General features: G+C 46.1%; 52 protein-coding genes and 1 tRNA gene (1 of these 53 running past the window's edge). 12 read left to right on the top strand and 41 right to left on the bottom strand.

The features are described from left to right. Both LX24_RS09810 and LX24_RS09805 read right to left on the bottom strand, forming a co-directional pair. A protein-coding gene (locus LX24_RS09810) for a hypothetical protein (protein ID WP_166511983.1) crosses the window boundary here: on the bottom strand, nucleotides 1-2059 show its 5' portion. Its footprint begins 212 nt before the window's first position; only the first 2059 of its 2271 coding nucleotides appear in the window; it begins with the start codon at nucleotides 2057-2059; the stop codon falls past the left edge of the window. A 164-nt stretch (nucleotides 2060-2223) separates the two neighbouring features. After that, on the bottom strand, nucleotides 2224-2412 hold the full coding sequence (locus tag LX24_RS09805; protein ID WP_166511982.1) for a ferredoxin: 189 nt from the start codon (nucleotides 2410-2412) through the stop codon (nucleotides 2224-2226). Between the two features lie 241 nt (nucleotides 2413-2653). Here LX24_RS09805 and LX24_RS09800 point away from each other — a divergent pair, with 241 nt between their 5' ends. Beyond that, nucleotides 2654-3172 (top strand): hypothetical protein, encoded by a 519-nt coding sequence (locus LX24_RS09800; protein ID WP_166511981.1) that lies wholly within the window; start codon nucleotides 2654-2656, stop codon nucleotides 3170-3172. A gap of 83 nt (nucleotides 3173-3255) precedes the next feature. Here LX24_RS09800 and LX24_RS09795 read toward each other — a convergent pair whose 3' ends face one another. Together LX24_RS09795 and LX24_RS09790 are read right to left on the bottom strand one after the other, a co-directional pair. Continuing rightward, nucleotides 3256-4506 carry an acyl-CoA dehydrogenase family protein gene (locus LX24_RS09795; RefSeq protein ID WP_166511980.1) on the bottom strand — a complete coding sequence of 417 codons (1251 nt, stop codon included), beginning with the start codon at nucleotides 4504-4506 and terminating at the stop codon, nucleotides 3256-3258. A gap of 83 nt (nucleotides 4507-4589) precedes the next feature. After that, entirely contained in the window at nucleotides 4590-6098 is a 1509-nt protein-coding gene (locus tag LX24_RS09790; RefSeq protein WP_166511979.1) for a class I adenylate-forming enzyme family protein, read from the bottom strand. Between the two features lie 154 nt (nucleotides 6099-6252). Between LX24_RS09790 and LX24_RS09785 the strand changes: the two genes are divergently transcribed. Further along, on the top strand, nucleotides 6253-6690 hold the full coding sequence (locus LX24_RS09785) for a helix-turn-helix domain-containing protein (protein ID WP_166511978.1): 438 nt from the start codon (nucleotides 6253-6255) through the stop codon (nucleotides 6688-6690). Then, entirely contained in the window at nucleotides 6690-7838 is a 1149-nt protein-coding gene (locus LX24_RS09780; RefSeq protein WP_166511977.1) for an acyl-CoA dehydrogenase family protein, read from the top strand. The genes LX24_RS09785 and LX24_RS09780 overlap by 1 nt, the downstream gene beginning before the upstream one ends. 16 nt (nucleotides 7839-7854) lie before the next feature. Here the strand turns inward: LX24_RS09780 and LX24_RS09775 are convergent, their stop codons facing one another. From LX24_RS09775 to LX24_RS09760, 4 genes are all read right to left on the bottom strand, one after another. After that, a complete protein-coding gene (locus LX24_RS09775) occupies nucleotides 7855-8649 on the bottom strand; it encodes an ABC transporter ATP-binding protein (protein WP_166511976.1) in 795 nt (264 codons plus the stop codon). Next, on the bottom strand, nucleotides 8646-9686 hold the full coding sequence (locus LX24_RS09770) for an ABC transporter permease (protein WP_166511975.1): 1041 nt from the start codon (nucleotides 9684-9686) through the stop codon (nucleotides 8646-8648). Before LX24_RS09770 ends, LX24_RS09775 begins: the two co-directional genes overlap by 4 nt. 45 nt (nucleotides 9687-9731) lie before the next feature. Further along, nucleotides 9732-10754, bottom strand: coding sequence for an ABC transporter substrate-binding protein (locus LX24_RS09765; protein WP_166511974.1), 1023 nt, complete (start codon nucleotides 10752-10754; stop codon nucleotides 9732-9734). A 543-nt stretch (nucleotides 10755-11297) separates the two neighbouring features. Next, nucleotides 11298-11645 (bottom strand): hypothetical protein, encoded by a 348-nt coding sequence (locus LX24_RS09760; RefSeq protein ID WP_207706588.1) that lies wholly within the window; start codon nucleotides 11643-11645, stop codon nucleotides 11298-11300. A gap of 259 nt (nucleotides 11646-11904) precedes the next feature. On the opposite strand from LX24_RS09760, the gene LX24_RS09755 reads away from it, so the two are divergent. Beyond that, a complete protein-coding gene (locus LX24_RS09755; protein WP_243131698.1) occupies nucleotides 11905-12591 on the top strand; it encodes a 4Fe-4S binding protein in 687 nt (228 codons plus the stop codon). 79 nt (nucleotides 12592-12670) lie between these two features. On the opposite strand, the gene alr is transcribed toward LX24_RS09755, so the two are convergent. The 9 genes from alr to LX24_RS09710 all read right to left on the bottom strand — a co-directional run bounded on the left by alr (nucleotide 12671) and on the right by LX24_RS09710 (nucleotide 24081). After that, entirely contained in the window at nucleotides 12671-13810 is a 1140-nt protein-coding gene (gene alr / locus LX24_RS09750) for an alanine racemase (protein ID WP_166511971.1), read from the bottom strand. A 184-nt stretch (nucleotides 13811-13994) separates the two neighbouring features. Beyond that, a complete protein-coding gene (locus LX24_RS09745; RefSeq protein WP_166511970.1) occupies nucleotides 13995-15581 on the bottom strand; it encodes an NAD(P)H-hydrate dehydratase in 1587 nt (528 codons plus the stop codon). Nucleotides 15582-15586: 5 nt separating this feature from the next. Then, nucleotides 15587-16009 (bottom strand): holo-ACP synthase, encoded by a 423-nt coding sequence (acpS, locus tag LX24_RS09740; protein ID WP_166511969.1) that lies wholly within the window; start codon nucleotides 16007-16009, stop codon nucleotides 15587-15589. 216 nt (nucleotides 16010-16225) lie between these two features. Continuing rightward, the gene (locus LX24_RS09735) at nucleotides 16226-16573 is read right to left on the bottom strand and encodes a hypothetical protein (RefSeq protein WP_243131697.1); all 348 of its coding nucleotides are present in this window, start codon (nucleotides 16571-16573) and stop codon (nucleotides 16226-16228) included. A gap of 233 nt (nucleotides 16574-16806) precedes the next feature. Beyond that, nucleotides 16807-17580 (bottom strand): LytR/AlgR family response regulator transcription factor, encoded by a 774-nt coding sequence (locus LX24_RS09730; RefSeq protein WP_166511968.1) that lies wholly within the window; start codon nucleotides 17578-17580, stop codon nucleotides 16807-16809. Next, the gene (locus LX24_RS09725) at nucleotides 17555-18889 is read right to left on the bottom strand and encodes a histidine kinase (protein ID WP_166511967.1); all 1335 of its coding nucleotides are present in this window, start codon (nucleotides 18887-18889) and stop codon (nucleotides 17555-17557) included. The genes LX24_RS09730 and LX24_RS09725 overlap by 26 nt, the downstream gene beginning before the upstream one ends. 326 nt (nucleotides 18890-19215) lie before the next feature. Further along, nucleotides 19216-21243: an acetate--CoA ligase gene (gene acs / locus LX24_RS09720; protein ID WP_166511966.1), complete on the bottom strand. Its 2028-nt coding sequence runs from the start codon at nucleotides 21241-21243 to the stop codon at nucleotides 19216-19218. Between the two features lie 459 nt (nucleotides 21244-21702). After that, nucleotides 21703-23406, bottom strand: coding sequence for a Na/Pi cotransporter family protein (locus LX24_RS09715; protein ID WP_166511965.1), 1704 nt, complete (start codon nucleotides 23404-23406; stop codon nucleotides 21703-21705). Between the two features lie 213 nt (nucleotides 23407-23619). Continuing rightward, a complete protein-coding gene (locus LX24_RS09710; protein WP_166511964.1) occupies nucleotides 23620-24081 on the bottom strand; it encodes a DVU0298 family protein in 462 nt (153 codons plus the stop codon). Between the two features lie 216 nt (nucleotides 24082-24297). Between LX24_RS09710 and LX24_RS09705 the strand changes: the two genes are divergently transcribed. Next, the gene (locus LX24_RS09705) at nucleotides 24298-25416 is read left to right on the top strand and encodes an HD-GYP domain-containing protein (RefSeq protein WP_166511963.1); all 1119 of its coding nucleotides are present in this window, start codon (nucleotides 24298-24300) and stop codon (nucleotides 25414-25416) included. Nucleotides 25417-25486: 70 nt separating this feature from the next. Here LX24_RS09705 and LX24_RS09700 read toward each other — a convergent pair whose 3' ends face one another. From LX24_RS09700 to tsaD, 8 genes are all read right to left on the bottom strand, one after another. Then, nucleotides 25487-27115, bottom strand: a complete 1629-nt coding sequence (locus LX24_RS09700) for a long-chain-fatty-acid--CoA ligase (protein ID WP_166511962.1) — start codon at nucleotides 27113-27115, stop codon at nucleotides 25487-25489. A gap of 281 nt (nucleotides 27116-27396) precedes the next feature. Beyond that, nucleotides 27397-30084, bottom strand: coding sequence for a formate dehydrogenase subunit alpha (gene fdhF / locus LX24_RS09695; protein ID WP_166512029.1), 2688 nt, complete (start codon nucleotides 30082-30084; stop codon nucleotides 27397-27399). 31 nt (nucleotides 30085-30115) lie between these two features. Beyond that, on the bottom strand, nucleotides 30116-31036 hold the full coding sequence (locus tag LX24_RS09690; protein WP_166511961.1) for an NADH-quinone oxidoreductase subunit G: 921 nt from the start codon (nucleotides 31034-31036) through the stop codon (nucleotides 30116-30118). A 51-nt stretch (nucleotides 31037-31087) separates the two neighbouring features. Beyond that, entirely contained in the window at nucleotides 31088-33040 is a 1953-nt protein-coding gene (gene nuoF, locus LX24_RS09685) for an NADH-quinone oxidoreductase subunit NuoF (protein ID WP_166511960.1), read from the bottom strand. Nucleotides 33041-33056: 16 nt separating this feature from the next. Then, nucleotides 33057-33542, bottom strand: a complete 486-nt coding sequence (nuoE, locus tag LX24_RS09680; protein ID WP_166511959.1) for an NADH-quinone oxidoreductase subunit NuoE — start codon at nucleotides 33540-33542, stop codon at nucleotides 33057-33059. 133 nt (nucleotides 33543-33675) lie between these two features. Further along, a complete protein-coding gene (locus LX24_RS09675; protein ID WP_166511958.1) occupies nucleotides 33676-34257 on the bottom strand; it encodes a 5-formyltetrahydrofolate cyclo-ligase in 582 nt (193 codons plus the stop codon). 225 nt (nucleotides 34258-34482) lie between these two features. Further along, a complete protein-coding gene (locus tag LX24_RS09670; RefSeq protein ID WP_166511957.1) occupies nucleotides 34483-34914 on the bottom strand; it encodes an ACT domain-containing protein in 432 nt (143 codons plus the stop codon). 489 nt (nucleotides 34915-35403) lie between these two features. Next, nucleotides 35404-36426: a tRNA (adenosine(37)-N6)-threonylcarbamoyltransferase complex transferase subunit TsaD gene (gene tsaD / locus LX24_RS09665; protein WP_166511956.1), complete on the bottom strand. Its 1023-nt coding sequence runs from the start codon at nucleotides 36424-36426 to the stop codon at nucleotides 35404-35406. A 196-nt stretch (nucleotides 36427-36622) separates the two neighbouring features. Here tsaD and LX24_RS09660 point away from each other — a divergent pair, with 196 nt between their 5' ends. Beyond that, nucleotides 36623-37318 (top strand): endonuclease/exonuclease/phosphatase family protein, encoded by a 696-nt coding sequence (locus tag LX24_RS09660; protein ID WP_166511955.1) that lies wholly within the window; start codon nucleotides 36623-36625, stop codon nucleotides 37316-37318. 139 nt (nucleotides 37319-37457) lie between these two features. Here the strand turns inward: LX24_RS09660 and LX24_RS09655 are convergent, their stop codons facing one another. Next, nucleotides 37458-38210: an SIR2 family NAD-dependent protein deacylase gene (locus LX24_RS09655; protein ID WP_243131696.1), complete on the bottom strand. Its 753-nt coding sequence runs from the start codon at nucleotides 38208-38210 to the stop codon at nucleotides 37458-37460. A 212-nt stretch (nucleotides 38211-38422) separates the two neighbouring features. Between LX24_RS09655 and LX24_RS09650 the strand changes: the two genes are divergently transcribed. Further along, on the top strand, nucleotides 38423-38857 hold the full coding sequence (locus LX24_RS09650) for a hypothetical protein (protein ID WP_166511953.1): 435 nt from the start codon (nucleotides 38423-38425) through the stop codon (nucleotides 38855-38857). A 308-nt stretch (nucleotides 38858-39165) separates the two neighbouring features. Then, complete coding sequence (locus tag LX24_RS09645) at nucleotides 39166-41118, top strand: acetoacetate--CoA ligase (protein ID WP_166511952.1); 1953 nt, start codon at nucleotides 39166-39168, stop codon at nucleotides 41116-41118. 132 nt (nucleotides 41119-41250) lie between these two features. On the opposite strand, the gene LX24_RS09640 is transcribed toward LX24_RS09645, so the two are convergent. From LX24_RS09640 to LX24_RS09605, 8 genes are all read right to left on the bottom strand, one after another. After that, entirely contained in the window at nucleotides 41251-41499 is a 249-nt protein-coding gene (locus LX24_RS09640; RefSeq protein ID WP_166511951.1) for a hypothetical protein, read from the bottom strand. A 32-nt stretch (nucleotides 41500-41531) separates the two neighbouring features. Beyond that, on the bottom strand, nucleotides 41532-41939 hold the full coding sequence (locus tag LX24_RS09635; RefSeq protein ID WP_166511950.1) for a zinc ribbon domain-containing protein: 408 nt from the start codon (nucleotides 41937-41939) through the stop codon (nucleotides 41532-41534). A gap of 117 nt (nucleotides 41940-42056) precedes the next feature. Further along, nucleotides 42057-42194 (bottom strand): hypothetical protein, encoded by a 138-nt coding sequence (locus tag LX24_RS09630; protein WP_166511949.1) that lies wholly within the window; start codon nucleotides 42192-42194, stop codon nucleotides 42057-42059. Between the two features lie 34 nt (nucleotides 42195-42228). After that, a complete protein-coding gene (locus LX24_RS09625) occupies nucleotides 42229-42426 on the bottom strand; it encodes a hypothetical protein (protein WP_166511948.1) in 198 nt (65 codons plus the stop codon). Between the two features lie 185 nt (nucleotides 42427-42611). Continuing rightward, complete coding sequence (locus LX24_RS09620; protein ID WP_166511947.1) at nucleotides 42612-43574, bottom strand: DUF2889 domain-containing protein; 963 nt, start codon at nucleotides 43572-43574, stop codon at nucleotides 42612-42614. A gap of 104 nt (nucleotides 43575-43678) precedes the next feature. Beyond that, the gene (locus LX24_RS09615) at nucleotides 43679-43978 is read right to left on the bottom strand and encodes a hypothetical protein (RefSeq protein WP_166511946.1); all 300 of its coding nucleotides are present in this window, start codon (nucleotides 43976-43978) and stop codon (nucleotides 43679-43681) included. Between the two features lie 84 nt (nucleotides 43979-44062). Beyond that, nucleotides 44063-44392, bottom strand: a complete 330-nt coding sequence (locus LX24_RS09610) for a spore germination protein GerW family protein (protein WP_166511945.1) — start codon at nucleotides 44390-44392, stop codon at nucleotides 44063-44065. A 321-nt stretch (nucleotides 44393-44713) separates the two neighbouring features. Next, nucleotides 44714-46513: an adenine deaminase C-terminal domain-containing protein gene (locus LX24_RS09605; protein WP_166511944.1), complete on the bottom strand. Its 1800-nt coding sequence runs from the start codon at nucleotides 46511-46513 to the stop codon at nucleotides 44714-44716. Nucleotides 46514-46810: 297 nt separating this feature from the next. Here LX24_RS09605 and LX24_RS09600 point away from each other — a divergent pair, with 297 nt between their 5' ends. The 4 genes from LX24_RS09600 (at nucleotide 46811) to LX24_RS09585 (ending at nucleotide 50423) form a co-directional block, all read left to right on the top strand. Continuing rightward, on the top strand, nucleotides 46811-47206 hold the full coding sequence (locus tag LX24_RS09600; protein ID WP_166511943.1) for a hypothetical protein: 396 nt from the start codon (nucleotides 46811-46813) through the stop codon (nucleotides 47204-47206). A gap of 174 nt (nucleotides 47207-47380) precedes the next feature. Beyond that, a complete protein-coding gene (gene thrC / locus LX24_RS09595; RefSeq protein WP_166511942.1) occupies nucleotides 47381-48904 on the top strand; it encodes a threonine synthase in 1524 nt (507 codons plus the stop codon). Between the two features lie 91 nt (nucleotides 48905-48995). Further along, nucleotides 48996-49163 carry a hypothetical protein gene (locus LX24_RS09590; RefSeq protein WP_166511941.1) on the top strand — a complete coding sequence of 56 codons (168 nt, stop codon included), beginning with the start codon at nucleotides 48996-48998 and terminating at the stop codon, nucleotides 49161-49163. Between the two features lie 702 nt (nucleotides 49164-49865). Continuing rightward, nucleotides 49866-50423, top strand: a complete 558-nt coding sequence (locus LX24_RS09585; RefSeq protein ID WP_166511940.1) for an O-acetyl-ADP-ribose deacetylase — start codon at nucleotides 49866-49868, stop codon at nucleotides 50421-50423. Between the two features lie 159 nt (nucleotides 50424-50582). Here LX24_RS09585 and LX24_RS09580 read toward each other — a convergent pair whose 3' ends face one another. The 7 genes from LX24_RS09580 to LX24_RS09550 form a co-directional block, all read right to left on the bottom strand. After that, nucleotides 50583-51140: a spore coat protein gene (locus LX24_RS09580; RefSeq protein WP_166511939.1), complete on the bottom strand. Its 558-nt coding sequence runs from the start codon at nucleotides 51138-51140 to the stop codon at nucleotides 50583-50585. A 141-nt stretch (nucleotides 51141-51281) separates the two neighbouring features. After that, entirely contained in the window at nucleotides 51282-54356 is a 3075-nt protein-coding gene (locus tag LX24_RS09575; protein ID WP_479723364.1) for an FAD-dependent oxidoreductase, read from the bottom strand. Between the two features lie 26 nt (nucleotides 54357-54382). Beyond that, complete coding sequence (locus tag LX24_RS09570) at nucleotides 54383-55237, bottom strand: CoB--CoM heterodisulfide reductase iron-sulfur subunit B family protein (RefSeq protein WP_166511938.1); 855 nt, start codon at nucleotides 55235-55237, stop codon at nucleotides 54383-54385. Nucleotides 55238-55292: 55 nt separating this feature from the next. Further along, nucleotides 55293-55832 (bottom strand): 4Fe-4S dicluster domain-containing protein, encoded by a 540-nt coding sequence (locus LX24_RS09565; RefSeq protein ID WP_166511937.1) that lies wholly within the window; start codon nucleotides 55830-55832, stop codon nucleotides 55293-55295. A 571-nt stretch (nucleotides 55833-56403) separates the two neighbouring features. Further along, nucleotides 56404-56487: transfer RNA gene (locus LX24_RS09560), tRNA-Leu, on the bottom strand. Between the two features lie 187 nt (nucleotides 56488-56674). After that, on the bottom strand, nucleotides 56675-56923 hold the full coding sequence (locus LX24_RS09555; protein WP_166511936.1) for a DUF1540 domain-containing protein: 249 nt from the start codon (nucleotides 56921-56923) through the stop codon (nucleotides 56675-56677). Between the two features lie 639 nt (nucleotides 56924-57562). Further along, a partial coding sequence (locus LX24_RS09550; RefSeq protein ID WP_166511935.1) for a DUF5348 domain-containing protein occupies nucleotides 57563-57671 on the bottom strand: 109 nt, incomplete at its 5' end.

The raw sequence follows: 57671 nt of genomic DNA, 5'->3' as shown, positions 1-57671 counted from the left end.
AACTGACCAGGCTGGCCAGAAAGACCCTGCTCCAAATGGTATACTTGATCAATTTGATGTTCATACTTGCCTTGCGGTAAATGATATTTAATATTTCACCCGGTCCGTTGTATATTATCAGGTTAGCTGTACGACCGATATGGGACTGGCCTTCCGTAGGTCGCTGTAGGTCGTAAAAGATTAATGCCAGAAGAAAAACACTTACGGTAGCAGCCGTTTTAGCGATTATCTTCAAGTCGAATTTAAAACCTAACAGTAATAAAAAGGTAACCAGAAATGCGAAAACTCCCGCTATTGAGCCGCCGACGTTAGTACCTTTATCCGGTGCTGCTATGGCATACAAGGTAACTAAATAATATAGCCCGGTTATGACAATAATTGTTTTGCGGTGGCGGGTGGACAAACGATCAATAAAAGCAGCGGTGCCGATAATGGTAGAGCCCAGCAGTACTCCCATGTATTCGTTGCCAAGCCCGTAGAATCTGGCTCCCGCTATGGGGTCGTAGCCCAGTAGTGAATTTTTTTGCAATGGCGCTCCCAAAAAAAGGTCGACAACAATACATAATGATGTAGTAAGGCTGATAATGATAAATGGGTCCAGGTCGTGATTATGATTTGCCAGCCATAAATAAATGGCTGCCGTAATGCCTATTGTTAATACAATTATTTCCAATATCAACAACTCGGGTGTTTTATGGGGCAGCAGTGTAATTAGTAGCAAAGTTATGGGCACTGCCATTACCGCCAGTAGCAGCGGTTTTAATACCTTCATTAATTCATTGGCGCGAGGCAGCAAAACCGCCGCCAGGGAAAGCAATACAAGTATCAGCAATACCAGTACATAATTCTTTAACACAGGAGATCGATATTGATAAGTTTGTTCCAATTGCTCGTATGTTGTTGACAATGTTGCAATAGTCAGGTCTGTATCTATGGTATGCAGCGGACGACCATACATGTTGGCCGGTGCTTCTATATTAAAATAGTCCAGTATCGTGGGTGCCAGGTCAGTGTTTTTGATAATCCCAGGCCGCCGGGTGGTTGGTGAAGTTAATAGGCCGGGTTGAATCGAATTATGCACGGCCAACACCGGGGTTAAATAGTTGGTACCGGGCACATAATTACCCCTGGGTGTGGGTGAAATAATCAGCAGCATGTCATGCTCCTCATCCATTTGCTCCAGTATGTGGGTGATAAAAGAGGCTATCTTGTTAAGTGTTTCCCGGCGTTGAGATTTTAGTACGCTTTCCTCCAGATAGGCCCCTGATTTTTCCAATCGCTCCAAATCACCCAACTCTACGACGGTTAAACCTGGTTTTTTATAGGATTCCAGTAATATCGACAGTAATTTATCATAATCAGTCCGCAGTCCCCCTGGAAAAGAAGGGTCATCTACTAACAGATTATCGCTCACATCACCGCCTTTAATCAGGCCGTTCTTATTCATAGCCAGAGCCACTGCCGGGCGGGCGGATTTTTCGCTGCTGTCGGCATTACCCAGTACGGATACTGCGATGCCGTTATCCTGCAAAACTGTGCCCAATAAGCCCGGGATAGCCGAATAGCGGCTTTCCGCATTTAATGTTTTAATGCGTGCTATATCCAACTGCAGCACGGTACCGGCGGGAGCGTTAAGTCCGGTTCTCTGCTGGTATATTTCACTTGCCGGAATGCCTTGCAGCAATTCCCAGGCATTTAACCCGTGCAGGGCGGTACCTGAGGCATTGATTGGGGCTCCGGCACCTATGGAGGCATAAGTATTATCCGGTATTAGGCCGCCCTCTACACCTACACTCATCAATCCCAAGGCTGCCTGTCCGGTTATTTCATTAAACAGGTCCGGATTATCTACCAGGTCTTGTAATACCAACCGGTCAACTGTGATCAGATAGATATGGCCGGGCTCTTTAGTATATTCAATGTTATTCGGTTGTGGTAATCCCAAGCCATATACAGGCTGTATTATTTGGTTTTTGGAGGAACCGGGCGGCCATAGTATACATACCGCTATAGTTAATATGGATATGAGAAGTATACCCCAGAGGTGAGTTCTTTTCACTGGTATTTTCCTTTCTATAAAATAACTTCATTAATTATAGCTGAATTACAGGTAATTGGCCAGTAAAGCGACTAAAAAACTCTTTAGGATCCGATAAATAGCACTTGCTATAAAAGAAAAAGCACGGCTGAATATTAATACAGCCGTGCTATGGAAAGAAAGTATTAATTAACGGTTATTGCATCTGTGGGACATCCCTCGGCTGCTTCAGAAGCCTGCTCTTCCAATTCGCTGGGAACTTCATCCACTATGGAATGAGCTTTTTCATCACTGTTCCAATCAAAAACATCAGGGCAGATATCTATACAAGCCCCGCAGCTAATACAAAGATCCTGGTCTACTTCTGCATGCATATATGTTGCACCTCCGGCAATAGTATTGCGAGAACAGTAATAGTCTGGCACTTTTTTTGAATATTATTCCTGTAAAACTATTTTAGCAAACTTTTTACTTTTAATTAAAACCCATTAAGATAAACTGTAATACGGTTATGTTTTCATTTAGAGTTGGTTGACAAATAACGCTTTCCCAGCAATAATTTGTAACAGGTGTTATTGTAACATTATTTACACTGATGAAAAGGACTGGTGAAAAATGTCCGGTAAAACAACTGATCAAACTAAAAGAAAATGGCTTATATTTTTAATCTTTGCGCCGGGTGTATTTTTTATTGTCTACTGGTTGGCTACCCAAACCAGCGACCGGGTTACCGGGCATACGGTGGAGTTGCCGGACCAATATGTATCACTGGGAGAGCAGGTTGAAGTAAAAGGAAAGTATTATCAGGTCCGGGGTGGTAAGAACATTTTTATCAATACAGTGGATTTGTCAAATAATAGAGCTGTTGCCGAACCGGGTCGGGTATTTGTGGGGTTGGTTTTGGTTACTGATGCAAAGATAAATCAAAATGATGTACAGTTAATTGATGCTCTGGGACGTTCTTACAATCCCTTGGATGTGGACAAGTCCGTGGTGGTCAGTAATTTTAAATTGCCCGGCAATGAGGGGTATCCGTATATGTTCAAGGTAAATGACAGTCCAGATTATTATTTCATTCAGGTAAATGGCGATGAACGTTTGACCTGGCTAATTAACAATACTTACCAAAGATAGTACAAAAGCCCCGGTGAAAAATCCTCCGGGGCTTTTTCCCATTCCATCATTCCCTGGAATTGATGTGCGCGATTAATTTCTTGTTACTCATATATTTTTTCTTCCGCTGCTGTGGCCTCGGCGGCGTCCAACTCGTGGTCCCTGCCCGAGCACTGGCTTTGGGCTTGATGGTATTCCCGGTACCATTCGTGGGCGGTGATCATGGCCATGACTTCGCTGGTACCGGTCCAGATGGAAGCAAGGCCCAAATCCCGGTTAATGCGCTCCACAGGAAACACGTTGGTATAGCCAATGCCGCCCATGACCTGCATGGCGTTGCGGGCTACTTTCTGACAGGATTCGGTGACAAATTTTTTGGTTTCGCTGACCATACGGCGCACACGGTTGGTGTTTACCCCGCCATCCACGGCGCGGCAGGTGGCGTAAACCAGCGACCGGGCTGCGTCCAGCAGCATGGCGGCCTCCGCTACCTGGAAGCTGACGCCCTGGAACTGGTTGATTACCTGTCCGAATGCTTTACGCCGGGAAGTGTACCGGGTGGCTATATCCAGGGCAGGACGGGCCGCGCCGATGGTCATGGCTGCGGTGCCCAGGCGTTCGGGTATCATCATGGTGTTGAATACCGCATAGGCACCGTTAAGCTGGCCCACTATATTTTCTTTTGGTACCACGGCATCCTTAAATACAATGCGTCCGGCCCCACCACCCCGGCAGCCCATGAGTCCGTAAAGGTATTCCACGTTGACACCCGGCCCGCGATCTACAATGAAGCAGGTCAGTGCTTTGTGAGGGTGAGTTTTGGGGTCGTGATCGGTACGGGCGTAGACCAGAAAATAATCGGCACCTTCGGCTCCCACGATAAAGCGTTTCTGGCCGTTTAACACGAAATGGTCCCCTTTGTCCTCGGCCATGGTGGTGGTGCCGAAGAAATCCGATCCGCCCCGGGGCTCGGTGAGGCATTCGGCGGCAAAAATTTCACCGGCCAACAGTGGTTTAACATATTTCTCCTTTTGTGCGTCGGTACCATGCTGAACGATAGCATCACATACCAGCTCCGCCCCTACGCCAAAGGTGCAGGCAAAAATATAGCCCAGGGTGCCCACTTCTTCCATCACCATGGCGGTGGTTACCCAGTCCATCCCTCGCCCGCCCCACTCCCTGGGGTACCGGCAGCCCAGCAGGTTGCGGCGGCCGGCTTCCTGGAGAAATTCCTTGGGGAATTTAATTTTATCCTTGTCCATATCCAGTATCATTTGGCGGGGTACCCACTTGACCAGTTCCCGAACCTCATCGCGCAATTTAAGCTGTTCTTCGGTTAACAAAAAGTCAAACATGGCATTTATCCTTTCACTCTATTTTATAAAACTTGTAAATTCCAAAGCTAATGCTTAACCGATTAATTTTTTAAATATTTAATTTATTTGTTGTATTGTTCGCGGAGTTCAAATTTTTTTACTTTTCCTGTAGGGGTGTGCGGTAACGAATCTGTAAAAATAATTTCCCGCGGTATTTTATATTTAGCCAATCTTTCGGATAAATACTCTTTAAGCTCTTTTTCATTTATAGTAGTGTCTGTTTTTAAAACTACGAGTGCTATTACCGTCTCACCCCATTCAGGATGTGGTCTTCCGATAACCGCGGACTCCATTACAGCAGGGTGACTGGCGATGGCGTCCTCTACTTCCTTGGAATAGACATTTTCACCGCCGGTGACAATCATATCCTTTGTACGATCTACAATATATAAGTACCCATCGGCATCCAGCCGGGCTACATCGCCGGTTTTATACCAACCGTTGTAAAAAGCCTCGGCGGTAGCTCCAGGGTTCTTGTAATACCCGGCCATAATACTATCTCCATTGAGCCAAATTTCACCTGTTTCGCCCGGTAAGGCATGTTCCGTTTCGTTTTTCATCACCCGCAGGTCCGCGCCGGGCAGAGCATTACATCCTATGGAACCCGCTTTGCGTATCTGGTCCCGGGGGGAGAGCACGGTGCCCGTTGGGCCGGCCTCAGTCATGCCGTATACCTGGAAGAAATTTTTACTTTGGTATTTTTCCATTAGCATGATAGCTGTGTCTCCCGCAATTGGCCCGCCGCCATATATCCAACAGCGCATGGATGACAAATCGAAATCACTAAAGTTTGGTATAACTTGCAAAGGCATGATATAACTGATGGGTGCGCCAAAATAAACTGTGCATTTTTCTTCCTGTATGGTTTGTAAAAAGTGTAATGGGTGATATTCGCGTAGCAATACAGTAGTGGCACCAATAAATTGTGCTCCTATAAACCAGTTATTAAGTGGTGAGGAATGCCATATGGGCATGGCCATTAACAGGCGGTCTTGTTCATCCATTTTTACAGCCAGGGCTCCGGTGATACCGGCGAAAACAACATTTTTGTGGCTGTGCAAGCAACCTTTGGGTTTACCTGTGGTGCCGGAGGTATAAAGTATCTCGGCTGGATCATGATCCTCAATTGGTATGTGTGTAAAATTCGGAGCGTTGTCCATAATTCTTTCAAGGCGGTCAAATCCCTCGGCGTCCGAACCAATTGCCACCATCCGTGCCTGAACCGGAACTTTCCTTACCACTTCGCCCAAAGCACCGTCGAAAAAGAGTACCTTGGATTCACTGTGCTCCAGTATGTAGCTAATCTCCGGGGCGGCCAGTTTATGGTTAACCGGAACCACTGCCGCTCCTGCTTTTAACGCCCCATAAAATGCTATGACGAATGCAGGCGTGTTGTAGCTCATAATTGCAACTTTATCACCTTTGTTTACACCCCAAGATTGTAATATTGCGGCGGACTTCTCGGCTTGGGCGAGCAATTCGACAAAAGTTATTCCTTGGCCGTTATAACGAAGACAGTCCTTGTTTGGGAATTTGCTGGCATTGCGGTTTAATATTTCAATTAGATTCATCCTTTGCCTCCTTAAGTGGTTGTTTTACCAGTTAATTATTAATAATTGACATAATTATATCTATTTGTAATAATGAGTTCAATAGTTTTTAATCGGATTATATAAAATATTACGATAATTAAAAAAATAGAAAAAAGATAAAGTGGGGATATACATGGGTTACAAATCAATTGGCAGACAGTTGCAGTTGGCCAGGGAGCAGGCGGGATACAGCCAAGAACAGTTGGCAGCGAAAATTGGCTGTTCCCAGTCCACCCTGTCCAATTATGAAAAGGGGAAACGGAGGATCTACCTCGCACAACTGGCACATATAGCAGAGATACTGGGCAAACCCATTGAGTTTTTTTTAAGTTCCAGTGATTTTAATAGCTCGGGCCTGTATGGTTCTTCCGGTGAAAAGCTAAATGTTCCTTTCACTGGAGTTGGTACCCACTGTGATGTAAATATACAATCAACAACTGTGTCCCCCGATGTGCGGGTAGCCCTCAGTATGGATGAGCAAAAATTGTTATCTGATTATCAATCACTTTCCCCCGAAGGGAAAAGACTAATCATTGATTTTGTTACCTGGCTGAAGAAAAGGGAGGTTTAATGGCTGTGGTTAATTTTAATATTTCCTCTGAACAACAGCTTTTATTGGAGGAAGTCAATGCTTTAGCCTGCGGGTGGATGGCGCCTGCGGCGGAACAATCCGGTGAGGCAGGGGAAAAATTGTTTTTTGATGGGCTAATTACGTCTTTGGCTGAGCATAAGCTTTTAACCCCTACCGTACCGCAGCATTATGGGGGACGAGGGTTGGGTTATTTTTCCACAGCCTTGGTGCTTGAGGAACTGGGCGCTTTGTGCACTAGCGTGGCCACTGTGGTTACTGCCAATATACATGCCGCCAGCCCAATTATTTTGGCCGGCTCCACCAAACAAAAAGAAACATTTTTGCCGCCTCTGGCCTGTGGTAAAACACACCTGGCCGCGTTCGCCCTCACTGAACCCGAAGCGGGGTCGGATATTACAGCCATTGCGACCAAGGCATACAGAAAGGATAATCAATGGGTAATCAACGGAGTCAAGGAATTTGTAATTAACGGCGGCCTGGCTCACTTTACCACTTTATTTGCCACCACTGATGCCAAAGGTAAAAGGGCGAGTCTTGTGGCCATCATTATACCTAAGGATATAAATGGGCTAAAAATAGGTGCCGTATACGATAAAATGGGTATTGAGTATGTACGGACAACGAAACTTATTCTAGAAGACGTTTCTGTACCCGGTGAATTGGCCATTGGCCCCCGGGGTAGCGCGTATCTGCTGTTAATGCAAACCTTTGACCGGGGACGTGCCTTGGCCGGGGCCGTTGGCGTGGGGTTAGCCCGGGCTGCTTATGAATTTGCCTTGCAGTATAGTAAACGCCGCCACCAGTTTGGCCGGCCTGTGTTTACCCAGCAGGCGGTTTCCTTTGCCCTGGCGGAACTGGCTGCCAAAATTGAATCAGCCCGGTTGATGGTGTGGAAAGCCTGCTGGCTTATTGATAACGATATGGATTATACAATGGCGTCATCAATGGCCAAGATAGCAGGCAGCCAGGTCGCTCAGGAGGCAACTGCGATGGCGATGGATATTTGTGGCGGGCGCGGGTACCTAAAGGATTGGCCGGTGGAAAAATATTTGCGGGATGCCCGGGTGCTATCCTTGATTGAAGGGACAAATAACATTCAAAAGGCGGTTATTGCCTCGCTGTTATAAGACGGAAACAAACCAGTCAGGCCAGCAGCACCCGATCGTCGGCAAATACTGTACCGCTGCACGAAGAAAATTTTGCCACCAAATCAGCTACCGTTAGATTGCTTTTTTCTTCGGCTCCAATGTCTAGAATAATACGGCCCCGGTGCATCATGATTAACCGGTTGCCAAACTGCAGCGCCTGTTCCATGTTGTGGGTGATCATTAGAGTAGTAAGATTATGGCGATTGACCACCCGTTCCGTGATATTCATAACCAGACGGGCGGCTTTGGGGTCAAGGGCTGCTGTGTGCTCGTCCAGTAGTAACAGTCTGGGCCGGGCAATGGTGGCCATTACCAGTGCCAGTGCCTGCCGCTGGCCGCCGGACAATGTGCCCACGGGCACTTTCAGTCGTTCCTCCAAACCCAGACCGATGTCTTTGAGGGCAGCTCTAAATTCCTTGACCCGGTTTGTCGTGACAGCCCTGGTAAGACCACGCCGTTTTCCCCGCAGAAAGGCCATAGCCAAGTTTTCCTCAATGGAAAGCTCTGCTGCTGTGCTGGCCAGGGGATCCTGATCAATGCGTCCGATTTCCATTGCCCGCATGTGCTCGGGCAGCCTGGTGACATCCCGCCCGCCAATTATGATATGCCCGTCATCCACCGGAATGACGCCTGCGATAGCCTTTAACAGTGTGGATTTGCCTGCTCCGTTGCTGCCGATTAAAGTAATAAAATCACCCCGGGCCACTTCAAGGTTAATGTTGTTCAATGCTTTAATTTCATTGGGAGTGCCCGGAAAGAAATACTTTTCAATACCGGTCAAAGTAATCATTTGTCGTCCCCCCTTCCCGTCTGTGAAACAGTACCGATGCAGCCGTTAGTTCTGCCTGGTACAGAGGGATTACCTACCAGGCCGGAACCCTTTCCGGTGCGGTTCGGGTTAAAGGGGCTCCATAACCTTTTAATGCTACCAATACCAGTGCTTGGCCGGACAGCGGCAAGTCGCCGGCTTATTCCCATGTTGGGCATGGCCAGCACCAGCAGAACCAGTGCGGCTGTCATTAGTTTAAAGTCCTCAGCAGGCAAGCCCAGTCTCAAGCCCAGGGCCAGTAGACCCCGGTAGAGCACTGAGCCAAGGATGACTCCGGTAAGCAGTCGTCCCAGGCGGTGACCGCCAAAAATAGTCTCACCCAGGATTACCGAAGCAATGGCGGCAACCAGTACGCCTATGCCCATACCCACATCGGCAAAGCCCTGGAACTGGCAGGCTAAGGCACCGGACAAGCCCACCAGACCGTTGGCAATAACTAAACCCAGTAGTTTGGTATTGTCGGTGTTGACACCCAACGACCTGATCATGCGCTCGTTACTGCCGGTGGCCCGTAGGGCCAATCCCATATCGGTGCCCAAAAACCAGCCCAGCAATGCACGTGCTGCCAGGGTGATCAACAGCAGTACCAGTATTATTGTTATATTTGACTCAATGAGGCCGAACCAGCCCAGTATTTGGCCATATACGTTATCATGATTTAAAAGAGGTGTGTTGGGGCGCCCCATGGTGCGCAACATAACAGTGTAAATAGCACTGGCGGTTAAAATACCCGCCAGTATGTTATTTACTTTTAACCTGGTGTGCATCAGCCCGGTCGCTGCTCCCGCGGCGCCCCCGGACAATGCACCCAGCAGCACCGCCAGTAGCGGGTCGATGCCCTCAACTACCGCTCGGGCGGTAACTGCTGCACCAAGGGGAAAGGTACCCTCCACAGTGAGGTCGGGAAAGCCCAGCAGTCGAAATGTTAACAGTACCCCCAATGCCATAAAGGCATAGATGAGACCTTGTTGCAATGCTGTTATCAGTACACTTTCCATGAACCTTCACTTCTTTCTGTGGTTTTAAACGCTTGTTCGGTGAAATTATTCTACTATTTCATCGGCCCGGTCCAGTACGGACTGAGGAATTGCCAGATTAATATTTTGCGCCGCTGTTTTGTTGATCATCAAGGTGCGTTTCCGGATTTCTTCAGGTACGATTTCCCCCGCCTTTTCACCCTTTAATATCCGGGCCAGCATGGTTGCACCTTGAGCGCCGCAATCATATTCATCGTTACCAACGGTGGCCACGGCGCCCCGTCTTACAGACTCGGTGTCGCCGGTAAAGAGGGGTACATTTTTATCTTGTAATTCTTTAAGCAAAGCCTCCAGCGCGGAAATCACAGTGTTATCCTGGGGTACAAATACCGCATCCACCCTGCCGGCCAGGGACTGGGCGGCTGCTTGTACTTCGTTGCTGCTGGCCACGGAAACTTCCACCACATTCCAACCCTTACTTTCAACATATTCTTTGGCCCGGTTGATATTGCTCACCGAGTTGGCTTCACCGGCATTATAGATGAACCCCAACTGTTTGATGTCTGGAATGAATTCACCGATGAGATCCATTTGCTGTTCAACGGGGTCGGCGCTATATACTCCTGTGATGTTAGTGCCGGTGGCTTTATCATTGGCTTGAATCAGGCCCGATCCCACTGCATCGGAAACTGCTATAAAAACTACAGGTATGTCAGTGCCTTTGGTAGCCATGGCCGCTGCCTGGGAACTGGGTGTGGTAATGGCGAATATAGCATCCACTTTATCGGCTACGAATTTATCGGCAATGGTCTTGGCCAGGTTGTGATCGCCCTGGGAATTTTGAATATCATACAGTATATTTTCTCCTTCGATGTACCCTTCCAGTTTCATTTGGTCCAAAAATCCTTGCTGGTCCAGGTTTAATGCCGGGTGATCTACGAATTGGGTGACGCCTATTCGGTATACTCTGTCAGTGTCGGAATCATTTACACCGGCCTGTTCATTGCCGCCACAACCGGTTGCGGCCAGAAGCAGCAATAAGGACACCAGTATGTAGATAATATTTTTATTGAAAATATTTGTAAACATTTAAATTCCTCCTGGTTTTTAGCTTCTAGCATCAGTGCTTTGTCAGGTAAGTTTTATCAACGCAATTTAAGGGTGGTAAATAGTAATATACTGGTACAGGCCCAATTAATGAGCCAACTAATAAATAACCGCTGTTTTATACCTATTTCGTATAATATTGTTTATCAAGCGGATCCTGATTTATTAAACGCACCTCCTTGGACGCGAGGAGAAATATAAAAACCGGCACTACAATGAGTACCGGTCTGTTATACTGTTTCCGGCTCATCTAAGCTCTCCTCGTACTTTTCTAAACTCTGCTCAACCCAGTTGCCCAGGCTAATATATTTTTTTTCAATCGCATTATATCACCCGGATCAACCGGGTGTCAAACAAAATCGGATTGGACAAGCAAGGCGGTTGAAGCCCACAGATAAATGTTCAACTTTCAATAATAGTATCAATAAGTCTTTGGTGAAAACATTCAGGCTGCTGTATTTCGTAAAAAATAAAAAAACCGCGGTTTTAACCGCGGCAGAGCAAGCAATTTGATATCTTTAAGTTTTAAGCATTGATACTCTTAACTTCCCTATCGTAAACATAATATTTGGTGCTGCAATTAAAACAATTGTATGTGCCGATATGTTTCAATGTTTGGTCAGTTTGACCGCATGCCGAACAGGTAATAGTTTTTACCTCATACAGGGAACCGAACGCCAGTATGAAAAATCCCACTACTCCAGCGACTGCACCACCAATGGCACTGGCGAAACCTACTGGCACACCGGCCATTATTGCAATGAGGCAAGCGGAACAGCCTACTGTCAACACCACAAAAACAAAGGACAGTACCCGCGCGCCGGATAAAGCTCCCCCTTGGCCTGGTTCTTTTAAACGCGGACTTGCCAACATACTCCCCCCTTTTACTAAAAGCTCTTGCTGTACAAATACTATCTTATTTCTTATTTCTGCAAAAATTTTATTATTCCTTTATATATTTATAGTTTATTAACGATGTAATAGAAAATGATATTTTGACGCTATGCATGATAAAGTATTGATTTGTCCCGCTGAATTAATTTATTAAAGTGTAAGGTAAGATAAAAAACAGTTGACTAATATTATAATATCAATATAATCAAATATATGGATACTAGGTTAAGGAGGATTAATGATGAAAGTTAACGCAGCTTTATTGCGCAGGACCAAGCTGCAGGCTTACACTTGGGTGGTGTTGCCTCTGGTGGCCATAAGCGGTTGGTTTTACCCTTTGTTGGGCTTTTTGCTTTTTGGCTGCATGCTTGGGGCGGTTGGTCTCTCTATTTTTCGTGGGCGTAACTGGTGCGATTGGATGTGTCCCCGGGGTGCCTTTCTAGATTTATTCATGGGACCTATCAGCCGTAAAATTATTATTCCAGCTTTCTTTAAGAATGAGGCCGTACGAACCTTTATGGTTCTACTGATTTTTACCGTTATCGGTGTGCAGTTTTATCTGGCCTGGGGTGATATACCGGCTATGGGGTTGGCTATGGTCAGGGTATTAACTGTAACTACGGTGGTAGCTATATTGCTGGGTTGGGGTATTCATCCCCGCACCTGGTGCCGCATATGCCCCATGGGTACAGTGGCCCACTGGATAGCCCGGCGTCAACAACCGCTCCGGACCGGCAGCAGCTGTGTATCGTGTGGCATTTGCACCAAATCATGTCCCATGCAACTGAACCCCAGCGGATTTGACAAGGATAACGCCTTTGAACGTAGCGACTGCCTGCGTTGTTTCTCGTGTGTATACAGTTGTCCCAAAAAAGCGCTTTCCTTTGACAAAGATAAAACTGTGTCTTGCGACATGGCGGCTTAATTATCGAAAAAGAACCTTTGGGCTAATAATCCGAAGGTTCTTTTTCACGTTTAAGGTGTTAGAGAATCATTCTTACATTTTATTTAGCATGTTCTTTTATAAAATGTTTGGGTACCCGGCTGTTCATGGCACATAGTACTTCGTAGGATATGGTACCAATTTTTTCAGCGATTTCGTCAGCGGTTATTTCTGCGTTACCCTGCCGGCCCATAAGTACTACCTCTTCCCCGGGTGTTAGGTCTGGCAGATGTCCTGCGTCCACCATGAACTGGTCCATGCAAATACGACCGATCACCGGCGCTTTTTGCCCGCGAATCAGCACTTCACCCTTTGATGACAGCAAACGGTTATAGCCATCGGCATACCCTGCTGGAATTGTAGCTACCACTGTAGAAGAGGGTGTAATATAAGTTACTCCGTAACTGATACCGGAACCTGCAGCCACCCGTTTAACGTGGGCCACCCGGGCTTTGACCGCCATTACGGGCTGCAGGTGTACTTTGCTAATATCAACTTCCCTTGCGGGGCTGACGCCGTATACAGCAATACCGGCCCGGACCATATCCAGGTGAGTTTCCGGCATATCCAGCAGCGCGGCACTGTTGGCCGCGTGTCGTAAGGGAAATTCCAATCCTTCACGGGTGAGCAGTTCTATAAATTCCATAAAGCTGTGCCATTGTTTATTAGCGTAGCTTTTGTCACGGCAGTCCGCGGAAGCGAAGTGAGTGAAAATGCCCTCCAATTCCAGGTGAGGAAGCCTGGCAATGTTGATAATATCCCTTAATCCGTCGTTGTCCGGGAAAAAACCCAACCGTCCCATACCAGTGTCCACTTTGATGTGTACCAGCGCTTTTTTTCCGGTCTGGGAGGCTAATGAGGAAAGCTCCCGGGCGGTACGCAAGTCGTAAATAGTTTGGGTCAGACTGTTGTTTAATATGGCTGGATAATCTTCGGGTACGGTATACCCCAGCACCAGCACCGGTGCCTCAATGCCCGCCTGGCGCAGTTCGGTTCCTTCGGTAACCCGGGCCACGCCCAGACGGGTGGCTCCGCTGGCCAGTGCTGTTCGAGCCACCTCCACGGCACCGTGGCCGTAGGCGTTGGCCTTGACCACTGCCATTAGCTCTGTCTGTGGGCTAATGATACTCTTTAATTGTTTGATATTATGGGCCAGCGCGCCAATGTTGATGTCCAACCATACCGGTGCATGTTCATTCATTTTGTACCTCCGCATGAAGTTTAAAAGCCATTTTAGATAAAAGATAGCTATTAAGTAATGTGATGATATGAGTAGTAACAACTACCATGTAGCATTATCTTTTGTTTTTATCATGCTTATGCCCGGGTGTTAGTATTTTTGCTGGAATCTATTCTTTAATAACTACTGTTTTTTGTAAACTGAGTTAACATGTCGGGTTTTTTTGCTCCATCTCTTTAAATACTACGGGCAGTTGCTCCAACATATCGCCGGCCAGGAGGCTGGCCATACCTTTTTGCCGTGCGGCGGCATCGCCTGCTAAACCGTGCAGGTAAACACTGGCGGCTGTTGCAGGCAAAGCTTCCAGGCCTTGGGCTATAAAACCTGCTACCATACCAGTCAATATATCGCCCGAACCGCCTGCAGCCATGCCCGGGTTACCTGTGTTATTGATATAGAGGGTACGATCCGGGCCAGCCACCACTGTACCGGCACCCTTTAGTGCTATCACAACTCCCCATTGCACAGCTTTTTCGGCGGTTACACCAAGCCGATCGTTTTGTATTTGTTCAATGGTGCGTCCAGTTAGCCGGGCCATTTCACCCGGATGGGGGGTAAGTACTAAATCTGGCCGCACCGCCTTAAAAAGTTCAGTTTTACCCGCTAGAGCGTTTAGAGCGTCAGCATCCAGTACGCAGGGCTTTTCTAAATGTAAAAGCACTTCCTTAACCAGTTCCGCAATATCCGGACCTGTGCCCAATCCAGGACCGAGAGCCAACACATCACTGTTGCTTGCCCGGTCTAAGATTTCCTCCAGGGCAGATATACTGAGTGTTCCCCGGTCGGTCTGAGGCAGTGGGAAGGTCATTACCTCGGTTAGTTTGTTCTCGGCAATGTCATGGATTCCTGCGGGCACCCCCAGAGTAACCAGACCCGCACCTGACCGGGCTGCTGCTGTGGCCGCCAGCACTGCCGCCCCGGACATGCCCCGGGAGCCTGCAATTACCAGCACCCGCCCGAAATTCCCCTTATGTTCATTGCCTGTACGCCGGGGCCACCAGTTGCGCACCAGTTGGTCTGTGATTAAATAGCGGTTGTTGCTATTGCCTTCGCCTTTTTTCCCAGGGTTGCCCGAAGTAATTCCGGTGGGGATAGAAATGTCAACCACATGCAGTTTTCCCACATATGGACGGGCGTTGGGCAACACCAGCCCTACCTTGGGCAGGGCAAAGGTCACCGTATGATCAGCTTTTATACAGGGGCCTTCCGCTCGACCTGTGTCGGCTTCTAAGCCCGAAGGTATATCTACGGCCACTACGGGCCTGCCACTGGCGTTAACAGCCTCGATAACGGGGGCCATTTCCCGTATTACACCTTTAAAGCCCGTACCGTAAAGAGCATCCACCACCAGGTCCGCTTTTATTAAAGCTAGTCTAACCAGGTTAAGGTCTTTGTTTTTATTAATTTGGTAAACCTTTTGTCCCATTTTACGCCAGATATTCAAGTTGGTCAGTGCATCGCCTTTGACTTTATCCAATTCCGTGGCCAGAAAAACCTGTACTTGCGCCCCCCGGTTATATAAATGCCGGGCTATCACAAAGCCGTCTCCGCCGTTGTTGCCCTTTCCCGCGAAGACTATTACATTACTACTAGTTAGGTCATCCAGAAGCGTAGCAACTAATTCCGCCACTTTAAGCCCGGCATTTTCCATCAATACTACACCAGGTATACCATATTCCTTAATTGCCATTTGATCCATTGCGCTCATTTCCTGCGCAGTTACTAGCCGCAAATCCATCACTCTCCCTTGTGTATAGCTGTGGCAAATGCCACTGCCTGCCCCAGGTTATGGGATATGGACAGCAAAACAGTGCTCACCTGTCCGGACCTGGCATGCTGTAAAGCGTTTCCGGTGAGTTTCACCTGTACAGGCCCGTCACCGCCGCCACAGATCTCTACTTCATGCCAGTTGGTAACACCGGTACCCAATGCCTTAAAAACCGCTTCTTTGGCTGCAAATCTGGCAGCCAGGCAGGGCCAGGGGTTACGGCGACGCATGCAAAAGTTAATTTCCCCGGAAGTAAAAACACGTCTTAAGAACCGTTCCCTCCGGCGGGCAGCCTTTTCTATTCTGGTAATTTCTATAATATCGGTACCAATACCTATTATCCCATGTTGCACCACAACTCTTTCTGTATAGATTTGATAATCCTTTTGCATACAAATTGCTTTCTTTGATTCATTGGGATTAAGTTTACCCATAAATAAAACGATACCTGGTTCAAAAGATCAATCGTATTGCTTGACCTGTTAATGCGTAATGAACGAGAGAAAGATTTCCATCAAACTATTCCACGTCCTAAAAGAAAAACCTGCATATTAAGCAGGTAATTGTACAAATGGAAGTGCTAAAACAGTTTAGCTGGTAGAACAAATCTATTGTTCAATGGGTTTACTAAACTGGCCATTTAATTTAAAGTTCACCCATTCGGGAAAGGATACGCCTGATTTGGCAAAAAAATCACTTTCCCGGGCAGCCTGCTCCCCTTTCATTTGTAGGAAATCGTGCACCGCCTCTTTGAAAGAGTTAAACAGTTCCTGATTAACCAGTCCTTCCTCTATTAATAAAACACGCAGAGCCAGGTTTTCTTCCTCCAGGGCTTTAAGCCGGCTAAACAGTTCGATAAACATTAGTCGGATAACATCCTTGTCAATGGTACGGTTTACATCCCCCAAAAGCGCCCATATTTTTTGGTCGCTGAGCATTTCCCAAACTACCTGCATATATATGTAAAACACCCCATTCAATATGATATTGGTGAAGCACAGGGACGGTTCTAATGCTTCCTTAGCAGGAGGCAGGTGAACCGTCCCTGTACTTCACGCTTCCCGTATTTATATTATTAACTGGTAATTTGGTATATATACGTATCGTGTTAATAAGAAATAAGGAAGGTTTTCGATTACCATACTGGGGTTTGTTTAACTTTGATTCTCCAAGGTTTTTGTCGATACTGTTAAAAACCTAATATTTTACGTAATTTCTTGGCCTGTGCCCTGCTTACAGGTACTTCACTATGTTCTTTATCCTCCACCACCAGGTTATACGTGCCATTGAAAAAAGGCACTATTTCCTTTACCTTGTGTAAATTAACCAGGTAACAGCGGTGAGTGCGGAAGAATACTTGTGGGTTGAGCCTGGCCTCCAATTCTTTTAAGGTAAAACGAGTCATTAATTTATCATTATGGGTTTTAATATAAATATAATCCTGCTCGGTAAAGGCGTAAAAAATATCTGATTCGGCCACCAATACAGTTTTACCCATTTTTTCCGCCGGGATACGATCTATTTTAATCTGGGTCGGGCTTGGCTTGTTGCGCCCGGTTTCCGCCGGCTTGTTTTCCTCGTTACTGGCGGCCACTTCTTGATAGGCCTTAATTACCTTGTCGATGGCTTTTTTGAGACGTCCTGGTTCTACCGGTTTCAAAAGGTAGTCCACAGCATTGACTTCGAATGCCTTTAATGCAAACTCATCATAGGCAGTTGTGAATATAACATGGGGTGGTTTGGGTAACTCTTGGATGGCAGCCCCCAGTTCCAAACCCGTCATGCCGGGCATGGATATGTCCAGGAAAATTACCTGGTAATCCAAAGCCTTGACCAGTGCCAGAGCCTCCTGGGCATTAGCTGCTTCGCCGACGATCTCAATATTGTTGAAACTGTTCAAAAGGAAGCGTAATTCCTGGCGTGCGGGGTATTCATCATCAACGATCAATGCTTTTAGTTTCAATTGCCTCCCCCTCCCTTTCCAACGTGCTGGATGACAGCGGTATTCTAACATATATGGACGTACCTTCGCCGGGTACACTGACAATGCGCAAGCCGTAATCTTGACCATATAAACCTTTAAGCCGTTCATGCACATTGCTCATGCCCACCCCGTTGCCCGAACCGAACCCGGGGGTAAGTACTTTAGTTTGTAGTTCTGTATCTATGCCCACCCCGTCATCTCTGATTACAATAAGCATTTCATTATCATGTTTGCTGGCGGAAATTTGCACAGTACCCTGGCCAGGTTTGGGTAAAATACCGTGCTTGATTGCATTTTCTACCAGGGGTTGGATTGTTAATACGGGCACTTTACATTCCAATAGTTGACTGTCTATTTCACGCACTACCCGCAGCTTATCTCTGAACCTGGCCCGTTCCAGTATTAAATACGTGTTCAGGTATTCCATTTCCTCTTTTAAAGTATTAAAATGCCCATGCCTTTTAAGGGCGTGGCGGAAAAAAGATGCCAGTCGGATTAATAGGCGCCTGGCTGTTTCAGGGTTGGTGCGGCTGAACATTATAATGGTATTCAGCGTATTAAATAAAAAGTGCGGGTTAATCTGAGCTTGTAACGCATCCAATTCTGCCTTGGTAACTAATTGAGCCTGGCGATCAACTTCGGCCAGTTCCATTTGCATACCTAATAGTTGGGCTACTCCAACAGCCAGTTTTACTACGGCATGGGGTAGTTCACCTTGTTTGGTTTGATATAGCTTGACGGTGCCTACTATTTCATCTTTACACTGTAATGGTACAATTACTGCGGATTGTAACGGGCAACCCGACACAGGACAGTCCAGACCGTAACCATCTCGCACTATTTTTATTTCTCCGGTGCGGATTACTTCCCTGGTGGCCAGGGTCATGATGGGCCGGCCAGCCTTGTGGTGGTCAGATCCGGCACCAATATATGCGAGCACCTTTTCCCGGTCTGTGATGGCCACTGCCGCCACATCGGCGGTACGGCGGATAATTTCGGCAGTGTTGGCGGCGGTTTCTTCATTTAGACCCCGGCGTAAAAATGGCAACGTCTCATGTGCAATACGCAGCGTGGGATCCAATTGCTCATCAGTGGGGCTGCGTTTGGTACCCCGGTGGTGGGTGAATATAAATATGGCAATTAATACGGACAGCAGTGCGGCACAGGTTAACAAGACTGCCGCGGCATAAAGTTTTGGCTGCCACAGGTAAATAATCGCCAGTGTAACTGCGAATATTGCAAACCAATAGGCTAATACTCTGTGAGCGGGGTTTTCTTTCGAAGGCATACCCTTTACCCCCGTTGCAAATAATAATTTTAATATTCTAAAATTTGGTTTTCATAAAATTAATATTCGACAGCATAAATACTATTCCTGCAGTTATTAATTAAAAAAGAAGGTAGCTTGTGACAATGGCTGAATTTCGTTATTAAATCCAGGTGTGGGATAACGTACTCATGTCTCCTTTTCCATGTATCCAGTACAAATAAAAAGCAGACACCCTTTTAGGTGTCTGCTCAATGTCGCCTAAATGACAGAATAAACTGATAATAATGAATAGTTCAAAAATTAATCCGATAGTATAACCTTGTTTTGTTCAAATATAAACTATATCAGCCTTGTACCTGCTTACGGATTTTCTCCACTACGTCGGGGTTGGCCAGGGAAGTGACGTCGCCCACATCTCCCCTGTTGGATATAGATGCCAGGACTCGGCGCATAATTTTACCGGAGCGGGTTTTAGGCATATCCGGTACAATATGCACGTTGCGTGGACGGGCAATCTTACCCACCACTGTAGATACGGCGTTGGAAATCTTGACGGCCAGTTCATCGCTGGCTTGGCACCCGGGTTTTAATGATACATACAAATCGGGCACAGTACCTTTGATTTCATCCTTGGCTGCGATAACAGCCGCTTCGGCTACTTCCTCAATCGTAAGTGCGGCGGACTCGATCTCTTTAGTACCCAACCGGTGTCCCGCTACGTTAATAACGTCGTCCACACGGCCCAGTATACGGACATAACCGTCGGCGGATACCACGGCGGCGTCCCCCGCCATATACGGCCAATCCCGCCAGTCTTTGCTGTTCGGATCTTTACAGTACTTCCCGTAATAAGTAGATACATAGCGATCCCGGTCTTTCCAGATAGTCTGCATCAGCCCCGGCCAGGGGTTTCTTATGCAGATGTTACCCGCTTTGCCTGCTCCGGCCGGAATTTCATTGCCTTCATTGTCAAGGATTACCGGGTGAATACCAGGTACCCCCGGTCCGGCACTACCTGGTTTCATGGGGCTAATGCCTGGTACCGTGCTGCACAAAAAGCCACCGGTTTCAGTTTGCCACCACGTGTCGACAACGACGGCTTTGCCTTTGCCCACTACATTGTAGTACCATTTCCAAACTTCAGGTTCAATGGGCTCACCCACGGTGGTCATGTGTTTAAAATTATAATTGTATTTGGCGGGCTCATCCGGTCCGGATTTTCTGAAGCCGCGGATAGCCGTAGGTGATGTATGGAATATATTGACGCCAAGTTCTTCGGCAATTCTCCATACCCTTCCGGCATCCGGGTATGTGGGAAGCCCTTCATATATGACGGTACTGGCAGCTATAGCAAGAGGCCCGTAGACTATAAAGGAGTGCCCCGTAATCCATCCGATGTCCGCCATGCACCAGTATACATCTTCAGGGTGAATATCCTGGATAACCTTGGACATCCAGGCTACATATGACAGGTAACCGCCGATGCTGTGTTGTACTCCTTTGGGACGTCCTGTTGAACCACTGGTATACATGAGAAATAGAATACCTTCGGCCGGCATGGAAACCGGTTCCACTATGGTTCTGGCATACTGTTTCAGCAGGTCGTTCATAAAGTAATCCCGGCCCTCAATCAGAGGTGCATTGGAAGAATATTTGCCGGGGTAACGCTGCCAGATAAGTACTTTGTCAACTTGTTGGCCTTCTTTTTTGGCCACTTCAACTGCTATGTCACCGACAGCCTTGTGATCAAGCAGTTTACCATTGCGATAATAGGCGTCCATAGTAATTAGTATATTACTTCCGGAATCCCAGATTCTTTCGCCGCAGGCCTGGCCGCTGAAACCTGCAAACACCTGGGAATGAATGACCCCCAAACGGGCGCAGGCCAGCATGGTAATGGGCAGTTCCGGAGTCATGGGCAGTTGTAGAGTAACACGGTCACCCGCTTTCAGGCCACAAAAGTCCCTTAATACAGCAGCAGTTTCATTAACTCTGCGATAGAGTTCCTGGTAGGTCATGTGGATAATGGGTTCATCCTCGGGTTCCGGCACATAGTGAATGGCCGTTTTGTTTTTATATTTGGCCAGATGTCTATCCACACAATTATAACTGGCGTTTAGCTTACCACCCACAAACCATTTCCAGCAAGGGGCGTCGCTGGTGTCCAGCGTGGTGTGCCAGTATTGGTCCCAATCCAGCAAATCTGCAAACTCTTTGAAGCATTCGGGGAAATTATCCAAACTGAACCGCTCAAAAACTGCCGGATCAGTCATATTGGCCTGACCGATAAAACTGGCCGGTGGATGAACATATTGTTCCTCTTGCCAGTGTACTGCGTAGTGAGCTCCGCCACCATTTACCTTTTCGGACACACAATCGACCTCCTAATGTAATTTAAATAAGCATTAAAATCAAGTATTGGTTTTATTTAGTTAATTTCCCCTGTAAATTAAACGTTTTATAAACAGTAATATAGAGTTAATTCTTACCGTTAGGTAGAATTAAACAGGACAAGATTGATATGAAAACAGTTAAATTAACACCCCCTTCAGGTTTTTCAATCATTAGTAAAGAGGTGTACCCCCTATGTAAAGGGTCACAATAACTTATTGCTTAGCTAAATATATAATAATGCTTATTTGTGAAAAAATTAAGAAAATTCAGGCAAACGGTTTTATTTAACTGTTGAATGGTTCTGCGATGATTTTGGCTGTTTAGTTTAGATTCAAGAATATATACGCCGGCAGGGAGCGGATGAAGAACAGTGGTTTAATAAGTAAATCGGCAGCACATTAAAATAAGCCGGTCCCGACAACCGAAACCGGCTTATTTTAATTGTTAATCGCCATAACATAGTCGTCACAGGATAGGGTTTTGTTAACCTTGTTAATATGGTCAGTAACATCGCCGTCATTGCCCTGGTGAATAATTTCGTGGCAGATATTACGTATATGTTCACTGATACGTAAAAAGGAGTTAATCAAATCCAGGTGTAGGGCGCTGGTTGAAATAGATAGAGTTGTGCCATCCCTCAGCCGGTTAAAGTGCTGTGCCCGCAAACGTCTTTCCATACGGGCCAGTTCGGGATATCTTTTAAGGGCTTCACCGGCCAGTTCAGTGTCGTTGGATGCCAAGGCCACGTTGGCCATACGCATTAAATCGCCCAACCGCTGATGCATTTCCTTGATTTCTTCCCAGCCTGCATCGGAAAATTGACATTGTCGAGTTATTTTGCAACTGGCAATATAAGTTATATCCTTTTCAATAATATCTCCTATGTGCTCCAAATCGTTAATTATATGCATATGGCTCATGCTTCGGTAAAATTCCTTCCTTGACAACGGTTGTCGCATAACGCTGGTCAAATAATTGGTTATCGACTTGCACAGTACATCCAGATAATCTTCTTTTTTATTAATTTTATCTAAAAGCTCTATATCGCTTTTTTCAAAAATTTTTATTATTGATTGGATCATATCAAATACCTGGTCGGCGGCGTGGTTTATTTCTTTGGAAGCCAGCCCCAGGGCAATAGAGGGTGTACTGATTAATTTATCATCCAGATATTTGGGTTTAAGTTGCTCATCTAAAGGCATTTGGCGCTCCGGAATAATTATTTCAAGCAACTTGGCGAAATATTTAATAAAGGGTAGGAATACCATTGCGATACCGATGTTAAATAAAGTATGGGCGTTAGCTACCTGATAACCCGGTGACGCCGTTAACTTTGCCATTAATATGGCAAATTGGTTGACAAAAGGTAGCATCAATAAAACGCCGGATAGTTTAAAAAGCAGATGTGCAGTGGCCACCCGCTGGGCCTCCCGGGACGAGCCCAAACTGGTTAAAAGAGCAGTAAAGGATGTGCCGATATTTGCCCCTAACAAAAGGTAGATGGCGGAATGCAGCGATACTAGATGCTGCATGGACATAACCATGATAATACCCACCGACGCGGCACTGCTTTGTATTAAAAAGGTGAAAACAGCTGCGGCTGCAACGGCTAAAAGCGGATAATCGCTGGTGCTCAATAGTATATGGCGAAAAAAGGGTTCATCTTTTAAAGGCTGCATGGTATCGGCAATCATTTTAAGCCCTAAAAATAACAGACCGAATCCCAACAGTACCTGTCCCACCCGCTTGTATTTATCCCGTTTAGAGAAAAATATAATGGCGGCACCGATACCCACAATGGGTAATGATATTTCAGTAACTTTAAGTGCTATTAACTGAGCGGTTACGGTGGTGCCTATATCGGCACCCAGAATGACCCCCAGGGTTTGTTTTAAAGACATAATTGATGCGCTGGTCAGACCCACCAGAATTACAGTAGTTGCGGTGCTGCTTTGAAATAGCATTGTTACCAGCGCACCCACGATAAGTGCTGTAAAGCGATTATGGGTAAGTGTGCTTAGGATACTTCTGAGCCTGTGTCCGGCCACTTTCTGAAGACCCTCACTCATGATAAACATGCCATAAAGCAACAACCCCATGCCGCCCAGTAATCCCAATACCACAGTTTTCCATAATTCCACTTTCCCACACCTCCCCGGGAATTATTAATGATAATATGATAAAGTTAAGGAATTGTTAATGCTATATTAATTTTTTATTAAGAAGATTGTACCATGTTTCACATTATTTGCGCAATAGTATTCTGATTAAATTATGTGGTGGTTTTAACATCTTATAATGACAAAAGATTCAGTAATTGAGAAATGTAGTGGGGTATAGGCGTTTTATCGTTGTTAATCCAGTTTCAGGCCAGGTACTTCAGTCTCTATAAGGTCTGGACGTATCTCTTTAATGCGTTTGAGTGCTCTAATAACCCCCGGTTTAAGTACCGGGTCGTCCAGGAATGTAGCAAGTATAGATATATAGTCCTGAAAAAGCTCCGGTTGATAATAAATAATTTCGCCCGCGGCCTCAGGAGCAATCCAAAGTGAACCGCCTGATTCATCATTAAGCTCCCAAAAAATTCGGCGCATGATAATCCTGGCCCGTTCCGGGTCTTTGCGTGCAATATTATCTGTCAATAAGCCCAACCCATGCACAGCCCCCAGGCGAAGCTTTTCATCAAGACTGTATAGGAATGAAAAAAGAGCGCCGGTCACCCGTCCGGTTTGTTGTTCGCCCAGTTTAAGCAATAATTTGAAATCTTCACTTTGTAATGCTTTTTTTACCTGGTTTTTAACAGTTGAAAAGCTCATATTTACTTCTTTCTTCCCTTCCTTTTAAATGCCAGTAGTTCTTTAAATAACTATATAACATTTTGAGGTAATTACAATTATAGTGCTGTATATTATTTTTATCATGCTAAAATTGGGAGGAATTTTGGAAATTAACATAGAAAAGTTTTTGGGTTAATTAGAAATGTATAAAAATAGCTTATGTTATATCATTTGCGGTGGTGAGGATGGTTTTCCATGCGAAAATTGGCCGTATACAGGTTGAAACCGGGCATGAAAATAGCCAGGCCGATATATAACGCAAATCAGCAAATGTTGTTGGCTTCAGGTACTGTTTTAACGGCGACCTTTATTAAAAAGCTTGAAAAATTAAACATACCGGCCGTATATATTGATGACGATTTATTACCCGGTGTCGAAATCAACGATGTTGTTTCGGATAACACCAGGTATCGGGCTATTAATTACACTAAAAAAATATTTCATGACTTTCATTACACCAGAAGTCTCAGCGGCCTGGATGGAATGGAGCGGGTAGTAAATAATATATTGGATGATTTATTGGATAATCCCACTATCATGGTAAATTTGGTGGACATTCGCAGTACCGATGAATATACCTTTGGTCATTCAGTGAATACTTGTATCCTTGCCCTGATAACCGGTTTGAAGATGGGTTATAATGAAAGCGCGTTAAAACAATTGGCCATGGGTGCCATTATGCATGATTTGGGTAAAACCCTGGTGCCCGTAAAAATACTTAATAAACCCGGCAAGCTTACGGCGGAAGAATTTGATATAATTAAAAAGCACTCCGAATATGGTTATTCAGTTTTAAAAAAAGCCAGACATTTTAATGCTATATCTGCGCTGGTGGCGCTCCAGCACCATGAGCGGTATAACGGATCCGGTTATCCCCATGGGTTGTCGGGACGCCAGATTCATGATTTTGCCGCCATCGTAGGGTTGGTGGATATGTACGATGCTTTAACCGCAGACAGGGTATACCGCAGAGCTTATCCATGCCATGAGGCCTTTGAAATGTTATCTGCTTTTGGGGATTATATGTTTGATTACAATATAGTAAAGTCATTTTTACATCACGTTGCGGCCTATCCCATAAGTAGTGTGGTAAAACTAAGTACCGGTGAAATTGGTGTAGTTATGGAAAACCGGCCAGGCTTTTCGCTGTGCCCCGTAGTCAATATCATGTTTACAGCTGAAAATGAAAAATTGAAGTACCCGGTGAAATTAGATTTATCTACCACCCCCAACGTGACCATCGTTAGCGTCATCGATGATGATGAATTCAACAAATTGATGGATAACAAAACAGGACGACAGTTATTTTATTAATCGCTGGACATCATAAAAACCGGCGGGACATAATCTACCGGACCCGCCGGTTTTATTTGGATGACGCCATTTATTGCTGCTGTTTTTGTTTTTGTATTTCTTCTTCCCTGAGTGTGCGCCGGAGTACTTTACCAACGATGGTCTTGGGAAGTTCGTGGCGGAATTCAACCAGTTTGGGCACTTTGTATCTGGCCAGGTTTGCTTTGCAATACTCAATTATTTCCTCTTCGGTGGCCTGTTGGCCCTCTTTTAGTACTACGAAAGCCTTAACCGTTTCACCGCGGTATGGATCCGGCACGCCGGCAACCACCGCTTCCAACACCTTGGGGTGTTCGAATAATACTTCTTCAATGTCCCTGGGATAGATGTTATACCCGCCTGCAATAATCATATCTTTTTTACGGTCTACAATATAGAAGTATCCATCCTCATCCATCTTGGCAATATCTCCGGTATATACCCAGCCATTTCTCAGGGTTTTGTTGGTTTCCTCCGGCATATTCCAGTATCCCTTCATTACCTGTGGTCCACTAATGCATAGTTCCCCTAATTCCCCCGGGGGTAATTCTCGCTCCCCTGTTTCCAGGTCCATGATTTTGCAGTCTGTGTCTGGTAATGGAATACCTATTGAGCCGGTCTTGCGCCGGCCAAACATGGGATTGCAATGGGTTACCGGGGAAGTTTCAGACAAGCCATAGCCTTCCACCAATAAACCTCCGGTCAGTTTTTCAAATTGTTCGGCAACTTCAACGGGCAGAGGGGCCGAGCCGCTTATGCAGCCCTTAATACTGTCAATGCCGTATTCCTGAACATTGGGATAATTGTTTACAGCAATATACATGGTGGGAACACCCGGGAAAAGGGTTGGTTTTTCTTGCTTGATCAATTCCAGGCATTCTTTGATGTCGAATCTTGCCATAATGACCATTGTGGCTGCGTTGATAATGCTTAAATTAAGGCATGTGGTCATGCCGTAGGAATGGAAAAATGGCAATGCACTGAGTACCTTTTCGTTACCGTATTCCAAGGTTTCAAACCATTCGGCCACCTGAATAGCGTTGGCGGTTATATTGCGATTGGTCAGCATGGCACCCTTGGACACACCGGTGGTACCCCCGGTATACTGGAATACGGCCACATCATTGTCCATATCCACAGGCGCTTGCTCAAATTGGGGCGGGTATTTGGTTAGTAATTCTTCGGCTTTTAGAGCGTTATCATCGGCGGTGCCGGCGGGGCTGCCCAGTGCAAAAAGTATTACATTTTTCAAAGGTGTGATGCTGCGCACATTTTTTATACGCGGGTAAAAGGCGTCATAGGCAATAATCGTTTCCGCTCCCGAGTCGTTTAAAATGTGCTCTAGTTCCCTTTCTACATACATGGGGTTGACTTGGACTACAATGGCACCGATTTTCAGGGTCGCCAAAAAACCCAGTATGTACTGGGGGCAGTTGGGGGCCATCAGTGCCACCCGATCACCCTTTTTAACACCCAAATCTGTCAGAGCCCCCGCACATTGATTAACCATGGCAGCCAGGATTTTATAAGGCAATCTGACACCGGCAAATACAACGGCATCCCGTTCCGGGAAATCCTTTGCCGCCCTTTCCAAGTACTGTGGCATTGTTAAATCAGGGTACTCAAGATGCGGGCGTACATTGGGGGAGTAGCTTTTGTACCATAATTTTTCCGAATTCATTAACAGCACCTCCGGATTTTTTTGAGTGACTAGTCATTCATTTAATGACAGAATTCTATAAAAGTTTTGCCAATCCTTCTTGATTTTAAAATTTTTCAAAAATATTTAAAAGTCAACCTATATTTTCTTTTATAAATATTATAATAATGAACAGGTTTATAATTCTTGTAGATAGCTTAGCAAAAAGCAGGCCTTGTCCGGTAGACATTGCCTGCTTTTTATAACGTTGTAAATATATTATATTTTTTCGGGGGTAGTTTAAGCCCGGTTTTATATCGGAATCAGCAGGCTTTTTCCACCTTTACTGCGCATACCTTCAGTTCCGGTATTTTAGCCACCGGATCCTTGGCCGGGTTGGTCAGTTTGTTAATGGCCACTGCCGGGAAATGGAACGAAGTAAATACCAGTCCTTTGGGTACCACATCGGTAACTCGGGCCATTACTTCCACCTGGCCGCGGCGGGATAATACCCGCACATTGTCTCCATCGGCTACACCCAACGTAGCAGCATCCGCTTGGCTAATCTCCAAGTATTCGGTGCCATAGTGTAATTCCAGTGCACCGGTGCGTTGAGTCATGGTGCCGGTGTGATAGTGGAAATGCCGCCGCCCGGTGCTCAGCACCAACGGATATTCAGTATCGGGAATTTCCGCCGGAGGGATATATTCCACCGGGTTGAATTTGCCTAAACCGCGGGAAAACGTATCCTTGTGCAGGTAGGTTGTACCTGGGTGATCTGCGTTGGGACAAGGCCACTGAATGCCGCCCTGCTCCAACCGGCTGTAAGATATACCCGCATAGGACGGGGTCAGGGAAGCTATTTCATCAAATATATCCGCAGTACTGGCGTAATGCATGGGATAGCCCATGGCTGTGGATACCGCACAGATAATCTGCCAGTCCGCCCGGGCGTTGCCCACCGGGTCAATGGCCTTTCGTACCCGCTGTACCCGGCGTTCAGTGTTGCTGAAGGTGCCATCCTTTTCTGCAAAGCTGGCTGCGGGCAGTACCACATCGGCCAGAGCAGCCGTTTCGGTGAGGAAGATGTCCTGCACCACCAAAAAGTCCAGTTTTTTGAGGGCATGAACTACGTGGTTACTGTCGGGATCGGAAAGTACGGGATTTTCGCCCATGATATACATACCCTTTACTTCACCTGTTCCGGCTTTATCCAGCATATCCCCCACGGTCAAGCCCGGCTGGGCGGGCAATTCCGCTACGTTCCAAGCTTTAGCGAATTTTGCCCGGTTGTCGTCCACGGTCACCGCCTGGTAGCCCGTATATACGTTGGGCAGCGCGCCCATGTCACATGCTCCCTGCACGTTGTTTTGGCCCCTGAGCGGGTTAACACCGCTGCTTTCTTTACCAATATGCCCGCACAACATGGCCAGGTTGGCCACGGCAAATACGTTGTGGGTGCCGCAAATGTGCTGGGTGATACCCATAGTGTAAAGTATGGTGGCATTTTTCGCTTGGGCATAGCCCCGGGCTACTTCCCTTATGGTTTTGGCGTTAATACCTGTGATTTTTTCGGCATATTCCGGTGTATACTTTGCCACAGTTGCTTTAAGGGCTTCGAAATCTTCGGTGCGATTAGCCACGAAATCCTTATTCCAAATTTCCTCTTCAATGATGACATTGGCCATGGCATTGAGCAGTGCTATGTCGGAACCGGACTTGAGCTGCATGTGCACGTTGGCCAATTCCGCCATCTCGGTGCGGCGCGGGTCCACCACCACCAGGGTGGCACCGCTGCGCCTGGCCTTTTTAGCCTTAAGACTGATGATGGGGTGTGATTCCGTGGTGTTGGTACCGATGGCCAAAATAAAATCAGCTCCGGCTATTTCATCAATACTGTTGGTCATCGCCCCGCTTCCAAATGCTGCCGCCAGACCGGCGACGGTGGGTGCGTGTCAGAGGCGGGCGCAGTGGTCAATATTGTTAGTACCGAGCACCGCGCGGGTGAATTTCTGAAGCAGGTAGTTTTCCTCATTGGTGCACCGGGCGGAACTGAGCACTGCCAGTGCATCACCACCGTGCTGTTCTTTGATTTGTCCCAGTTTTTCGGCCACCAGGCCAATGGCTTCATCCCAGGAAGCTTCCACGAATACGCCGTCCTTTTTAATGAGCGGCGTGGTCAGGCGATCAGGGTGATGAATAAAACCATAACCGAAACGACCTTTTACACACAACGCCCGGCCGTTGACATCGCCGTCGCAGGAGGTAACTCCCACCACCTTGTTATCCTTAACGTTCAACTCGAAGCTGCATCCTGTTCCACAATAGGGGCAGGTGGTTTTGACTTTCTGTACTTCCCAGGTGCGGGCTACAGACCGTAGTCCTTTCTCCTGAAGTGCGCCTACCGGACATACTGCCACGCAGTTGCCGCAGAATACGCATTCGGATGCTGATAGGGGTACGTCCATGGCCGGGGTTATTTTAGCATCAAAGCCTCGGTAAGCAAAGTCCACGATGCTCTTACCCTGAATTTCGGCACAGGCGCGTACGCATTTGCCGCACAGTATACACTTATTCATATCCCTTATAATGAAAGGATTATCGTTTTCCAGTGTATAGCCATGCTTTTCACCTTGGAATGGCTCTGTTTTCACTCCGTACATATAAGCATAATCTTGGAGACGGCAATCCCCGTTTTTGCCGCAGGTGAGACAGTCCATGGGGTGATTGGCCAGCATTAATTCCAGTATGGTTTTCCTTGCTTCCTGCACCGCCGGTGAATCGGTGTGCACCATCATGCCATCGGTGGCTTCAGTGACGCATGAAGCGGGCAGGTTGCGCATACCCGGTATTTCAACCACGCACATGCGGCAGGCTCCGAATTTGGTTAGCTCCGGGTCGTGGCAAAAGGTAGGGATAAACACCCCGGCCTTTTGGGCGGCCTCAAGCACGGTAGTCCCTTTGGGGACGGTTACGGATATACCGTTAATGGTTAATGAAACTTGTTCCACTGCCAAGTATCCCTCCTTCCTCTGTTTGATATCATTTAGACAGTTTGTTTAATATATCTTCCAGTCCCAGAGCCTCGGCCCAGGATACTTCCACGAACTCGTCGCCTTTTTTAAGCTGCGGCGCGGGTGGATTGTCCAGGTATTTCAGTTCAAGGCCCAGCCGTCCTTTTAAACACAATGGGCGTCCGCTGCCTGGTTCCTTGGGTACTACACCGATGTTTTGACCGTTTTTGCTGAGTACTTCGAAGGTGCAGCCGCTGTCGCAAAAGGTGCAGGTAACCTGTTGCCGGGCCATTTCCCAGGTACGGCCTTTGCCGGCCATGGGTTTCCAGGTAAGGGCGCCCACCGGGCATACTGTTACGCAACGGCCGCAGTACACACAGTCGGATTCGCCCAACGGGGTGTCCATGGCGGTAACAATTTTGGTACCAAAACCCCGGTATCCGAAATCAATAACGCTACGCTCGGGGATGGCGTTGCAGGTGCGCACGCACCGCCCGCACAATATGCATTTATTGGCATCCCTGATGATATACGGGTTAGAGTCATCCAGCGGGTAGTTTTTACGCTCACCTGTAAAGCCGGATTCCTTAACACCGTAGCGAAATGCATAATCCTGCAGCCGGCAGTCGCCGTTGCGTTCGCAGGTCAGACAGTCCTGGGGGTGGTTGGCCAGCAGCAGTTCCAATATGGTTTGACGGGCTTCTATTACTGCCGGCGACTCGGTAAACACCTGCATGCCCTCGGTGCATTCAGTGACGCAGGAGGCGGGCAGGTTGCGCATACCGGGAATCTCCACCACACAGATGCGGCAAGCACCGAAGCGTGGTATGGCAGGGTCATGGCACAGCGTGGGTATAAATATACCTGCTTGCCGGGCTGCGTCCAAAACAGTGGTTCCTTTAGGTACTTTTATATTAATACCATCTATGGTCAGGGATACATAGGACATTCTCTTTTCCCTCCTTTTCTTGAAAAAGTGGGCCATTAGCCAATTAAATAATTAAGCTTTGTATATTGCATCGAATTTGCAGCCCAGCAGGCAAGAACCGCATTTGATACACTTGGACACATCGATAACATGGGGCTCTTTCTTTTCACCTGTAATGGCTCCAGCGGGGCAGTTCTTGGCGCACTTGCCGCAGCCTTTGCATTTTTCAGGGTCGATTTTGAATACCAAAAGGGCACTGCAAGCCCCGGCGGGACAGCGCTTGTCCTGGATATGGGCAATATATTCATCTTTAAAGTAGCGCAAGGTGGATAAAATGGGATTGGGGCAGGTCTGGCCCAGCCCGCAAAGGGCAGTGTTTTTAACCACCCGGCCCAGGCGTTCCAGGGTGTCCAAATCTTCCATTTTACCTTCACCATCACAGATACGGGTTAAAATCTCGAGCATACGCTTGGTGCCTTCCCGGCAGGGTGTGCACTTGCCGCAGGACTCGGATTGGGTGAAGGTGAGGAAAAACCTGGCTACATCCACCATGCAGGTGGTTTCGTCCATAACCACCAGACCTCCGGAGCCCATCATAGCTCCGGCTGCGGTGAGTGAATCATAATCCACCGGCAGGTCCAGGTTTTCTTCCGGGATACAGCCGCCCGAAGGTCCGCCAATCTGAACGGCTTTAAATTTTTTGCCGTTTTGAATGCCGCCTCCAATGGTGAAAATAATATCCCTCATGGTTATACCCATGGGTACTTCCACCAGACCGGTGTTGTTAACTTTACCGGTCAGAGCAAAAATCTTGGTACCATGGCTCTTTTCAGTGCCCAGCTTGGCATAGTTTTCTCCACCGTTACGCAGTATATAGGGCACGTTGGCATAAGTTTCCACGTTGTTTAGGTTGGTGGGTTTACCCCATAGACCGCTTTGGGCCGGGAAGGGCGGTCTTACCCTGGGCATACCGCGGTTACCCTCAATGGAGGTGAGCAGCGCGGTTTCCTCACCGCATACAAAGGCACCGGCGCCTGCTTTAATTTTAATATGGAAGTTGAATCCGGAATTAAAAATGTTATCACCCAGTATACCGTATTGCTCGGCTTGGGCGATGGCAATTTTTAACCGTTCAATGGCCAGTGGATACTCGGCGCGCACGTAAATGTAGCCCTCGTCAGCACCTACGGCATAGCCGCATATCATCATACCTTCCAGTACAGCGTGGGGGTCGCCTTCCAGCACGCTGCGGTCCATAAAGGCACCCGGGTCACCTTCGTCGGCGTTGCAAACCACGTATTTTTTATCGCCCTGTGCCTGGCGTACAAAGCCCCATTTCATACCGGTGGGGAAACCGGCACCGCCACGGCCGCGTAGACCTGATTTTTTTACATCTTCGATGACTTCTTCGGGTGTCATTTCAAATAAAGCTTTTGTAAACCCGGCGTATCCGTCGTTGGCAATGTATTCGGCTATATCCTCGGGGTTGATATGGCCGCAGTTGTGCAGAACGAGGCGTTGCTGTTTGGCGTAAAAGGGCACGTCATTATAGGTTTTGGCCAATTCGCCGGTGGTGGGATCTTTGTAGAGCAGTCTTTCAACCACTTGACCGCCTATCAGGTTTTGCTCCACTATTTCAGGCACATCAGTATTTTGTACCCGTACGTAGAAGGTTTTATCAGGCTCTACAATCATCAAAGGGCCTTGTTCGCAAAAACCATGACAGCCTGTGATGGTGATTTTTACTTTATCGGTAAGATTATGCTTCTGTAGTTCTTCCCTTAATACATCCACCAATTTTCTGGAACCGGAAGAAGTGCAGCCTGTACCGGCGCAAATAAGTATATTTTTCTTATCTGAGTTTGCCGGTAGGTGTATGTCGGCCAGCAAATCTTGACGCTTTTGCCGGCAGGCAGCGTCATCATGGCAGATGGGGCCTTCTTTGATACATTTGATAAAGTCCCGGCAGGGATTTTGTGGCTCGTGGGTGCATTTATCACAGCATTTATCCAGTAGATTGTTCAATTGCTAGGCCTCCTTCCTACTCGTATTTTTTAACAATAGCTACAGCTTTATCAGGTGTTAAGCGACCGTGGGTATCGTCATTAACCATCATAACGGGGGCAAGCCCGCAGGCGCCCAGGCAGGCCACGGTTTCCAATGTATAACGCAGATCCTCGGTGCTTTCGTTACGGCCCACGCCCAAATCTGTGGATACGGCGTCAAATACTTTGCCGGCACCCCGTACGTGACAAGCGGTTCCCTGGCACATGCGGATTATATTGCGTCCTCGGGGTTTTAGATGAAATTGGGAATAAAAGGTGGCCACCCCGAATGTTTTGCTGAAGGGGACGCCAACTTCCTGGGAGATTTTTTTCATTACATCCCCGGGCAGGTAACCGAAGATTTCTTGGGCTTCCTGCAGTAGAGGGATCAAAGCTCCCTTTAAGTTACGGTACTTTTCGAAAACCTCCTGCAACCGTTGATATTGGGACTCTTGGGTTTGTTCGCATTTACAACCTGCCAAATTATTTCCCTCCTCTCATTAATTAAAAACACTACATTATCCCGGACGGGTAATTCCGGCCGGGTATTGGTTGGTTGTTATATGCACCGTTGGGACACGAGCATTGTGTTGATAACATTAATGCAAGAATTTTTCAGCTTTTTGGACGAAAATCCAGCACTCTGCTCTCAGTGATCAGTATGTGCACTGGTACGTCGTGCTCGCCCGGGTAAACGTTAGGTCTGACTTGCATCTCAAAGGCCAGAGACACCAGTGTTGTACCATCTTTGGTCCGGGGCAGGAAACGGTCATAAAAACCGCCCCCATAACCTAACCGGTTACCCGAAGTGTCGAATGCCACTCCCGGTACAATAACCAGGTCTATCTCCCCGGGTTCCACAGGCCTCACACACTGGGGCTTTGGTTCTAAAATACCCCAGGTGCCCGGTGTGAGGTCGTCCGGGAAATTAACTATCTGAGACGGTATCAACCTTTTATTGGCCACATCGGTGATGGGTACCACCAGTCTTTTGCCCAGGTGTAATGCATTTTCAATGATGGAAGCAGTCTGCACTTCATTGCGAAAGTCGACGTAAGCCATTACCGTGGCTGCGCGTTGATATTCGGGCAGGGCTAGAAATTTGGTGGCAATAACGGCGCTTTTTTCCGCCAACTGACGTGGTGCCATAGCATTGCGCCCGGCAATCACATTTTTTCTTAATTCGAGTTTGGACACGTTAATTCCTCCAAAAAACATTGTGTATTTAACTTTTCGTTTTCACAATATTACCGGAAGTCCAGCCTTAAAAAACGGACTCGTATTATGAAACAATATTCTGTAAATTCATGGAAAATGACGCGAATTAATATCCGTTTTTGTTTGTATACATTATTTCGCCGAACAAAAAATAAATCCTTCCCTACCGGGAGGATTTGAATAAGGTTTCAAAATTAATTATTATTATAACTTATACACCTGATTACCGGATAGTATGCTGATGTTGTTTTTTTGCAGTACTGTGATGGCCTCGTCCAGTTGCTCCACACGAAATACCACCAGGGCGGCGTTGGTGGCTTTCTGTATAAATGCATACAGGTATTCGATATTGATATTTACCTGCTGTAGTATTTCCAGTACTCCTGCCAGGCCGCCGGGTTCATCCTTCACTTCCACTGCAATGACATCAGTGGTGCTGACGGTGAAGCCGGACTCCTTCAGTACCCGGTATGCCTGATCTGGATAGCTGACAATTAATCGCAGTATGCCGAAATCAGTGGTGTCGGCGATTGATAGTGCCCTGATGTTAATGTTGTTAGTTCCCAATATCCGGGTTACCTCGGCCAGGCGCCCGTGCTTGTTCTCTAAAAAGACGGATATTTGTTTTACCTTCATTTAACTTGCCCCCTCTTATAACTTATTTCAATGCGAGGCCACAAATTTCTCCCGTGGCATGTTCTCATACTCTTTTTACCAGTACAACTCTTTTGTTACTTTCGCCATGTGATTATAAAAAGAATAGCACAACTTATTGTTCAATAAAAGTCTAACCCGCAAATATCTACCTATACCCTAAGCTTTGGGAAAGATATGCAATGTATATAGCTATTATCCTCTAATGGCATTTGTGGATTTTAACCCACAGGCTAAACTCCTTGCTAACAAGTTATTAACAGACTTATCCACATTATCCACAGGGATAAGTACAAGTTGCTGTTTAAACAAATGCTATTAATCAGCAAAATAAGTAAATCCGGATATACAAATAAACTTGGACCACAAGGGTTGGTGGTTTAACAATAAAGGTTGTTAAAGTTTTTACCCACAGCACCGTTTGCCATCCTGTGGATTATTATGTGGATAGATTGCTGTGAGCGGCCTGGTTTAGTAGCGATCTTCACCCAGAGATAAATTTGGCATTGCGTTTAATGTCAGGGGAGCGAAATCGTTTTGCAAATATTTGTAGTAGGCTGCACAGCCAATCATGGCGGCGTTGTCAGTACATAGAACAGGAGGTGGATAAATCACTCGCCTGCCTTCCCGGGAAGCCCGGTAGGTAATTTCTTGTCTCAACAACCGGTTGGCTGCCACCCCACCCGCCAGCATTATTGTTTTTGTACGGCACTTTTGGGCTGCCAGTAGTGTTTTGTCAACCAATACATCAACCGCTGCCCGTTGAAAACTTGCCGCCACATCCGCTTTATTTACCGGCACTCCTTTCTGATTAGCTCTGTGCAGGTAGTTGATAACTGCTGTTTTAAGCCCGCTAAAGCTGAAATCAAGGCTATCTGCTGCCAGGTAAGCACGGGGCAGATCTATGGCCATATCATTGCCGGATAATGCCATATTGTCAATTAGCGGTCCACCCGGATAACCCAGGCCCAATACACGGGCTACTTTGTCAAATGCCTCACCTGCTGCGTCATCCCGGGTGGCGCCTAAAAGTTCGTAACGACCATAGCCGGAAATTAGCACCAAATCCGTGTGCCCACCGGACACCACCAGGCAGATTACAGGAAACTCCGGTTGAGGTTCTACTAAAAAATTGGCGCTTACGTGGCCCTCCAGGTGGTTAACGCCGATAAGGGGTATGTCTAATCCAAAGGCAATGGCTTTGGCGGCGGCAACGCCCACCAGCAATGCGCCAACCAATCCGGGCCCGTAGGTGACGGCCACGGCATCCAGATTGTTAAATCCTATACCGGCTTCATCCAGAGCTTCTTGAATAACGTGGTTAATAAGCTCCAGATGCTTACGGGAGGCCACCTCGGGTACCACGCCGCCAAATTTGCGGTGTACGTCTACCTGGGAGGATATGATATTGGATTTTATATTAATACCATCCACTAACACTGCCGAAGAAGTTTCATCACATGATGTTTCCACACTTAATATGGTTACACTCACTTTTAATATTTCTCCTTTAGGGTTTCGCCCAACGGGACAAATACCTATTTTTCATGCTACATTATCATTCATTATAACCAATTATAGCCTTACGGGATGAGCACTATTGATATATAACATTTTCGATACGGTGTTTTATGATAAATTTTCTGCATACTAATATTTAAAGGGAAGGTGCTTAAATAAGGGTGTTTATATGAAATTATGCGTAGTTACTTATAACATAAGAAACTGCCGTGGTGTAAATGGTAAAGTTTCATTAAAAGCAGTGGCTTCCACGATAGCCGGCATAAAGCCCGACATAGTCGGGTTGCAGGAAGTTGATTGTTTTAATCCCCGTAGCGGGTTTGCCAACCAGGCAGCCAGACTGGGCGGCATGCTGGGGATGTATTATGTCTACGGGCCTAATGTCACCTGGGGATGTATAGCCCGTTTCGGTAACGCTGTACTGTCTCGATACCCCATTATTAACTGGCAGAACTACTTGTTACCCAGCAGGGGGCAAAAAAGAGGATTGCTTCTAACGAAAATCAAGCTGGGACGAAAATCAATATTTTTTTTAGTCACCCACCTGGGATTAAGTCGCCAGGAACGGCTAAAACAGGTAGATCAAATATTAAAAACCATTGGCGGTGTATCAGGCCCGCTGCTGTTGTGCGGTGACTTAAACGCCAGGCCCGGCGATGGGGAGGTTAACCGGTTGCAAACCATGCTGCAGACCTGTGATCTATCCAATGCCGAGCTGACTTTCCCGGCGGATTATCCCAAGTATAAAATTGATTACATATTCCATTCCACCCACTGGGTGTTGGCGGAAACAAAAGTTTTCACCAGCCATGCATCGGACCATTTACCATTGGCAGCTGCTGTGGAACTTGTTCATGCGAAGTAGTATTAAAGTGCAAAAGCCAGCCAGCGTAGAAATTATAAATGGGATTTGCCCGGATGGGTGTTTTGTGATTGGTTGTTGTTACTTGGGCTAACGTTTGAGATTATAAGTGGGACTTGCGCGGACTTTTCGAACAGTCTCTTTAAGGCAATGGTTCTCCAAGCTCGACCATAATATCCCGAAAAACCTGCCCGGCACTATCATGAATGACTACCGCGGCTTCTTCGTCATAAGGGGTAGGGGTGCGGTTAATGATAACAATTTCCCTTGCCACGCCCGGAAGCCCGGCCACGGGGTATACAGTGAGACTGCTGCCTACCACCAGCATGAGCTGGCAACCTGATATCACCTGGGTAGCCTGGTAGAAATCTTCGTTCATCCGGTCTTCAAACAATACCACATCCGGCCGCAAAATGCCCCCGCACTTGACACAGCGTGGAGGATTGGTACCGTTTCTAATACTGTATACCAGTTGATCAAAACCATATGACTCTCGGCATTCCATGCAGTGGCAGGTGCGCAGGTGGCCGTGTACTTCCCAAACTCTGGTGGCCCCGGCCCGCACGTGCAAGCTATCAATGTTTTGGGTAATTACCCCAACCAGCAGGCCCATTTTTTCCAACCTGGCCAGTGCGTAATGGGCGGCGTTGGGCTGGGCATGGCTATAGGCAGTCCAGCGGTCAAGGTTGTAATTGTAAAAGCGGGCGGGATCTTTGCGCAATGCTGATAGGCTGGCTGTTCTGGCAGGATCGTGTTTTTCCCAAAGCCCAGTGCCCGGGCTTCGATAGTCCGGAATACCACTCTCCGTACTAATCCCCGCCCCGGTCAGAGCAAGTGTTTTCTTTGATTCTTTAATTAAACGGACAACTTTTTTAATTTTTTCATTATACGACAAAGCAAAAACCTCCATCCCGTTAGGTGGTGCCTAACTGCAAAAGCCGGTGATAAAAACACGGGTGACGTTTATCGGACCACAATAAAAGTTATAATCCCTACAATACAGTAATTATCATGAAAAATTTTTATGCTGTCAATGTTGTGCCAGGCAGGACAAAGTATGTTTTTTGTTGAAAATGCAATTAATATTTACAAAAGGAGGAAAGCTAAGTGGCCGGATTTATTAATAACCTGTTAAGCCGGGTCGGTTTGGCCCCAAAACCTGAAAAACAAGCCAAAGATACTGTTTCCGCCCCTGAGCGGAATGCAGATGCTTTTTTAAGAATTGTTGCTTTAGTTGATGAAATGGTGGACCGGGGCGAAACCAGGCTTAAAAAAACCGAGGACAATTACGCGGTAATTTATATGGCGGGTAACAAAAAGGTTTTGCATATTACTAAGAATACTGATCCCCCGCGTACATTTTTCCTGTATCCCGGGGCCAACCGGGTGGCTCGAAGCATGGATGTACCCGGATTGCGGGTGATTTCCAAAAATGAAGCCAGACAAAAAAGATTCGGACCTATTAAAGCGGTATATACCGGCAGCGATATTAATGTGGTCAGGAATATGCTAAAAATGATGGACAGCGACAAATCAGCTTAAAGAAAAGATATTTGTACCGGTGTTGAGGGATGGCCGATAAATTCCTTTGGCACCGGTTATTATATTAATTTAATAAATATGTTTAATACGGTTAGGGCATATCAATAAGTTTACAAAGATATACACTTTTACAATCCCCTGATAAGTTGAGCGACGTTTTTGTACTGATCCGGTTTATTAATGTAATGTGTGTGAAAAGCTTTTACAAGGTATTTTTATTGTATATTAATTATTACCCTTTAATGGCACAGTAATTGCTTATAATATTCTGAAGATTTAATAAATTACACGCAGGGAGGATTGGGAATATGCAAACACCACTCTGGTCTCCATCTGAAGAGCGTAAACAAAAGGCCAATATGACGGCGTTTATAAATTATGTTAATAAAAAATACGGCCTTAATTTTGGGGATTATGCTGCTTTGTATGACTGGTCCATTAATCATTCAGCTGATTTCTGGGCTTCCATGTGGGAATTTGGTGAGGTGAAATTCTCACGACAATATGATGAGGTGGTTGTTGATCAACAAGATATGCTGGCGTCACGCTGGTTTTCCGGTGCTATGTTGAATTTTGCTGAAAACTTGCTGCGCTATCGTGACGATCGCGTTGCCTTGATCTTCAAGGGTGAAGGACGTGAACCGGTGCGCATAACATATGCTCAGTTATATGATCAGGTGGCCAGGCTGGCCTGCTCTCTTAAGGAAATGGGCATCACTGCCGGAGACCGCATAGCCGGCTTTATGCCCAATATGGCCCAAACCGTTATCGCCATGCTGGCGGCCACCAGCATGGGCGCCATCTGGTCCTCCTGCTCGCCTGATTTTGGTATTAAAGGGGTATTGGACCGGTTTGGCCAAATTCAGCCCCGGGTGTTATTCACAGCTAATGGCTATTACTATAACGGCAAGAGTCACGATTCATTAGGCCGGGTAGCCAACATAATCAAAGAAATACCCTCGGTGGAAAAGGTGGTGGTGGTGCCATATACTGAGGAACAGCCCGATTTATCAGGATTGCCTAATGCGGTACTTTTTGATGACTTCCTCTCTTCAACACCGGGACAGGAAATAGAATTTGCCCAACTGCCCTTTGATCACCCGCTGTACATTATGTATTCCTCCGGTACCACCGGAGTGCCCAAATGTATTGTGCACGGTGCCGGGGGCACGTTACTGCAGCACCTAAAGGAACTCAAGCTGCATACCGATGTTAAACGCGAGGATACCATCTTTTACTTTACTACCTGCGGTTGGATGATGTGGAATTGGTTGGTCAGTTCGTTGGCGCTGGGGGCCACGGTACTGCTTTACGATGGTTCTCCCTTCTACCCCGAACCCGGTGTTTTATGGCGGCTGGCTCAAGATGAGAAAATTTCTATTTTTGGTACTAGTGCCAAATACTTGGCAGCTTTGGAAAAAGAGGGGGTCAAGCCCGGCCAGACCTATGACCTGAGCTCCCTTAAGGCAATATTGTCCACTGGCTCACCGTTATCGGTGGAAAGTTTTGAATATGTATACCGTGATATAAAACAGGACGTTTGTCTTTCCTCCATATCAGGCGGTACCGATATTATTTCCTGTTTTGCCCTGGGTAATCCTATCGGCCCGGTTTATGCCGGGGAACTGCAGTGCCGTGGCTTGGGCATGCGGGTGGAGGCTTTGGATAGTAAAGGAAAATCGTTATTGAAACAAAAAGGAGAGTTAACTTGCGTCGCTTCGTTTCCCTCAATGCCCATCTATTTTTGGAATGATGAGAATAATGTGAAATATAAAAAAGCTTATTTCAGTGTATACCCAAATATATGGCACCACGGTGATTATATTGAAATCACTGAAACCGGCGGCGTTATTATCTACGGGCGTTCCGATGCTACTTTAAACCCGGGCGGGGTGCGCATTGGGACGGCGGAAATTTACCGCCAGGTTGAGTCACTGGAGGAAATCAAGGACAGTCTGGTGGTGGGGCAAAATTGGGATAATGATGTTCGGGTAATTTTGTTTGTCAAATTGGCTGAGAACGTTATTCTTACAGATGCGCTGGTAAATAAAATTAAAAGTACCATCAGGGAGAATACCACGCCCCGTCATGTCCCTGCGAAAATCATTGCCGTAGAGGATATACCCTACACCATCAGCGGTAAAAAGGTTGAACTGGCGGTACGCAACATTATCCATAATGAGCCCGTGGAAAACCGAGATGCACTGGCCAATCCCGAAGCTTTGGATCTGTATAAAGATTTGGCGGATCTTCAGGTTTAATTATTAAACTGACATTTAATTTATAAGTAGCTCAAAGCACCTCGGCTTTAAACTTATATGCCGGGGTGCTTAAATGTCAATTATTGGCTATGATGGTGACATGCTTAATTTATAGTCAGCCAGCTTTGTGCTTTACTTTGAACTATCGCGTTTTAGCATAAATTCGATCAGCTGAACAAATTGTTGGTTTAGTATTTCCTGAACGGTTTTACCGGACTCGACTGCTTTTTTTTCAATAAAGGGTACCTGATGCATTAAGTGATTATGGATAATAGTTTCTACCACCACTTCAGGGGGTTGGCCGGTTTTGCGGCTTAATTCTTCAATCATGGCCTGGGTCTGTTCAGAAAACTCCAGTTCCAGTTCCTTATCCTGTTCCATTGTTACCACCTCCCTTTTAATTGTGGTAGTCCCTAATCCACCACTTGCTTGCCGCAGTAGCTGCAATACTTGCCGCCCGGGGGCAACCCTTTGCTACAGTCTTTGCAAATGGGTACTTCGGGTTGCATTTGGTTAATTTGTTCCTCCAGTTCCTTCATTTCTTTTTCCAGTTCCTTGGTAGCCTCCAGTAACCGTAGTAATTCCTCCGCTATGCTGTCCTGCCCTGATTGTTGTTGATAATACAATGCTCCGATACCGGCCAGGTTATTTTCCATTTCCCTTTCCATTTTTCTCAACTCATGTTTCATTTTGGTAAGTTCAATTAGTTCCGAGGACTTTTTAGTAATATCTCTGGCTTTGTCACCGGCTATGCCACCGAAATCTTTAGCCCGGTTGCCCAGTTGTTTGGCACTATCAGCCATTCTTTGGATAAAACCCATACAATCACCTCCGCATTATTTTATATTCTGCGTGGTGGTAGGCAATCCTTTTCTTATTAGAGATAAAAAAGAATTAATGCTAAATTATCACCCAAGAAAAGAGCGGCGCATGGCCGCTCATTTTGTAGGTTTACTGTTGGGATTGCATACATTGTGGTTGAGTTCTACATATACCTCCGCCGGCTTAATGCGGTAAGGTTTATAAAACTCACCGGGTTTTCCCGCCCCGGCTTTTTCATTATCGGGTTTAGCCACCTACCGTTTCCCCCCTTGTGAAGCCATAGTTGCTTTATTCACTGCGGGTCAGGTGAAAGTGATTATGCTGGATTCTGACGGTATGCACAGCCCCGCAAAAAGGACATTGTTTGGATTCTTCATTTTTATAGCGAATTTCACCGATATGTTTTCCACAGCAGGTTATTTCAATGCTGATTATTTGTCCGTTATCACGATAATTAACCCGGTAGTCCATCTTTTTATGGCCCATTTTAACATCACCTCAATTTACCTTATTTTACCTCGAAAACCGAAATTTAAACGATAATGACACTGTTAAATATTACCATTTAGTGTAATATTTTATATAATCTCTTAAAATAATTTTGGAGAAATCGTAGAAGCCATAGCTATTTCGTGTTGTGAGCCTTATTGACGAATCATAAACAAGGCTACTTAAATGATTGAATTGCTACGCCGCTGGTTTGCCATAATAACCGCCGTCAGTGCATCATACACCGTGTCAATAATATGCACACAGCCTTCTCCTTTGCCCAACAGAACAGCAATTTTCTTTTTATTAAGAGAGGCTGCGCTATGACCTGGCAGTTGTTGCAGGAAGAAGGTGGCTTCGCGGCAAACATTATCCGGTGCACGTAGTAACGTGCCGTTGGCTTTGGTAATTACCAGGTCCTTGTCTGTTTCTATTTCGACGCTTAATTCATGAAATGAATCACAAAATGTGGCGACAATGAAATATCCGCCTTTATCATTTAGTGTATAGACGGATTGTGTTTTATACCTGTTAAAAAGGTTGCCGGTACGCATATAATCAGCATAATCTACCCATCGTTGAGTAATTCTATTGAGATTGCTGTAATACCGGCAAGAATTGGCAAAGGTCTTGTTCCAGTGTTCATTGTATTCACTGGCTGAAGCAAAACCACGTTCTTTATATATAAATGTTTCCGCTTGTATAATGCCGCGTATCGTTTCCGCAAACAGTTCCCGCGGGAAATAATCCAAGTGGGCCAGTGCGTCACGAAGCGCCGGACCGCTTTTTAGGTAGGCTTCTATTCCACGTATTTGAGGTATGTCCGTAATGGCCACTGGTGGAGAGTGGTTTTCCAGGGTTGCTTCCAGGATTTTAAAACTTACCAAATCCACCCGTAACCGGGTTCCAACTTCACGGTCAGTACCGCAGTACATGGTTTGCGCATTGAGCTGTCCGGTCGGCTGCCTGTTTCCTGTGTCCAACTCCGCGACCCGGGCATGGTTTGTCCTATTGGGTTGCCAGGTCGTTTGTAGTTGCTCTGTGTTAACTTCTGTAACCGCATGATTTAAAATAGTATCCCCGCACGGGGTGGGCGGATCGAAGCGCACAGTGGTAAACCAGTGGCGTTGGATAACATTTTTCATGGCTTCACTCCTTTGACCCATTATACCGGAAAATGAACAATTTGTTAGGTCTATTTTATATAAAAAAACACCTTAAAAATAAGGTGATAAATTACTGTTAATTACTATTTATGGTCTGTAGATCCTTCCTTAAGTAAAGCTATAGCCTTGGTGGTAAGAATAATAGGGAAACTGCGAATATACTCGGGACGCAGGAATGTTGCCGGCAAAAATGTTTTAGAAGAGATAAGTTCATTTTTCATAAGCAGCTTGGCAAGTTCGATGGCTTGCTGTTCAGATAGCGAGAATTTGTCCATTACTTTACCCATTGCGTCCTCCAGAAAAAAGGTACATTTCTGGGCATTATACAGTTCACGCAAAATTTTTTCCAAGCGCAGGTTCTCCAAGTTTACTATATTGGCCATGTTTTCAGCTGGTTTCATTGTTTTTAATAAGTTGTGGTTGGATAACCACAACTTATTGGCCAGCCTGTTCACTCCTTTTTATAGTTAATTATTAACTTGGCCGGGTGTTTCGTTTGACAATGCTTCGGATATTATTGCAGCAATGTTTTCCAGGGGGCTGGTGGATTGATTTGTGCGTAATGAAAAAACGTCGACCGTGTCTTTTTTTACCGCCACCACCGCCACGGGATCCAGGCGAATTCCCCCGCCACCGGTACCCTGTTGTGTGATGAATCCGCCAAAGGCGGTGGAAACAGATAAAACGGGTAATAATGTGATCTCTTGCACGGTTACAGGGTTACCCAAAACCATATGATCAAAGGAATTTTTTTTTAAGCCGGATAGAATTTCGGCCAGTTTGCCGTTACTCAGCATATTAGATACCACCTGGTTTATGAGACTTGCTTTCTATGTGTTAATTATATAGTAATTAGTCGCCTTATTAGGACCAGGCTTTGCTCCTTTCACTCAACTTATCCAGTTATGAATTTGTATAAATTTTAGTATACCAGCTTTTTTATAAATTGCAAAAAAGTACAATAAATTTATTTATGACTGGACACTCATGCCGCCAACGCGGCACCAGCAGAAGATGAAAATTACCTGACGCTATTTTCGGGATAGTGTTATGGAATTTTACAAGCCTGCAGAATCCACTGTCCTGGGGGTAACTTTCCAGTGCCTAAAACACAGTGATTATAATTGAATGTTATTACCCAGTTTCCTTGTCGGCAGTAGAATTTTTTTATCTTTTACAGATATTACTCCACCTGGCGAAAGGCGTATTTCAGGCAAGTGGGTGGCTGACAAGAACAGCAGTGTATATAGTAGATCGTAATGGGTGTGTCCACGCTTGGCCAGTATCTCGTATAGTGTACTGCACCGGTCAATTAGTTCATCCAAAGGTGCTGGGCTCATAATGCCCCCCAAAGGCAGGGGCAGTTCAAAGATGTTTTGGCCTTTTTCTGTAATTACAAGCCCACCGCCCATGTCATACATACGCACTACGGCCTGTAGCATGGCAAACGGGTCGTAGCCCAGGGCCAATATATCACCTGTTATTGTATTTGAGCAGGCCATGCCTTCCAGATTATCGGCAAAGCCGCTTAACAAGCCATTGGTTACCCATTCCCCATCTCTGTTTAAAAGGGCGGCATAAATTAACCCCTTCTGCCCGGTTATGTCAATGAAACCGTTTCGTACCGGCAGTTCCATGTCACGCTGCCTGGTTATCACAGGGTTAGCTAAATGCATCAACGGGAAAAATGCTGTAGTGGATTTTGTTTCCCGCACCTTTGGAACTAGATCGCGAGGTGTTAGGCCGGCGGTGGTGCCGGTGACCGGGGTAATATGGTAATCCTGCCAGGCGGGTACAGGCAGCTTGATCAGTGGCCGTCCGCCGTCGGCTACCCACCTGCCTTCGGCCATTACCTTAACGGGGGTTGGGTTGTCCAACTTGTTTAGGAACAGTATATCTGCCAACCGGCCCGGCCCAATGCCGCCCAGTTCATCGTCCATGCCGTAGTACACGGCCGGATTTAAAGTAGCTGTGCGGTATGCTTCCACCGGGGGTAGGCCGGCCTGCATAGCCAGGCGTAAAATAGCATCGGTAAAACCGTGTCTCATACTGGGCGGAGTTACTCCATCGGTGGTAATCATAACTCGTGAAAAGTTCGCACCTTCACTCAATAACTCTTTAACCAGTCGAGGTAGATCGGGACGCAACGAGCTGTGCCTTAACGTGGCGTACATACCCAGTCGCAGGCGGCGCAAGGCTTCCTCTCCGGTGATGCTTTCATGATCCGCCGAAACACCCCCGGCTGCCAGCGCGTTCAATGTCCTCACGGAAGCACCCGGTGCGTGACCTTCTACCCGCTTACCTATTCGGCCCGCCGTTATGACATTATCCAGCATTTGTTCACGTCCCGCCACCAGCGACGGCCAGTCGGTAAGTTCTCCCACCTGTCGTACCATCACAAAATTAAGCAAGCGTTTAATAGTTTGCGGGTCAAAACGTTCCATCCTGCTCCGGGAAAAAGTTTGGGGATCCAGGCGTGCGCTCCACAGTAGCTTCACGGGCAATGTGGCCAGTTCCTGCCATAGCTTGGCCAACTCTTCATCGTTCATAGCCATAAAAAAGAACAAATTATCGCACACCAGGGTGGTGGTACCCAAAGTCATTACTTTTTCCACCAAGGTAACCGGATTATAAGTTTGAAATGGATGGGCATGGGGTTCAATATAGCCGGGGCACAGGTATTGACCGGCAGCATCCACCACCTCTGTGTTTTCCCCCACCATGCAGTCGTCGTTGCCCAAGTAAGCAATGTGTCGGCCTTTCACCGCCACATTGGCCACCATTAATTCACCGGTATAAACATTAATTACCGTACCGCCCTTGATAAGAAAATCCGCGGGTTCTTTGCCCCGGGCGGTGGCAATTAATTTATATAGCTCATCTCGATTAATAGGACGTAGTTTGTGATAGTTTTGCATGGATATCCTGGCCTGGTTTTTACTGAATCAGCCTTCTACAAAATTGGGCTGAAAACTCAACAGATTTTTCCCGGCCAGGCTTTCGCTCCTTTCGTTTTATAATATATCAACAATGTGAACGGCTGCTGCCGGAACACATCTGAAGATGAATGGCAGAGTCTTTTTAAACATATTAATTATAACACTCCCCGGTGGTTAATGCCTGAATATTTAGCAAATCGTTTTCAATGTATCAAATCTATCCAAAATGTCAATTAATAATGTAAAATATAGTTAGTTTTTTATGGAGGGCAGAAAATGCAAACCGCTAATGTACTGGAGTTTCCCACCGTTGATGACCAGCATGTCATGAGAGCCGCCGTTGACACGTTTCTTTCAACCCAAACAGGTAAAACCCGGGAGATAATGCTCAAAACCATCCGGGCCGTATTGGACCGTTATCATATTACTAAGTTTAGCTTTGCCGACTATTATGTCTATGCCACCAGAGAGCCTAAATGGTCTTTGATTAAGGCCAGGCACATTATTAAAGAAGATAACTGTCCCGGTTGTGGGGAACACATATATACATACAAAAGTAATGTGCGTATATTAAGCATTGAGGAAAATCCACACTATCATTATGTAACTTACGGCTGTCGCTGCGGGCAGGTGTTCGGTAAATGGGAACCCGCCGCAGGCCAAGAACACTGAGAGAGGATTAAAATGCAACTATATAAAATAGCCGATGATCTTGGAGTAAGGATCACCGGCTATTTTAAATGTAATTAGGTTGTGCTTTTTCTGCTTTGATTGACTGAGATGGCTTTGTGGTGTTTAATGTAATAGTAACTAAAGCAATTTTTTTTTGGGCGGGAGGAATTTTTCATGTTATATGCAAGTACCAGGGGGAAATACGATCCGGTGCCCGCCGCAGGGGCCATAAAAATGGGTATTGCCCCTGATGGCGGGCTATTCGTGCCTACCCGGCGGATAACGTTGTCTACGGAAGATATTCAAACCATGGCTCGTCTTTCTTACCAACAACGGGCTGTTAAAATACTGGAGCCTTTTTTGACCGATTTTACTACGGAACAAATACGCAAAGCGGTGGATTGCGCCTATAACTCAGCCAGTTTCGATCACCCGGAGGTGGCTCCGCTGGCTGAGTTGGACGAGGGGTTAAACGTGCTGGAACTGTGGCATGGGCCTACCTGTGCCTTTAAGGATATGGCCCTGCAAATACTGCCCCACCTGCTGGTCAAATCCATGAAAAAAACCGGTGAGAACGCGGGCATCCTTATTTTAGTAGCCACCTCGGGGGATACCGGTAAAGCTGCTCTGGAGGGTTTTAAAGATGTCCCGGGCACCGCCATTATGGTATTTTACCCGGAAAAGGGAGTCAGCGAAGTACAAAAAATGCAGATGGTAACCCAGGAAGGCGGCAATGTGGGAGTTTATGCCGTGCGGGGCAACTTTGACGATACCCAAAGCGGTGTTAAGGCCATATTTGGCGACACAACCATGCAGCGAACCGTGGCGGAGCACGGCTATAAGTTTTCTTCGGCCAACTCCATAAACTGGGGTCGGTTAGTGCCCCAGATAGTATATTATTTTTCGGCTTATGCGGATCTCTTGTCCCGGGGGCGGTTAAAGCCCGGTGATGAGGTCAACTTTGTAGTACCCACGGGTAATTTTGGCAACATTCTGGCCGGGTTTTATGCTAGACAGATGGGATTGCCAGTACACCGGTTGGTATGCGCCGCCAACGAAAACAATGTGCTCACTGATTTTATTACCAGTGGCACCTATGACCGTAACCGTGTTTTTAAACGCACCATTTCTCCTTCTATGGATATATTGATTTCCAGTAACCTGGAACGATTATTGTATGAACTTACTGATCATGACGCCCTTCGTGTGCGGCAGTGGATGGCCGATTTAACAGCCAAAGGGCGGTATACGGTGGACGATATTACCCGGGAAAGGGTGCAGACCATATTTTGGTCGGATTTTGCTGACGATACTGCCACCATCTCATCTATCAAGTCAACGTACCACCGGTATGGTTATGTAGTGGATACCCACACTGCAGTAGGATTATACGTTTACGAGCGCTACCGGCGGACCACCGGTGACAACCGGCCCACCGTGGTGCTTTCCACCGCCAGTCCTTTTAAATTTAATGCCAGCGTTGCCCGGGCGCTTTTAGACGAAGAGCAGACTGCAGGGCGGGATGAATTTGCGCTGCTGCAAATGCTTTCCGAATTTAGCGGCCTGCCTGTGCCGCCGGGTTTAAACGGGCTTGCCGAGCGTTCGGTACGGCACACCACGGTGGTAGATAGCAATCAAATGCCTAATGCAGTATTGGATTTTGTAATAAAAAGGAAAAGAATGAGAGTGTCCTTGTAAGTGAAAAGTAAAAATCTGCAATTGATGATAGCTCCCACTACGTCGGTGGGAGCTACCGTCGGGTAGTTATTATTATTAAGGACGGTCAAAAATGAGTAAAACTTTTTTTCCAATGATGTTAACTGTATTCGCAGCGGTAGGCACCTATTATCTTTTAGCCACCGAAACAGTCCTTTCAGAAAGTATAAGCATGACTGCCGGTGTAGCTGTGGGTGTATTTTGTGCTGTAGCAACCAGAAAAATCATGCACAAGAAATAGGCAGCGTGGTGCTCACCGCTGTGGTCGATCCCGCCGGCGAGGCCTGATTTCCGCTTTTATTAGCGCCGGTATTGTTCTCTTACATACCACTTACCGTCGATTTGGATGAGCTGCTCATGTACGTCGCTCACCGGTAGAAAGGTCCAGCCCTGGGCCTTTTTATTTTTGCATAGTCAGGCCCATTCCTTCATCAGCAGGGGCAGATTGAAATGGCTGGTAACCCAAACTTCGTATGTTTCAGGATTATATAAAACTCCTTTAACATCTGATTTTTTTTCCAACAATATTGGTCACATCCTTTAAGTTTTATAGCCGTTGTTCTTATATATAAGTTTTTATAGGTTGTTAATCCAAAAGTATATCCAGTACCTTTTGTGGGTTATTTAAAAAATGCCCGGTTATGTGATAGTGTTCAGTATCCGTTGTTTTGCTCCAATAATTTTCACCACCTGGTGTCAAATAATCGCCATCGACTGTTTTTCGCTTTCTCTATTAATCAATGGATTAACTTTACGGCATAGTTTCATTGTACATTCAATGTAAATATAAAGCAAACACGGGTGCGCTATACTTTTTCAATAGTCTAGACATTATGTCCGTAAAATGTTTTGTGCTCTGAGGGGCTTGGGGCGTTGTATGAATATCAAATATTGTTTATATTATTGTGAAATAATGCTATTTCTGGCATAGGAGGTAACTATAATGAGTTTCACAGTGAACAAAACCCGGGTGGAATTGGTACGAGGGGATATTACCCTGCAGGATACCGATGCCATTGTAAACGCGGCCAATTCCAGTTTATTGGGAGGCGGCGGTGTGGACGGGGCTATTCACCGGGCTGGCGGACCCCGCATACTGGAGGAGTGCAAGGAAATCAGAGCCCGGCAGGGGGGGTGCCCTACCGGCCAGGCGGTGATCACCGGTGGGGGTAATTTAACCGCCCGTTATGTTATTCATACCGTAGGACCGGTATGGCACGGTGGTGGTCACAACGAGGCGGCATTGTTGAGGAATGCTTACCTTAATAGTCTTCGGCTGGCTCATGAAAAGGGTCTCACCAGTATTGCCTTTCCATCCATCAGCACCGGGGCTTACCGCTACCCCATAGAGCAAGCGGCAGCCATTGCCGTATCCGCTGTGCGGGAACATGCAGAGAATTATGATCTACCCCGGCTGATCAGGTTTGTACTGTTCAGCGACCGGGATCTGATAGTTTACCAGGCCGCTTGGGATGCTGCCAACCCGGTTAAAGCAGAATAATAAAAATCGTAATTTGATTTACGAGTTCAAAAACTTGAAAAAATTATTATGCTACTGGTCAGTTAAAATTTACCGAACGGTCTAATTATACTCAGCAATAAAAAATATATAAAAATGTAATAAGGACAGCCGCCTGAGCTGTCCTTATTCGGTGACATCTTAGCTAAGCTGGGGCATTTGCGCCATACCAAAGGAATTAATCATAGTGCTGGTGGTCATTTGTTTCATGGTAGGAACCTGATACATACCTTTTTGGTTCATATAATTCCATACTTCAAAGGATTGTTCACTGCAGTTAATGGCGCTTTGCTGCAGCATCCTTCTTAACGTGGGGTCAGCAAATTCCAGTGAAGCGGTCATTTTAAGAATGGCTGAAGATTTATGACATCCCAACATACCGCTGGCTACGTCCCTGTCGTCCATTTCATCTGCCGAGAGGTTTGGGGCATTTGGCGCAGGATTCTTTAATCCATACTCCGGAGCTGTGTTTTTAATCCTGCGGTAAGGAATTGCTTCGCTCTTTCTTTGTTGCTGTACTGTTTGAACCATATTGTTATATTCTTGGGTCATAAAGCTTATCTGATTATCCAATATTGAGCGTAATTGTGGATCCTGAACATGGGGGCGGTAGAGCTGAAATTGGTTGATACCATCGATGGTATCCGTTAAAACCTCATGTAATTGCATTATTTCATGTGCGCCTAGTTCTGCGGCCATTAAAATCCTCCTTTTTTTTGTTTGATTTTATATTTGCCCGGCTTTCTGCACCGTCATGCCATGAATTTTATGGGATTTACCGGTAATAAAAAATCCTTCCGCAAAGCGAAAGGATTTTTTATGTTGAATTGTCAAAACCTATTAAGCCGAAGGAGAATTGGAAAATGACTGGTTAAACATACCCTTAACCTGGGCTGTTAGCTGCTTGTGACTGTAACTTTGCAGGGTGATGGCCTTGTTGGGGCACTCGCCGGCGCAGGTGCCGCAACCCTGACAAATGACCGCCTCTATCTCAGCCAGGTGTTTTTCGTTGATGCGTGGGGCCTTGAACGGACACAGCCGCACGCAAGTCAAGCAGGCTGCACAGAGATCTTGGTTTACCACTGCCACCACGCCTTTTGATTCCAACTTGTCGTGGCTTAAAATGCTGGTGGCCCGCCCTGCGGCTGCTTTGGCCTGGGAAATGCTCTCATCTATGGACTTGGGGCCATGAGCCAGCCCGCACATGTAAATGCCCTCGGCAGCAAAGTCCACCGGGCGCAGCTTCATATGAGCTTCCTGGAAGAAATTGTCCGGGTTCAAGGGGACCTTGAACAACTGGGACAAACGGTGGTTCGATTCAGCCGGTGCTATAGGCGCTGCCAGGGTTAGTAGGTCGGCGTCTATAGCGTACGTCTCACCCATAATATGGTCGGTGGCGGTCACCCGCAATTTACTCTGTCCGTTTTGGCCCACCAGTTCCACTTGGGGCTTGTTATCCACATCATAGCGGAAGAATATTACGCCTTTGGCCCGGGCTTCCCGGTAATAGTCTTCGTTAAAGCTGTAAGTACGTATATCCCGGTATAGTACAATAATTGAAACGTCGGGGTTTATTTCCTTAATCTTGAGGGCTAGCTTCATGGTCTTGGTGCAGCATATGCGACTACAGTAGGGGCGGTTTTCCTCTCTGGAGCCTACACACTGGATCATCACGATATTTTGTGCAGACTTGACCCGGGGATCGTTGTTAACGATAGCCTCATCCAGTTCCAACTGAGTCATTACTCGATTATCCTGGCCGTACAGATATTCGGTGGGCTTAGCCTCATCGCCACCGGTGGCAATGATGGATACACCGTGTTCCAGTAATTGTCCGGTGGACAATTTGGTTTTAAAGTTTCCGATATAGCCGGATACTTCTTCTATTTCACAACCTGTATAAAGGTTTATATTAGAGCTGTTTTTAACTTTGTTAATTAATTGCTGTAGAAATGATGGTATATTTTCACCGTTAAAACCTTCGTGAATACGTAAAGCCATGCCGCCCAATCGGTCACTCTTCTCCAATAAGTGTACTTTATAGCCCTGTTCTACCAGGCTCAGTGCTGAAGTCATGCCGGCTACGCCGCCGCCTATAACCAGCGCAGTGTTGGTTACGTCCACAGTTACATTTTTAGCAGCATTTAGTGTAGCTGCCTTAGCTACGGCGGCACTTACCAAATCCTTGGCTTTAGCCGTTGCCTTTTCGGGCTGTTGTTGGTGTACCCAGGAGCACTGGTCCCGGATATTGGCCATTTCAAATAAAGCAGCATTGAGGCCTGCTTCCTTCATGGTTTCTTGGAACAGGGGCTTGTGGGTACGGGGACTGCATGAGGCCACCACAATGCGGTTAAGTTTGTGCTCTTCTATTAATTCCTTCATGGCCAATTGGCTATCCTGAGCGCAAGCATACAAACTATTTGTTGCGTAAACCACGTGGGGCAACTGCTTTACATGTTCCACCACTGCCGGTACATCCACCACGCTGGCGATATTTATACCACAGTGACATACAAATACCCCGATGCGTGGTTCTTCCCCGGTTACATCCTTTTCTTCAGGAAATTCCATTTCGGTTACCTGGGTATTTCGTACCGGTGACAAAAAGGCCGCTGTGTCTCCGGCGGCCGCGCTGGCCTGCATCACGGTCTCCGGTATATCCTTGGGGCCGCTGAAGACACCAGCTACGTAAATCCCTTTCCGGGAAGTTTGTACGCCGGACAATTCCTCAAGACGGCAGAAATTATAATCGTTTAACTTAATGCCCAATATTCCGGCTAAATCCACGGCTTCCTGAGTTGGTTTTAAGCCTACGGATAGTACCAGCATTTCAAAATCTTCTTCGACCATTCCTTCAGGTGTGCGATAACGTACCCGTAATTCCTTGGTCTTGGGCAACTCCTTGACCGATGAAATCATGCTTTTAATGTAGCGTACATTGGACTGGTTTTGGGCACGGTTGTAATATTTTTCGTAGTCTTTACCGAAAGCCCGAATATCCATGTTAAAAATGGTTGTATCCAGGCCAGGTACGTGCTCTTTGGCAATAACAGCCTCTTTTGTGGCATACATACAGCACACAGACGAACAATAACCATTGCATAAAGATACATCCCGGGAGCCTACGCATTGGATAAAAGCAATTTTCTTGGGGGTGGTACCATCTGCTTTTTGCACGTGACCCTCGTAAGGACCAGAAGCACTAAGCATGCGTTCAAACTGCAGGCTGGTGAGCACGTTTTCATATACACCGTAACCATACTCGCCCCGGAGTTCAGCATTAACCAAGTCGTAGCCCGTACACAGTATGATTGCACCTACATTTAGAGAAACTATTTCTTCCTGCATAGAGTGATCAATGGCATTAGACTGGCAAACCTTGATACACTTGCCGCAGGCTTTGGGATTTTTCATCTTCAAGCATCTGGTGGAGTCAATCATGTAGGCGTTGGGATACGCCTGGGGGTAGAGCTTGTAGATGGCTTTGCGATGGCCCAAGTTCTGGTTGAACTCATTGGGTACCTTTACCGGGCAAGCCTCGGAGCAGGAACCGCAACCCACGCATTTATCAGGATCCACGTAGCGAGGACGCTTTTTAACCTGGACAGTAAAATTACCGGCTTCTCCGGATAGTCCGATAACGTCCGAGCAGGTTAATATATCTATATTGCGGTGGCGCCCGCATTCCACCAGTTTGGGGGAAAGGATACACATGGAGCAGTCGTTGGTGGGAAAGGTTTTGTCCAGCATGGGCATGCGCCCGCCAATCGCCGGCGACTTCTCCACAATATAAACTTTGTACCCCACTTCCGCCAAATCCAGGGCGGACTGCATGCCGCTTATGCCCGCACCGATTATTAGCACGGAGCCCACCATTTTGCCTTTATCTTTGCGATCGGAATTGTTTTTACTCACAATCAATACAGACCTCCATCACAAATTTAGTCCGCCAGTGACAATGATTGCAACAGCGGGTTGGGGTTTATTAAATGCAGGTTAAACCATTTTTTTGCATCAGGCAGTCCCAGTGCCAAACCAATTAGTTCTGTGAAAAAGAAGGTCGGCAGTTCGGTGCCCCTTTCTTGGCGACGCATTTCCAAGTTGGACTGGCACAGCGGGCAAGCGGTGACAATAGCCATGGCCTCCACTTCTTTAGCTGCTTCAATTAATCGGTTAACCATACCTTGTACCACTTTGGTGGAGGTTAAACCCAAATTAGCCCCGCAGCAGTCCGTTTTGTACGACCATTGTATGGTCTCGGCGCCCAGAGCTTTAACTATATTATCCATAGACATGGGATTTTCAGTATTGTCAAAATTGGTCACTTCGGGCGGCCTGACCAGCAGGCATCCATAGAAGCAAACCACCTTTAGACCTTTAAGCGGTTTTTGTACCTTTTTGGCGATGGCCTCAACACCTACCTGGCTGACCAAGGCCTCCAGCAGTGATACTACATTAATTTTACCGTTATATTTAAAATCAACAATGCTCTCAATTTCCTTGCGCAGTTCACCGTCATGGCGTAAAACATGATCAGCTTTTTTGACCCGGCTATAACAAGCCGAGCAAGGTATGGCCAAATCCATGCCCGCCTCTTGGGCCAGAGCCACGTTGCGGGACGGCAAAGCGATTGAAAGCAAGTGGTTGGTGCTGTGGGCCGAGGTAGCGCCGCAGCAAACCCAGTCTTTGAGTTCTACCAACTCCACACCCAGTGCTTGGCAGGCAATCCGAGCAGACTTGTCATATTCTTTAGCGGTGGATCCCAAAGAGCATCCAGGAAAATAGGAAAGTTTCAATTTATGTAACTCCTTTCCTTTAATAGCTGGTTAAATAGCTTGCCGGTTTTAAACATTAGTGGGCGGTTTTGTTGAATATATCCTTAATTTTGCCCCTGGCCTTGATACGATGTGGAAATAAGGGCAATTTACCCTTTCTGAACATTTCCAATCCAACATCCATATCTGAAAATAGATCGCCGCTTTTAATTTTATAAATGACCATCATACTGGTTTCGTGCACCCGACCGTGGGATCGCACCGAGTTTAAAAAGGTGTTATGGAACAAATTAATATTTTTCTCCTTTACCATGCCAGCAGCAATGGCCATCTCTTTTAACGCATCCATTACCTCGGCAGTATTAATGCCATTGGGGCAACGTGCTCCACAAGTTTCACAGCTAGAGCAAATCCAGATGCTGGAGCTATTTAGTACGCGCTCCTTTTGGCCAAGCTGCACCAAGCGAATGATTTCATTGGGGTAATAATCGGCAAACCCCGTTGCTATGCAACCCGAAGCACACTTCTGACATTGGTAACAAAGCTCAATGGGCTGCCTGCTTTTTTCCTTAACTTCATTGAAAAATTTTCTTTTATCTGCATCAATGAAACTCAACTAAATCCCCCCTCCTGTAAATAAATTAAAAAATATAATTAAAAAGGTTAATGAATAATAATTCTTTACAAACGTTTAAAAAATGAATATATTATGTAGATGGCTTAAAATTTTAAGAAATTTTACGAACTATGTTTTATAATAAGTCATATTATTGATTGTATACACTTGTTCTATGATATTAATTTATAGTTTCGCTATTAATATATAAACGAAATGACGGTTTGGGCGTAATTAAATTATATGTTAATTGGTCTAAAAAGAAAAGAATAATCTTATTTTTTATATTAATTCTTAAAAATTGAAATTAAATGTAAAAGTGCGGATTTTTTATGTATAAATATACATTTGCCGGCTAGAGAGAGCATGGCGAAAAAATACCCCACACGGGGGTAACAATTGAGCATATGTTTATAATATAATACCAAAAAAAAGGTATCTGTCAACTAGGCGACATCTATTTCTTAATGGTATATAACAAGTATATAACCACAATAAATAATCCCTTTTATGGTTCGAAACGCCACAAAAGGGGTTTTTATGTTGGCAATGTACATGATAATTTTTTATTTGGTGCGGGCGAAGGGATTTGAACCCCCACGGGTTGCCCCACTGGATCCTAAGTCCAGCGCGTCTGCCGTTCCGCCACGCCCGCATATAAATCTTATCTTTTACCCACGAAAATTAATATATCATTTTCTTCTTTAAATATCAAGGACCAAAGTAAAGATTCATTTTTAATTATATCGTCCGCCACATACAAATTATACAAATACAAATACCACACAAGCTACCATTGGTAACGAGTGTGGTATTCATGTTTTTAGTTTTAAGCTGTTTTATCAAGACATTTTGGTTATGTTGTCGGAATTGATTTTATCTGAGTTCTTAGGGACAAAAGTTTTACAGCAAGTAGCCATGCAGGAATCAGCCGCTGTGGGGGTTAATTGTTTAGCCATGGTGGCGTCAAAACTGTCCGGTTGATTTGTTCCAAAGGCATCCGAAGCAACTAGGATTTCATTAGCCGAACACTTGTTGCCTTTTTCCCAATAGTGACAATTATTAATAATACAGTGAATATGTTGGTTCATTACTGGCATCACTCCTTTAATTTATTATTTCATTTCTGTATTTAGTGTTCCCCAAAGCCCACAGTTTATTTGTTGGATTTATTTGCATATATTTGTTAATATAAATTGTGAAGGTCAATAATAAATGCTTAGTGATAATCATTTATGTTTTCTTTTTGATTTTACCCACAGGTTGGTTAGTAATCTGTAGATTAAATAAAAACCAAACAGAACTAGAAAGCCCCATAGACCAGCTATAATATCTTGCAGTTCCATGTCACCACGGCCCATGATCTTTTGTTGCACTTCCAGGCTTAAAACCAGAATGGCTAGCATGGTGAAGGTGAAAATGAAAGAAACCAACGAGATGTTGTATTTCGCCAGCCATTTGACTAGATAGTCTATAAAGACGAAAAAAACTACCCCTAACAAGCCAATTATGTGAATTAGCAAATTAAATCGGCACCTCATTTGCAAAATAGAGCAGTTGAAAAACGAGGGGTTAAACCAATATTTTGCACATTAATCAAGCATATTCGAACCCAAGTTTTCACATAATCACGGTATTTCGGCAGCTGTTTTTACCATAAAGTAAGCAGTCAGGAAATAGCTGACTGCTTAAGGGACTTGTCCTTAAAACAAGATCAAGGTATAGTATATTTATTCCACCCGAATTCGGTAACTGGCCTTTGGATGCAGGTGGAACCGGGTATTGCTAAGGTATATAACCCAGTCAGGGTCCATTTCGATCCGGCAAGGTAAAAAATGG

Origin of the sequence: Desulfallas thermosapovorans DSM 6562 (assembly GCF_008124625.1) — a bacterium.
Lineage (GTDB): Bacteria > Bacillota > Desulfotomaculia > Desulfotomaculales > Desulfallaceae > Sporotomaculum > Sporotomaculum thermosapovorans.
The sequence above is the reverse complement of the archived record's forward strand: the minus strand, read 5'-3'. Positions and strand labels throughout refer to the sequence as shown.

Excerpts from the sequence above, each read along its gene's own strand:
- LX24_RS09760 (WP_207706588.1), bottom strand. The coding sequence starts at position 11,645 with ATGTTGGCAAGTCCGCGTTTAAAAGAACCAGGCCAAGGGGGAGCTTTA.
- LX24_RS09795 (WP_166511980.1), bottom strand. The coding sequence starts at position 4,506 with ATGTTTGACTTTTTGTTAACCGAAGAACAGCTTAAATTGCGCGATGAG.
- LX24_RS09710 (WP_166511964.1), bottom strand. The coding sequence starts at position 24,081 with ATGAGCTTTTCAACTGTTAAAAACCAGGTAAAAAAAGCATTACAAAGT.
- LX24_RS09690 (WP_166511961.1), bottom strand. The coding sequence starts at position 31,036 with ATGTCCTATGTATCCCTGACCATAGATGGTATTAATATAAAAGTACCT.
- LX24_RS09735 (WP_243131697.1), bottom strand. The coding sequence starts at position 16,573 with ATGCAGGTAGTTTGGGAAATGCTCAGCGACCAAAAAATATGGGCGCTT.
- LX24_RS09770 (WP_166511975.1), bottom strand. The coding sequence starts at position 9,686 with ATGGAAAGTGTACTGATAACAGCATTGCAACAAGGTCTCATCTATGCC.
- LX24_RS09800 (WP_166511981.1), top strand. The coding sequence starts at position 2,654 with ATGTCCGGTAAAACAACTGATCAAACTAAAAGAAAATGGCTTATATTT.
- LX24_RS09725 (WP_166511967.1), bottom strand. The coding sequence starts at position 18,889 with ATGCCTTCGAAAGAAAACCCCGCTCACAGAGTATTAGCCTATTGGTTT.
- thrC (WP_166511942.1), top strand. The coding sequence starts at position 47,381 with ATGTTATATGCAAGTACCAGGGGGAAATACGATCCGGTGCCCGCCGCA.
- LX24_RS09790 (WP_166511979.1), bottom strand. The coding sequence starts at position 6,098 with ATGAATCTAATTGAAATATTAAACCGCAATGCCAGCAAATTCCCAAAC.
- LX24_RS09640 (WP_166511951.1), bottom strand. The coding sequence starts at position 41,499 with ATGGAACAGGATAAGGAACTGGAACTGGAGTTTTCTGAACAGACCCAG.
- alr (WP_166511971.1), bottom strand. The coding sequence starts at position 13,810 with ATGAATGAACATGCACCGGTATGGTTGGACATCAACATTGGCGCGCTG.
- LX24_RS09805 (WP_166511982.1), bottom strand. The coding sequence starts at position 2,412 with ATGCATGCAGAAGTAGACCAGGATCTTTGTATTAGCTGCGGGGCTTGT.
- LX24_RS09785 (WP_166511978.1), top strand. The coding sequence starts at position 6,253 with ATGGGTTACAAATCAATTGGCAGACAGTTGCAGTTGGCCAGGGAGCAG.
- LX24_RS09635 (WP_166511950.1), bottom strand. The coding sequence starts at position 41,939 with ATGGGTTTTATCCAAAGAATGGCTGATAGTGCCAAACAACTGGGCAAC.
- LX24_RS09645 (WP_166511952.1), top strand. The coding sequence starts at position 39,166 with ATGCAAACACCACTCTGGTCTCCATCTGAAGAGCGTAAACAAAAGGCC.
- LX24_RS09775 (WP_166511976.1), bottom strand. The coding sequence starts at position 8,649 with ATGATTACTTTGACCGGTATTGAAAAGTATTTCTTTCCGGGCACTCCC.
- LX24_RS09605 (WP_166511944.1), bottom strand. The coding sequence starts at position 46,513 with ATGCAAAACTATCACAAACTACGTCCTATTAATCGAGATGAGCTATAT.
- LX24_RS09620 (WP_166511947.1), bottom strand. The coding sequence starts at position 43,574 with ATGAAAAATGTTATCCAACGCCACTGGTTTACCACTGTGCGCTTCGAT.
- LX24_RS09670 (WP_166511957.1), bottom strand. The coding sequence starts at position 34,914 with ATGAAGGTAAAACAAATATCCGTCTTTTTAGAGAACAAGCACGGGCGC.
- LX24_RS09585 (WP_166511940.1), top strand. The coding sequence starts at position 49,866 with ATGAGTTTCACAGTGAACAAAACCCGGGTGGAATTGGTACGAGGGGAT.
- LX24_RS09580 (WP_166511939.1), bottom strand. The coding sequence starts at position 51,140 with ATGGCCGCAGAACTAGGCGCACATGAAATAATGCAATTACATGAGGTT.
- LX24_RS09590 (WP_166511941.1), top strand. The coding sequence starts at position 48,996 with ATGAGTAAAACTTTTTTTCCAATGATGTTAACTGTATTCGCAGCGGTA.
- LX24_RS09610 (WP_166511945.1), bottom strand. The coding sequence starts at position 44,392 with ATGCTGAGTAACGGCAAACTGGCCGAAATTCTATCCGGCTTAAAAAAA.
- LX24_RS09755 (WP_243131698.1), top strand. The coding sequence starts at position 11,905 with ATGATGAAAGTTAACGCAGCTTTATTGCGCAGGACCAAGCTGCAGGCT.
- LX24_RS09600 (WP_166511943.1), top strand. The coding sequence starts at position 46,811 with ATGCAAACCGCTAATGTACTGGAGTTTCCCACCGTTGATGACCAGCAT.
- acpS (WP_166511969.1), bottom strand. The coding sequence starts at position 16,009 with ATGCAAAAGGATTATCAAATCTATACAGAAAGAGTTGTGGTGCAACAT.
- LX24_RS09615 (WP_166511946.1), bottom strand. The coding sequence starts at position 43,978 with ATGGCCAATATAGTAAACTTGGAGAACCTGCGCTTGGAAAAAATTTTG.
- LX24_RS09660 (WP_166511955.1), top strand. The coding sequence starts at position 36,623 with ATGAAATTATGCGTAGTTACTTATAACATAAGAAACTGCCGTGGTGTA.
- LX24_RS09765 (WP_166511974.1), bottom strand. The coding sequence starts at position 10,754 with ATGTTTACAAATATTTTCAATAAAAATATTATCTACATACTGGTGTCC.
- LX24_RS09705 (WP_166511963.1), top strand. The coding sequence starts at position 24,298 with ATGCGAAAATTGGCCGTATACAGGTTGAAACCGGGCATGAAAATAGCC.
- LX24_RS09555 (WP_166511936.1), bottom strand. The coding sequence starts at position 56,923 with ATGAACCAACATATTCACTGTATTATTAATAATTGTCACTATTGGGAA.
- LX24_RS09625 (WP_166511948.1), bottom strand. The coding sequence starts at position 42,426 with ATGGGCCATAAAAAGATGGACTACCGGGTTAATTATCGTGATAACGGA.
- LX24_RS09700 (WP_166511962.1), bottom strand. The coding sequence starts at position 27,115 with ATGAATTCGGAAAAATTATGGTACAAAAGCTACTCCCCCAATGTACGC.
- LX24_RS09780 (WP_166511977.1), top strand. The coding sequence starts at position 6,690 with ATGGCTGTGGTTAATTTTAATATTTCCTCTGAACAACAGCTTTTATTG.